The sequence below is a fragment of the Pedobacter yulinensis genome (assembly GCF_003029735.1).
GTDB classification, from domain to species: domain Bacteria; phylum Bacteroidota; class Bacteroidia; order Sphingobacteriales; family Sphingobacteriaceae; genus Pedobacter; species Pedobacter yulinensis.
This window is the reverse complement of the sequence record NZ_KZ686270.1, coordinates 401668-459338: the sequence shown is the minus strand read 5'-3', so window position 1 is coordinate 459338 and position 57671 is coordinate 401668. Positions and strand designations below refer to the sequence as shown.

Genomic DNA, 57671 nt, shown 5'->3' with positions numbered 1-57671 from the left:
TTGTAAAATTTGCTGATGACCCGCTGGATGTTTGCGTTTGCACCCAGGCGCAGGGAATAATTTTTAGCGAGCTCGATCCGTAACACGGGCGTAAGGTCTTCTGTAAAAGTTGTTCTCCGCAGATCGCTGCTCTGGTTGGCGAGGAACAGGTCGTAGTTCCCGGTGCTCCGGTTTCGGTCAAACATTTCGACGACGTTTGCTGAGGTGCTGGCATTTGCGCCGGCACTGATCTCAGCCGTGATTTTCTTCGAAATCGGAATATTGTAGCTGAAACCCAATGAGGCGTTGCTGTATTTGCGGCGCGAGCCATTCCTCCGTTCAAAAAGTTCGGTCTGAATGTCTGCCGTATAAGAGACCAGGTCATTGTAATTGAAACTTTCAGACTGGTTGCCGTTCACATTCAGGAAGTGGTTGATATTGATGGAAGAGCCCTTCTTTTTGAGTCGGCGGAAGAAATTAAAGCTGTGGCTGAATGAACTGTTGTCCTGTTCAGTTTCGTTGTGGTTGCGGCTTTCACTTAGTTTCGGTTGCTGGGTATTGAAACTAAAGTTATTGCCGTTGTTGAAGTTGTTTGAACTCCCGATGTTCACCTTTGGCTGGTACCGCAGCTGCCGCATCGTATCAGGCCGCCATTCGATGAGCCCGCTGATGTCGTGTTTATTGTCCAGGTTTTCTGATTGGTTGCTGCTGCGGTTGCTGAGTACAGTGTTGGCCAGCGTCTGCTCACGAAAATTATTCCCTGAAAAGCTGCGTTCTGTGTGGTTATAAAAATACAGCAGGTTCATTTTTAGTTTTTTGCCGTAGTTGTTGTTGATGTTCATGCCACCGGAAATTACGTTTTCCAGTCCGCCGCGACCGCTTGATCCGAAGGTCCCGTTCCAGACCTGGTCGCCTCCCGACCGGTTGAACCCACCCATGCTGTACAGTTCCTGACTGGAAAAGCCCGTTCTGTTCAGGTTATTGCCCATGCCGATCAAACTCACCTGCAGTGTGTCGCGAAAGGTGCTTAAAATGCCGCCTGCCTCATACCTGTCGCGAGTGCCGCCGCCCAGGTAAACTTTGCCGAGCGTACTTTTTCTGATCCTGCTTTTGAGTTTCAGGTCGATAATTTTGTTTACCTCGGTAGCGCTCAGTTTGTGCTCAGGATCATCGTCCCGGTCATCATAAACCTGTATTTTGGCGATGAGTTCAGCGTCCAGGTTTTTCGTGGCAACTTTGGGGTCATTTCCAAAGAACTCTTTACCGTCTATAAGCAGTTTGCTGATGGTCTTACCATTGACCAGAATGCTGCCATCTACGTTTACCTGCACGCCGGGCAGCTTGCGAAGCAGTTCCTCGACCACCGCATTGGGCCGGGTCTTAAAGGCCTCGGCATCAAACTCGATGGTGTCCTTTTTAACAACGACCGGGCTGCCGCGCCTGATGACTACATCGGCCAGGCTTGTGCCCTGTAACCAGATCATGCCCATATCGCGGTTCTCCGACCTGGCTAGCGTGACATTTTTTTTAAAAGACTGATAACCGGCGAAGGAAATGATCAGGCGCATGCTGCGGTCGGCAGGCAGGCCGCTCAGGTTAAATTCGCCCTTTTTGTTGCTAAGGGTGTAAGAAATCAGGCTGGAATCTTTGGTGTTGACCAGCGCTACGGTAGCCAGCTCGAGGGGTGCTTTAGAAATGGTATCGGAAACGAGGCCTTTAATAGAGGCTTTCTGAGCATAACTGCATAAACTGGCAAGCAGGAGCAGAAACGAGAGGGTTAATTTAGACATGTGTGAAGATAAAGCTTCGTGTGTGATGTTTGAATTGAAGAGCGGGATTTTAGCAAGATTTAGCCCCGGATAACGGTTTTGTTACTGCGAATTTAGTTGACGGGTTCAAGTTGCCGAAATCCCGGTAGCAGGTATCAAGTACTTGATACCGGGCTGCATTCCGCAAAATTATTGATGATTATTTTTCTGGCCGGTTCAGCACCACGCTTGTCGTTGTGCGACTTGCAATTTTTTGAATTTTGTCTGAGGACCTGATCTCGCCAAATTGGTCTACTGTCGGAATGCGGATTGAACTTTTTGTTCCAAGCGAATAATGAATCGCCGGCCTTGGCGGGAATGAAGTTGCCGCATCTGCGGCCGGGATTTCAAGGAAGTTGATCTGGCATGAGTTTCCTGCCCTCAGATTTAAGACAGGCGTTCTTACACTTTCTATGTCCAGGTTTGTTTCGTTGGCCAGGTTGATGACCAGAGAATCCCGGCTGGACAAATTATGAAGCCTGAAATTTCCGTTGAGCGCTTTCAGCGATTTGAGTTGCTGTACTTCTACGAAGATGCTTGCATCCCAGTATCTGGAACGGATAGCACGTTTATTCAGCCTGGTTTTTTCAATGGTGATAAACAGCGAATCATTGCGCAGTGTCCAGCGCAGGTGCTTTCGCAGCCCGCGCAGTATCGACACGGCATTCGTTTTCCCTTCACGGTCGCTTACCAGGCAAGCCGGGTTCCAGTTTTGCCGACGGCTGATGGAGTCGATGGCCTTACCGTTCCGGGTTTCGAGTATCGCCCCGTTTACGATAAGGTGTTTGAAGTCGGGAAGTTCGACCCGGTCAAGTTCGCGTTTCCAATAGTTACTATACTCTGGTATGTGGACGGCAAATTCGCCCATGCGGTAAGCCTGCACATAACGTAAATTAAAAACCAGCAGGGAGATCACCAGCAGAAGGATCATGCCGAGAATAAGTCGGTTACTTTTTTTCATTTTGCTCTTTTTGAAAGGTTTCCTGATACGATTTCCATGCCTGTTCAATGTCATTGAAATCAATATTCATCAATGCGATTTTTCGCAGAAGAAGGGGCAGCTCGTCTGTCATGAACTGCTCTTTTCTTATTTTTCTAAGTTGTTGCATAGCGTTGTCGGCGACAAAATATCCCATACCTCGTTTCGTGAAAATGATGTGAACTTGCTGAAGGTGTTCGTAGGCGCGCATGACCGTGTTCGGGTTCACTTCGAGGGCAACGGCAAGTTCGCGCACAGAAGGTATCTTGTCGTTGTCCCGCCACCGGCCCAGTAATATCTGTTCGCCAACATGTTCGGCGATCTGCAGATAGATGGCTTGTTGATCTTTAAAATCCATCGTGTTCCAATTAAATTGTTGTTTCCCTGATCTTCAGATAGACGCACCTGAAAAGCAACAAGCCCAGCACGTAATACAGCACTACCGGCAGCCATTCATTGTATTCGGGCATTTTCACCCATGCACTGGGGCCCGTATATCCGGGATAGTTCGCGCGCAACTCAAGTGACCACTGGGAAAATAAACTCGAACTTACCCCGGGCTGTATCTGTACGTTGTTTAATTCGAGATCTTTGAACGCCGCACGGGACGATGCCGATGGTCCCGGAACCTGGTTGCCGAGATATGTGTTAATAATCAATCCGTTCAGGAAATTTAAGGTTACAAACGCCGCGATCAGGATAGCAAGTGCTTTGAAAAAAGCGTACTTTCTGACGCTCAGCGTGATGACACTGTTCAGCAGGAGCAGCGGGATAAGTATTGCAATGGAAATAAGAACGTAATCGCGGCGAATCTCGACCAAAGAATTGATGTTTCCGATCAGTTCTGTATCGATGTAAACAATCAGCAGCAGCATCGGATAGGTCACCAGGCAAAAGAAGACCGGGAAGAGCACAAGTGTGAATAACAGGCTGCAGGCAGTCTTTTCTGCCGCTGAGGCCGGCAGACTCAGCGACTTCAGGTTGTCAGGCCTGCTTTTGTATTTCCCGAACACCAGGCTGTTGAAGATCCAGCTGCTGAAAAACAGGCCGGCAATAAAGATTGGTCCCTGGTTTTCGTCTGTGAGTCCGCCGGGCATAATCAAAGACGAAATAATCAAGATCGCACCCATCAGCACCGGTATGCCAAGCATTGCCCAGGCGTAGAATTTTTGATTTTCAATCCACTGTAGTCTGATCAGGAGACCAATGCGTTTAAGCGAGAATTCCATGGTTTGTGGGGTTTTGGTTGAGGACAGCCAACACGGCTTCCTTTTCGGTTAATAATGCATTGAAGAAAGTTTCTGTATCCAGTTTGGAGTCGTGGCCATGGGTGTTTTTTAACAGCACAGCGTATCCTTTCAGTCCGCCTTCGGCATACAGCAGGCCGGCCTCTTGCTGTGGATCCATGGTGTTTCTGAAAAGTATGCGACTGGTAATGTGGTCTGCAGAAGCGTTTAAGATGACATTCCGGTCTTTGAGCACAAGCAGGTAATCGATCAGGTTATCCAGGTCGCGAACCTGGTGCGTGCTGATCACCATCAGCTGGTCTTCCTGCAACGCACCGGCAATTACTTTTCTGAACTGCCGCTTTGAAGGAATGTCCAGCCCGTTGGTCGGCTCATCCATCAGGATGATGCGCACGCGGGTTGCGATGGCAAATGCGATCATCGCCTTTTTTGCTTGTCCGTAACTCATCGCGTCCAGCGGCCGGCGCGGATCGACATCAAACTGTTTCAGCAGCAGGCTGAAGTGTTCCTGGTCGAATGCCGGATAAAACGCCCCATGAACGGCTGCATAGCTGATGGCCGAGAGCGAACTTGCTGCCGACTGCTCGGGCAGGAGGTATACAGACTGCAGAAATTCTATGCTGCGTTGGGCAGGCTCCATACCCAAAACGCGCGCAGTACCGTGATCGGGGAATAACAGGCCTGCTATTTGGTACAACAGGCTGCTCTTGCCCGCACCGTTCAGGCCAAGCAGTCCATAGATATGCCCAGCTTGCAGTACAAGATCCAGGTTTTCTAAAACCGGCCTGCCTTTGCTGTATGCGAACGAAATATTTGAAAGTTGAATCATACTAGTGTATTAGTTAAATAGTACACTACAATTGTACAGGTTGTATTTGGAAAATGCAAGGGGAACACAGAAAAAAATTGAAAAAAAAATCCCGCTTCAGTTCATGAAGCGGGATTTTCCAGTTATGGATGAATTTTATGCCAGTTTGGCTTGCAGATTTTCGTCAATCGCAGCAAGGAATTCTTCGGTATATAAGTAGTCGCGACCGTGCTCTACTTTGTTGCCATGAATACACACTGCCAGGTCTTTGGTCATCTTACCGCTTTCTACGGTTTCAATACATACCTGCTCCAGGGTTTGGCAGAATTTGATCAGTTCATCGTTTCCATCCAGCTTACCGCGGAACTCAAGGCCGCGTGTCCAGGCGAAGATAGATGCGATAGGGTTGGTCGAAGTCGGTTTACCGTTCTGGTGATCGCGGTAGTGACGTGTCACGGTTCCGTGTGCTGCCTCTGCTTCCATTACTTTTCCGTCTGGTGTGATCAGCGTAGAGGTCATCAGTCCGAGTGAACCAAAGCCTTGTGCGACGGTGTCAGATTGTACATCGCCGTCATAGTTTTTACAAGCCCAAACAAAGTTTCCGTTCCATTTGAGTGCAGAAGCAACCATGTCATCGATAAGGCGGTGTTCGTAGACCAGGTTGTTTTCGTCAAACTGCGCTTTGAACTCGTTCTGATAGGTTTCTTCGAAGATATCTTTAAAACGGCCGTCGTATTTTTTAAGAATGGTGTTTTTTGTAGAGAGGTACAATGGCCATTTTTTCATCAGGGCCTGGTTAAAGCAGGCACGGGCAAAACCCCTGATGCTCTCATCCGTATTGTACATGGCCAGGGCAACGCCATCGCCTTTAAAATTGTAAACTTCAAAGCTTTGCGCCTCGCCGCCATCTTCCGGCGTAAAGGTTACGGTCAGTTTGCCTTTTCCTTTTGTAACGAAATCTGTTGCCCGGTACTGGTCGCCAAACGCATGGCGCCCAATGCAGATCGGTGCAGTCCAGTTTGGAACCAGGCGGGGTACATTGCTGGTTACGATCGGCTCGCGGAATACCGTGCCGTCAAGAATGTTACGGATGGTACCGTTTGGCGATTTCCACATTTGTTTCAGTTTAAATTCCTCAACGCGTGCTTCGTCTGGTGTAATGGTGGCGCATTTGATGCCTACGCCGTATTGCTTGATTGCCTCTGCCGCGTCGATCGTTACCTGATCATTGGTTTCATCACGGTATTCGATACCCAGATCGTAATATTTGATGTCGAGCTCAAGATATGGCAGGATCAGTTTGTCTTTAATGAATTTCCAAATGATACGGGTCATTTCGTCCCCGTCCAGTTCTACAACCGGATTGGCAACTTTAATTTTTTGTACTGACATATGTGGAATTTTGTTTAAAATTTTAGTTCTCAAGCGCAAAGATATAAAAATTGAAAATATACGGGCGGCGTACCTGTCATCAATCCGACATAAGCAAACCTTCCGCCTGCTTTGCTGTTTCTTTCTAAAACACAGCTATGGAAAACGATATGAACCAGCAGCCGGCGAATGATAAACTTCATTCGGTCGAAAGCGATGAGACGCGCAACCACCGCGAGTTGAAATACGACAAAGACAAAGAAAGTTTTGAACTTGATGTGCCCAGCGAGGAGGAAGATTATGACCATCCGCTCCCGTATGAAACATCGGCCGAAGACGGCAGTGATTTCAACTCAGACTACGATGAGCAGAACCCTTACCTGGGCGATGAGTATGCGAAACGGGACGAGATTGCCGAAAACGACCTCGAAGAACTTGGCATGCATGTAGACAACGGCGAAAGCGTGGAGTTGTCTTCTGAAGACGAACTGCTGGCCCGTACCCCGGAAGATGACCGCGACGACCTCGATGAAGAGGGTTACCCGGTGAACGACGCAGAAGTTAAGCCCTAAAAAAGCCTTTCTACAGCTAATTTGTCGGCAAGTTGATTTAGGTCATCCGCTACCGCCTGAACCAGCGGAATGCCGGTTTTGCGGCGTTCCGCTTCGGCCTCGAGCTCGGGTTGCCCTGGAATGATTACTTTTTTAGCCGGATCGACCGTTTTGGCCTTGCTGAAACGGTCGATCCAGTTATCCATATGATGTTTGTATTCCCCGACCGGACGGAAGCCATCGACCCGCATGGCACCGAGAAAATGACCAATTCCCTCGCCTACGGGGTCAGCAGGCGGATCAAGAAAAGCAACAAAGGGCGGCACCCATGGCCCATAATTCGCGCCCGAGAGAATGGCCGATAAGATATCGACCGCGGCCCCGAGGCCGTAACCCTTGTGGCTGCCATGCGCTTTGTCACTTCCCAGCGGGAGTAATGCGCCGCCCACTTTCAATTCGTTCGGGTCTGTCGAGTCATTGCCCTGCTTATCCTGGACCCAGCCAGATGGAATCTCTGATCCCGTGCGCTGTGCGATTTCCAGTTTCCCGTTTGCGGCAGCAGCCGTAGCCATGTCAACCACGACCGGAGCATTTTTGCCGGCAGGAAAGGCATAACAGATTGGGTTGGTTCCGAGGAGGCGTTCATTGCTGTAGGTAGGGGCCACCAGCGGACTTGCATTTGTCATGCTCAAGCCGATCATGTCTTCGCGTACAGCCATCAGCGAATGGTAACCGGCAATACCAAAATGGTTCGAGTTTTTGACTGAAACCCAGCCACTGCCATAGGTTTTGGCCTTTTCAATGGCCAGTTTCATGGCAAAAGGAGCGACGACAAGACCAAGTCCACGGTCACCATTGACCGTTGCGGTGGTAGGCGTTTCGTGCACCACACGGATGTCTGGCCGTGTATTGATCCGTTCTTTTTCCCACAGCCGCACATAACCGCTGAGCCGGGCCACGCCGTGCGAATCGACACCGCGCAGGTCGGCCTGCAACAGGACATCGGTAGCCAGGTCTGCATCGGCCGGAGGGCAGCCGATGGCCAGAAACACCCGGCGTGTGAAATTCCGTAAACTCGTTTCGCTGAAAATATAGTTGGTCATATCAGGGGGTCAGAATGGTAAACTGGTGTTCAAGCGGCTGAAAGCGTTCGATCAGGGTAGAGAGGAAATCCTCGCCATAATTCACATACATGGGAGCCAGATTGAAGACCCGTTCCTGCAGCGAGGCGCCGGGAAAAAGGCGGGCCTTTACGTTTCTGATCTGCTGCAGCGAGATATCATGGTTTCGTTTCTCGGCGCGCAGTAATTTCTTTTCCAGGTTGTGCAGCAGGTGAAGCGTTTTGGTCTTGGCCGCGTCAGCAGACTCCGGTAAACTCTTGTCAATTTTATAGGCCTGCAGCTTGATCCTGTCAAACACGGCCTGAATTTCCCGACTTTCGTCTGCCAGGAAGAGCTGATTTCTGCTGTTATTGAGTACCCAGTCCCTGACCAGGTCTGCCTCAGACTGAAAAATATCACTGGTGGATATGCCCAGCCTGAACAGGTTTTGTTTGCTGCGCGGATCGATCAGCAAGGCAGAATTCCGTAAAACCAGCACCGGAAAATCGATCTTATAAAAGTCGAAATTCGCCTTCAGCTGCATCCAGTAAGCGATTTCGGCACCACCGCCAATGTAGGCAATGTTGGGAAGGATGACTTCCTGGTACAGTGGCCGCATAACCACGTTGGGGCTGAAGCGCTCGGGATGGGTTTCAATCTCGGCAAGTAACTCGGATGCTGTGAACTGTATTTCGGTTTTGTTTACGGTGTAAAGGCCGTCTGCAAACAGGATACGTTCCCGCAGGTTGTCATGCAGGTAAAAAAAATTGATCTCCCTGCCGTGCACCTGGGCGGGATAACCAGCATGTTCAAGGGCCGAACTGCTGCCGGCGATGTTCGCTGCGCTGTGGCGATGAACGATATCTTCTGCCATGATGCCCGAAAACAGGGTTTTCAAATCATGTTCATCGGCATTGATAATGACCAGCCCGTACTTTTCAAAAAGGCTGTTCACCAGCTGACGGGTTGCATCGGCCAGGTTGCCGTTGCCCAGATAGGCAGCCTCGACAAGGCTGCCCAGCTTTTTGCCGTTTTCGCTCAGCCCAAGGTAACCCTTGTAGGCCGTTACAGCTGCAGTCACCGTATCCGTGCTGAGCCGCCCTGTTGCGCCGTTACCCTGTTGAATCCAGCTAATCAGTTCCTCTTCGACCTGCACATGGTTGATTTCGGCAAAATCGTGGTCTTCTGTAGCCATCCAGTATACAGGTACGAAATTTTTGTCTGGGTAGGCAATTTTCAGTTCCAGGGCCAGGTTGATCGCCGTAACGATCTTATAGATAAAATAGAGCGGCCCGGTAAAGAGATTAAGCTGGTGGCCGGTCGTTACAGTAAAGGTTTCTTCGCGAAGCAGCAGATCGATGTTGTTCCCGACCGCCTGGTGAATTTTGAGTCCTGCGTATTGTTTTTTCAGTATTTTTACGAGCACATCGCGGTTCCCGCCGAATTGCCGGTTCTGAAAAGTTTTGCCGAGCCCGGCAAGATCAGGACGCTCCCCGTAAAATGCTTTGAGTGCCGGCTCGCCGGCGAGATAGTCGAGTACGAGTGGTGAAAAGGCGTTGGTCTGGCTGTACGGTATGTAGGTTGCCTGCATGGGGTACGAAAGTAAGGTATTTTATAAAAGTACGTTTTTGCGAAATACATATTTTACACTGCCGCGATACAGGCAGGCGTACCTTAAAAAAATTGCCGGGCATGTAGCGCAGGGCGAAGGGTGGGCGTTTTGAGAATTAAAGCAAATGGCCATTTGACTTTTAATGCAATAATTTGAAACAGGCGAACAGTTGCTGTTCCCGACTAAACACAATTGATATGAGATTTTTTGAGCGTTTTACAACTGTTACCAAAGTTTTGATTGCGGGCGCGGCCCTGGCCAGTGTCCTGACAGCCTGCAAACGCGGTTCAGATGATCAGGATATTCAGGCTTCGGGCCTGGCCATGATCCATGCTTCGCCAGACGCCCAGGCACTTGATTTTGTTGTAGACAACACACGGGCCAACCAAAAAGATTTTAAACTTGACAGCGCCATTCAGTATCTTGCCGCGTATCCGGGCAACAGACGCCTGGGGGTAACAGCGAAGGGGTCCTCTACATTTCTGACGCAGAACTATTACAACCTTACACCTGGCAAGTTTTATTCTGCGTTTGTAATCGGTAAGGCGGCAAGCCTGGATCTGCTGGTAATGGAAGATAAACTTGTTGCGCCTGCAAGTGGCAAGGCCAGGGTGCGTTTCCTGAACCTCAGTCCCGACGCAGCTGCCCTCGACCTGACCATCAATGGACGCGAAGGTAAACTGGCTACCGCCAGAGCATTTAAAGAATATACAGAGTTCGCCGACATAGAGCCAGGTGAAGGCCTAACGCTGGTCGTTACGGAAAGCGCAAATCCACAGGTAACCGCATCGCGGACAACCGTTTCGCTTTCTGCAGGAAAGGTGTACACCATCTGGGCCAGGGGCTTAAAAAGTGCAACTGATAATACGCGCCTGGGTATTGGCGTGATGCTGAATTCAAATCAATAACATACCCCGTGGATCAGCTTGTGCAAGGGTATGGAGCAATGGGAAAAGCCGCTGGCTTTTGTTTCAATACCTTGCACAACCTGGTCGTCGGGGCTTTAAAAGCTGATGAGCAAGAACAAAACCAGCGCCCGATTAATCGCCCTGTGATCAAAAGAATCAAAGACCTGAGGACATTGATTGCCGACAGTGGCAGAAACGACAGCGGTTCTAAGGAATTCATCTACAAATCGTTCTACGGGTACCTGAAAGCCATCGTGATCAGGTATACGAACAATGATGATGACATCCAGGAGCTGGTTAATGATTCTTTTGTCAAAATTTTTACACACATCCAGCGGTTCCAGCCGCCCTCCACCGAAGAGGATTGTACCAAAGCCTTCAAATCCTGGATGGCTAAAATTACGTCCAGAACGGCAATCGATCACCTCAGAAGTACCCGAAAACTTTCTGTTATGCAGGAACTTACCGATGCCGATGACCAGGCTGAAGAGGTGAACGTATTATCAACCCTGCACGTAAAAGATATTTTAAGTCTGCTGGATCAGCTCCCGGCCATGCACAAGCTGGTATTTAACATGTACGAGATAGAGGGGTTTTCACATGAGGAGATCGCAATTTCACTTGCGATCCCCGAAAGTAGCTCAAGGGTCTACCTGACCAGGGCGAAGAATAAGTTGAGGAAGTTATATGTACAAAATTTAGCAAGTTCATATGGAGCGTTCAGATAAAGAACTTATTGCGCACATTAAAGATGAGCTTCAGGAATTCGAGGCGGCGTATGACGCGGGCGCATGGGAAAGATTTAACGGGGAGCTGCCGGTACGCCGGCCTATCATGCCCTGGCTACTGCGGGCAGCCGCCGCAGCCGCAGTATTGTTCATTGCCATCTTCTTATTCCTGAAACAGGAAAATACCGCAAAAGACCGCCTGGCTTATCAGCAACAAAAAGGGGCTGAGCAGTCAGACCGCGCAGACAGGCAGCCTGCTCCGGTGAACGAAGACCCTGCCGAGCGTCATGCACAAGCGCAGCAGAAAACCGTAAGCGCCGTACCCGGCAAGATGAAAGATCAGCCGGCAACAGCCAGCCGGGCAGCTGGCGCTGATCGTACAGCTACACCAGCTGTAACTGCATACGCTGCCGCTTCCAAGACAGGCACACCTGCAGACAGAAGCGCCTCGTCCGGGCAGCCGGCGGCGATCGCAGTGATATCCTCGTCGCAACACAATAACAAAAAAGAGGTACAGCCAGACCAACCCGCTGCAGCAGCAGCGCCGGCGGACCATCGGTCATCTGATTCTTTTGAAGCCATGCTGGCGGCAGATGACAAACACCGGGAAAAGCCTAAAACCAGCGGTTCAGCGGCACGCGCCCTGCAACTGGGTATGATGGTTTCGCCCGCCCTGGGCAATAACCAGAAAATCAATATGGGTTACGGCATCGCGGTAACCTATGCATTGAATAAAAAATTGTCTGTAACCTCCGGTTTGAACTACACAGCCATGAGTGCCTTCAAAGACATCGCTTTTGAGCCGGTTACCGTGCAGGACTTCCCTGCTACGACGGGCTTTGAAACCGAATCGGCACAGAAATCGACGCTGGAATCGGTAAATGCTAGTATTCGCGGATTAAGCGTGCCGCTTGAGCTGCGGTATCACCTGACTGAGAAATTTTACGCAGGTGCCGGGGTTTCTGCCATGGCCATCCTTACCCAGAAGCAGCAAAACAATTACCTGGTGCCTACCATTACGCCCGAAACGTATCATGCTGGCGGCGGCAATGTTGAAACCCGGAACACCATCGTAACACAAAAAGAAAGCGTAGATGTGCCTGGCGAACAGATGAACAGTGCAAAATATCTTGGTTTTTATAACCTTTCAGTCGGGTTCCGTCAAAAGATTAGCCCAAAAAATTCAATAGCTCTTGAGCCATTTATCCGCATTCCAATGAAGGAATTTTCCAGGGAAAACCTTGATCTGACCGATGCCGGATTGCGGCTGCGTTTTGACTTTTAAACTGCAGACCTTTAAAGGCCGGGCTGAACAATATGGCCATAGAGGTCGAAATCTTCGGCGCGGTCAACGCGCACAGAGACAAAGCTGCCGTTGGCGGCATAACCTGACGCAGCATCTATCAGCACTTCATTGTCTACCTCGGGCGAATCAAACTCTGTACGGCCAACGAAAAAGTCTCCTTCTTTTTTGTCAACGAGTACCTTGAAGGTCCTGCCTACTTTTTCCTGGTTAATCTCATAGGAAATTCCCTGCTGAATTTCCATGATGCTGTCTACACGTTCCTGTTTAACTTCATCAGGTACGTCGTCAATTAATGAATGGGCGTGTGTTTTTTCTTCGTGCGAATAAGTAAAACAACCAAGGCGGTCAAAGCGTGTGGCCTCGACCCAAGCCTGCATTTCTTCAAAATCAGCTTCCGTTTCTCCTGGGTAACCGCAGATCAGCGTTGTTCTCATGGCTATACCGGGTACCTTGTCGCGGATGCTGTTAACCAGGTCGATAGTCTTCTGTTTGGTGATGCCGCGGCGCATGGATTTTAGCATATTGTCTGTAATGTGCTGAAGGGGCATATCCAGGTACTTACAAATGTTGGCCCGCTCGTTCATGACCTCCAGGATTTCCATCGGGAAACCGGAGGGATAAGCATACTGCAGGCGAATCCATTCTATTCCATTCACATCTGAGAGCCTTCGGAGCAATTCATCCAGGTTGCGTTTGCCATACAGGTCCAGACCATAGTAAGTGAGGTCTTGCGCAATCAGGATGAGCTCACGCGTGCCGTTAGCGGCCAGGATCCGGGCCTCGTTGACCAGTTCTTCCATGGGCCTGGACAAGTGTTTGCCGCGCATGAGCGGGATGGCGCAGAAAGAGCAGGGACGGTTGCAGCCTTCAGCGATTTTGAAATACGCAAAGTGGCTTGGTGTGGTCAGCAAACGCTCGCCAATAAGTTCATGACGATAGTTTGCGCCAAGCGAATGTAGAATGTTCTGCAGGTCGTTGGTGCCAAAATATGCATCTACATTTTTGATTTCTGCCTCCAGTTCCGGTTTATAACGTTCAGAAAGGCAACCGGTTACGATCACTTTCCCAACTTTGCCGGCTTCTTTCATTTCACTGAACTGGAGAATGGTATCGATCGACTCCTGTTTGGCGTTGTCAATAAAACCGCAGGTGTTGATCACGACGATATCGTCTTTACCCACCCGGTCGGGTTCATGCACTACATCCAGGCTATTGCCTTTCAACTGGCCCATCAGCACTTCAGAATCATAGACGTTTTTTGAACAGCCAAGTGTAATCACATTGATTTTCGGTTGTTTCTGTTTTACGGTTCTGCTAACAATCTTCGTATTCATTCCTTCTCCAGGCGCCCGGCGCGCGTTATTACCCTATGGGTTATTTAAAAAGTGAGTCGACAAAAGCTTTTTTGTCGAACAACTGCAGGTCGGTCATTTTTTCGCCGACACCAATGTATTTTACAGGTATTTTGAACTGATCAGAGATGCCGATCACCACCCCGCCTTTAGCGGTTCCATCCAGTTTGGTAATGGCCAGCGCGTTTACATCTGTTGCCTCGGTAAACTGCTTACATTGTTCAAAAGCGTTCTGGCCGGTCGAGCCATCCAGTACAAGCAGGATTTCGTGTGGTGCGCCCGGAACAATGCGGTTCATGACATTTTTGATCTTGCTGAGCTCATTCATCAGGCCTACTTTGTTGTGCAGGCGGCCTGCGGTGTCGATGATAACGACATCTTCATTCGCGGCAACTGCAGACTGGATCGTATCAAAAGCTACCGAAGCGGGGTCAGATCCCATGGCCTGGGCAACAACGCGCACGCCGACGCGTTCGCCCCATAGTTTGATCTGGTCAACTGCCGCGGCACGGAACGTGTCGGCCGCACCGAGAACAACTTTAAGTCCGGCGTTTTTCAGCTGGTGCGCCAGTTTTCCGATGGTTGTGGTTTTCCCCACGCCATTTACGCCGACCACCATGATCACATATGGTTTGTGGTCGCCATATTCGAAATTACGGAAATCGTTGCTGTTGTTTTCTGCCAGCAGCTGCTGGATCTCGTTTCGGAGCAGACCGTTGAGCTCGGTGGTTGAAAGATATTTATCGCGGGCCACCCGTGCCTGGATACGGTCTATGATTTTCAGGGTAGTGGCAACGCCAACGTCAGAAGTAACAAGAACCTCTTCGAGGTTATCGAGCACATCGTCGTCTACGGTCGACTTCCCGGCAACTGCTTTGGTGATTTTTGAGAAGAACCCTTCTTTGGTTTTCTCCAGACCTTTGTCAAGTGCTTCCTGCTGCTCAGGAGCAGGTTCCTTTTTTTTAAAAAAATCAAATAAACCCATACGGCAGAATTTCGGGGCTAAAATAAAAAAAGCCCTCCAGCATCTAACGGGACGGCTTTAATATCTTGCAATATTAAAATTATTGACCTTCTTGTGACGCGGCGATCGCATCTTTAATGTGATCATTATGAACAATAGACTCTTTGAAAGAGTAAGCACCAGTTTTTGGTGATTTGGTCATGGTGATCACTTTAGAATATTCTTTGCCTTTTCCTGTTTTCAGGGTTGCAACTACTTTCTTTGCCATGGTATTATATTTTGTGATGCGACCAGTTTTCCGTCAGGAGCACCGGTCAATCAAAACCTTAACTATTTAATTTCCTTGTGTACAGTTACTTTCTTCAGGACCGGGTTGTATTTTTTCAGCTCCAGTCTCTCAGTAGTATTCTTGCGGTTTTTTGTAGAGATATACCTTGACATGCCGGGCATACCACTTGTTTTATGTTCAGTACATTCTAAAATAACCTGTACTCTGTTACCTTTTTTTGCCATTTTTTTATCTTTTATAGCTGATTAAGCAGCCTGATTCCTACAAATATCCTTTTTTAACGAACCGGTTAATGGCCTCGCTGATACCAACTTTGTTGATGGTTTTGATTGCTGAAGTAGAAACTTTCAGCGTAATCCAACGATCTTCTTCAGGAATGTAAAATTTCTGAAGCTGAAGGTTCGGGTGGAACTTGCGTTTGGTCTTAACGTTCGAGTGTGAAACGTTGTGACCCTTCATTGCAGTCTTTCCGGTTAAATCACAAATTCTTGACATGACTTATATGTAATTAGTTATCGCCGCTTATTTTTTTAAGAGTTTGCAAATATCTGAATAATAAATGAAAACATCAAGGATGGCTCATTAATTTTTTTCAGGACAGCCAGAGGTTTCCGGATGCCCGCAGCCGCGGCCGGTCTGGGCAGACCTGAAGAAAATACTATATTTGGCAAACCTTAATCCAAACCACTTAAACCAAATGCAAATTAACAGTATCGAAGCGTACGAGCTCGCTTATCAGAAGAGTGTTGAGAAACCGGAACAGTTCTGGGGAGAGATTGCGCAAAGTTTCCATTGGCGCAAACCCTGGTTCAAAGTATTGTCCTGGAATTTCCGCGATCCCGAAATTAAATGGTTCGAAGGAGCGAAACTGAATATTACCGAAAATTGCCTGGACCGCCATCTTGCTGCGCATGCTGACAAGGCGGCCATTATCTGGGAGCCCAATGACCCCGAACAGGACAGCATTACACTTACGTATAAAATGCTGCACGAGCGCGTATGCCGGTTTGCGAACGTGCTGAAACGCAATGGCGCCAAGAAGGGCGATCGCATCTGTATCTACATGCCAATGGTTCCTGAACTGGCCATTGCCGTTCTAGCCTGTGCCCGCATCGGTGCGGTGCATTCGGTTGTATTTGGCGGTTTCTCGGCCAAATCAATTGCCGACCGCATCAATGATGCAGCCTGTAAACTGGTTGTAACGGCCGACGGAGCATACCGCGGCAATAAAAAAATAGAATTAAAAGAGGTCATAGACGATGCGCTGATCGGTTGCCCGACCGTTGAAAAAGTAATCGTGCTGACCCATACCCGCACACCGGTATCCATGCTAAAAGGCCGTGATGTCTGGTGGGAAGACGAAGTTAAACATGTGAACGACGTCTGCGAGGCCGAAGAGATGGATGCGGAAGACCTGCTGTTTATCCTGTATACCTCAGGTTCGACCGGTAAGCCAAAAGGAGTGGTACACACCTGCGGCGGATACATGGTTTATGCCGGTTATACGTTCAGTAATGTGTTCAATTATCAGCCCGGGGAAGTATATTTCTGCACCGCCGATATAGGCTGGATTACCGGCCACTCGTATATCATTTACGGTCCCCTTTCGCAGGGCGCCACTTCAGTTATTTTCGAGGGCATTCCTACCTATCCTGATGCCTCGCGCTTCTGGCAGGTTGTAGACAAACACCAGGTCAATATCCTCTATACGGCACCGACAGCCATTCGCTCGCTGATGAGTTATGGAGATGAGCCGCTTAAAAATGCCGGACTTGAAAGCCTGCGGGTACTTGGATCGGTCGGCGAGCCAATCAATGAAGAGGCCTGGCACTGGTTCGATGAGAAGATCGGCAAAGGAAACTGTCCCATTGTTGATACCTGGTGGCAAACAGAAACAGGGGGGATCATGATTTCCCCGATTGCCAACGTAACGAAGACAAAACCCAGTTATGCAACCCTGCCATTACCCGGTATCCAGCCTTGCCTGGTCGATGAAAACGGCCAGGAAATAATAGGCAATGGCGTAAGCGGAAACCTCTGCATCAAATTTCCGTGGCCGGGCATGCTGCGAACCACCTATGGCGACCATGAGCGTTGCCGGCAGACCTATTTTTCTGCTTATCCCGATATGTATTTTACGGGCGACGGCTGCTTAAGGGATGAGGATGGTTACTACCGCATTACCGGTCGTGTTGATGACGTAATCAATGTTTCCGGCCACCGGATTGGAACGGCTGAAGTAGAGAATGCGATAAACATGCATGCAGGTGTTGTGGAAAGTGCAGTGGTCGGCTTTCCGCACGAGGTGAAAGGACAAGGCATCTTTGCATTTGTTATCTATCCCGAACACCATGCCGACGAGGAACTTACCCGAAAAGATATCCTGCAGACGGTTACCCGGATGATCGGGGCGATTGCCAAGCCAGACAAAATCCTGTTCGTATCCGGATTGCCAAAGACCCGTTCAGGAAAAATCATGCGCCGCATTTTGCGCAAGATCGCCGAGGGAGACATGACCAACCTGGGTGATACATCGACCCTGCTGGATCCGGCTGTGGTGACCGAGATCATTGACAGGGCACAAAAAAAATAACGGAAGCAGCTGTCTTAGCAATTAAACCCCGAAAACATCTGATCTGATTTTTTCGGGTTTTTTTTTATTCATTCGAATTGGAAAATGACAGCGACGCCTGCTCGGCCGGCAATTTAAAATGGGACGTATACCAGGCTTTCATGTGGTCCGACTTAAACTTTCCTCCTTCATTAATCTCTTTAATGACGTCTCTTGCAGATTCGGTTCCGTTTCTGCCGGCCCTGGCCTGGAACAAGACATAATCGGCGAGCACCTTGCTGTTTGGCATCGGCGCTTTGTAGGCCAGCACTTTTCCATCCGTGCCGATAATTAAGGCCTGAGGGGTGTCGCCAAGCCCTTTCCAGGGCTGCTCTTCGCCGTTGCTGAGCCGGTAGGCATCGCTCCGGCGGGTTTTGCCGTTGCTGAAATTACGCCAGTAGGTTTCATCTTCTCCATTGTAGACGGAGACAAAACGCACATCGGGGTAAGCTTTGAACCGGGCTTTCATTTGCTCATACGCCGTCGAATCGCCGGCACTGGGGTTGTTCAGCGTACTTTTATAGACGACGGCATACACAGTTTTACCCATAAAAGCATCTTTTAGCCGAACAGGTTTGTTGTCAGTGCCAAGAAGCATAGCACCAGATACACTTTTGTCGGCATAGTCATCATAGCCCTTGACGATGTTTCGTGCCAGCGACTTGACCATAACGATGCAGGACTGCTGCAGCATCATTGCCGGCAGCAAAAGAAGGATCAGGATTGTTTTTTTCATGTGCGTGGTTGTTTTGATGAGGTTGCCTGTATAGACGAACATCAAAAAGCAGGGGTTGCATGCCAATGGAAATTTAGCCGCTTAGCATCTCACGCAAACAAAAACCCCGGCCTGCTGTTGATATTTTGAATCAAAACTTAAATCTGATATTATGGACAAGCTGGAACTGAAAGGTAAATGGAACGAGATAAAAGGAAAAGTTAAGCAGGCCTATGGTGACCTGACAGATGACGACCTTGCTTATCAGGAGGGACAGGATGACGAACTGCTGGGTAAACTTCAGCAAAAAACAGGCAAAGGCCGCGACGAACTTGTAAAGTGGATCAATTCGCTTTAGGTAACACTTTACAAAAAAAAAGCGGCTTTCCGGAATAGGAAAGCCGCTTTTTTTTTGGTTGAGCTGATTAGTAACCAAACACTTGTTCCAGTTTTAACCGGGTTACAGTGCCCAATTTTTCAAGGTCGGAGAGGGCTACTTTTTTATCAGAAGCCACGACGCAATAATTGTAGGGTTTTGATGCGACCTGCTGCTTGTGGAAGGCGGTGATGTCTGTTAGTGTAAGCGGCTTCAGCTGCTGGTAAGCATCCATGCGCGAATCGTGGTCATAACCCAGTTTGCGGTCATTCAGGTACGCGTAGATAATCGCATCTTTTGTAATCCTGCCGGTTTCAAGTGCGTTCAGCGAATTATCTTTCGAAGCCTGCAGCGCTTTTTCAGATGCGGGCAACGCGTTCAGCAGTTCGTTCATGGCAGCAACGGCATCGTTCATCTTATCGGCCTGCGTACCCACATATGCCATCATCGAATATTCTTTGTCCTTGCCGTCAGGGCTTGCGTACAATGCATATGAAGAATAGGCGAGCGCTTTCGACTCGCGAATGGTCTGAAACACGACCGATCCCATACCCCCGCCGAAATAACTGTTGAAGAGGTCAACCTTACCTGCCAGAGTGGGGTCGTAGGTTCCTGCATTGCGCACCCATCTGATCTCAGCCTGCACCATGTCGTAATCTGCGAAATAGACCTTGCTGCTGTCCGGGTGCAGATACGTGAAGGTCTTTGCCGGTGCGGCCGGGGTGAAGGCGGCTGGCAGCGTGTGCAGCTTGCTGATATCGGCAGTGAAAGCACCGAGATCTTTAGGGCCGTAGTACACAACGCTGTGTTTGTAATTGTTTATGTTGTGAAGAATGTAGAGCAATTGTTCTGAAGTCATGGCCCTGACCTCATCATTGCTTAGGCCGTAATTGAAAGGGTTGTCCTGCCCGTATTGCGCATAACTCATCAGGCCCGACAGAATGGCCGACTTATTCAGTTTATTGTTTTCGCGCTGCTTCAGGATGCGGCTTTTGAGTTCGGTCAGTGCTTGTTCGTTTGCCTTGCAGTTGGCAAAAACATGCTCGACAAGGCTGACCGCTTTGTCAAAGTTTTCCTGCAAACCGGTGATGGTAATGGTCGCTACATCGTTACCTACATTGAAACTGTAGTTGCAGGCAATGTTGTAAAACTGCTTGCTGATCTCTTCTGCCGTATATTTGTCAGTTGCCAGAAAACTCAGGTACTGGGCTGCATAGGGCTGCAGTTTGTAATTGTATGCACCCATGTCGAAGCGGTAACTGAGTTTGAAGATGCTGTTTTCCTTGTTTTGGATACTCAGGATGTCAGCGATCCCGGTTTTGCCAAAAGCGATGTCTTTTTTGTAATCTAAAAAAACAGGCTGGATCGGTTTGACTGGCGCTTCCAGGACATTCCTGGCAAACTCAGATACCTCATTGGCGTTGGTATTGACCGGTGTTATTGCCGGTTTTTCCACTTTCAGTACGTTTTTGTCGGTTCCTTTGTGTTTCAGAATGACTACATAATTCTCCCTGAAAAAAGTGTTTGCAAAATCAACGATTTCTTTTTTCGTGAGTTTGCCCATCTCATCAGGAGCAGCGAGCGACTTATTCCAGTTGGCGCCGCGATTCAGGATGAACTCGTTGGTGGTTGCTTCTGCGCGGAAGTTGTTGTTGTCGAACGACTGCAGCAGCGAGAACTTACTGTTGGCTACGGTTGCCTTGATCAGGCTTGCATCAAACTGCCCTTTTTTGAGGAGGTCGATCTGCTCCAGCAACAGGGTTTTAGCCTGCTCCAGCGTTTGTCCCTGTTTCGGCGCCGCGCTGAGGATAAACACACCATAATCTTTCATCTGCTGGTAACCGGCGCTTGCCCGCAAAATCTTCTGCTGCTTGTTCAGGTTGATGTCGATCAGGCCAGCCTTTCCATTAGACAGGATGCTGCCGATCAGGTCGAGCATCATGCTCTGGCGCGAGTTTTCTGCATAACCCCTGAAACCGATCATCAGGTTTTCGGCGTTTGGACCGTAAATGTCGATGCTTCGAACAGCCTGCAGGGGCTGCTCTGGTGCCGGCTGGTACAATTTAACCGGCTTGCTCACCATGTATGCAAAGGTCTTATCTATTTTTTTGATCAGCACATCCGGCTGAAAATCGCCGGCCATGACCACGGCCATGTTGTTTGGAACATAATACTTCTGATAGTATTTTTTAATTTCGACGAGAGATGGGTTTTTCAGGTGCTCAATAGTTCCGATGGTAGTCTGCTGCCCATAATTATGTGTAGGGAACAGGGCGGCGAACAGTGCTTCAGCAGCTTTGCTGCCATCATTGTCGAGCGAGCGGTTCTTCTCTTCGTAAACGGCTTCGAGTTCTGTATGAAAAATCCTAAAAATGGGATTCCGGAATCTTTCGCCCTGTAGGGCCAGGAATTTGTCGACAGCGTTTGACGGGAAATCTTCATTGTATACCGTCTCTTCGTACCAGGTATGGGCATTAGAGCTCTGTCCGCCAATGCCTTTCATCATCTTGTCGTATTCGTTGGCAATCGAAAACTGCGAGGCCTCGCCGGAAGTTTTATCAATCTCCCGATAAATTTCTTTGCGCTTTTCCGGGTCAGTTGTCTTGTTGTACGTTTCGTACAGGGCGTCGATTTTATCGAGCAGCGGTTTTTCTTTCTGCCAGTTCAGCGTACCGAATTTATCCGTTCCCTTGAACAACAAATGTTCCAGGTAATGGGCCAGGCCGGTAGCCGTGCGGGGATCGGTGTTGCTTCCGGCTCTGACTGCCATTCGAAACTCGATGTTGGGCTCTTTGGCATTGGGTGAAAGGATCACGGTCAGGCCATTTTTGAGCGTATAAAACCTCGACCGGGTGGGGTCGTTCGTTACATACTTGTAGGTGTACCCCCCTGAGGTTGTCGTTTTCCACTGGTAAAGTTGCTGCGCACTTGCAGACAGGCCGGTTATGAGAAAACAGGCAACCGTAAATAGTTTGTGTTTCATTGAGAATAAGTTAACGCATCAAATATAATTTTTAGCGGCATCAATGCAACACCCGGCTGCTTTAAAAAAAATGGCGGGGATGGGTAGGGCAGCTGCCTGAAAAAGACCGGGGATTGCGTACTTTTGAGACATGACTAAACATGATAAGCGGCCGAACATCCTCGTCGTTAATGACGACGGCATTACGGCTCCGGGCATCAAACACCTGATCGAGGTGGCGCAGGAACTGGGTAGGGTTGTGGTTGTTGCACCCGACGGACCGCAGTCTGGCATGGGCCATGCCATAACCATTGGCAAACCGCTCCGGTTTGACCCTGTTGATCTGTATGAAGGCGTTGAAATGTATAAATGCTCCGGGACACCGGTTGACTGCGTAAAGCTTGCCGTAAATAAGATATTTAAAGGCAAGAAGCCCGATCTGTGCGTTTCGGGCATCAACCATGGTTTGAACAGTTCAATCAATGTGATTTATTCTGGTACCATGTCTGCTGCGGTTGAGGGCGCAATTGAATCAATCCCATCGGTCGGTTTCTCACTTGACGATTTCACGCAGCAGGCCGACTTCAGCCACTGCAAAACGTTTGTCAGAAAAGTCTGCGAACAGGTACTGGAGCATGGCTTGCCGGAGCGTACTTTGTTAAATGTTAACTTCCCGAAAGGGCCGGGAATAAAAGGTTTAAAGATCTGCCGGCAGGCCAATGCCAAATGGGCAGAAGAGTTTGACGAAAGGAAAGATCCCTACGAAAGGCCCTATTACTGGTTGACCGGTGTGTTTCAAAATTTCGACAAAGGAGAGGATACCGATGTCTGGGCATTGGACCATGGCTACGCCTCGGTTGTGCCGGTTCAGTTTGACCTCACCGCGCATCACGCTATTCCCATTTTGAATTCCTGGAATTTAAGTCTTTAGCCATGAGATATTACTTGGTTGCCGGCGAGGCCTCGGGCGATCTGCACGGCGCAAACCTGATGCGGGCCATTAAACAGCAGGATGCTGCGGCCGAGTTCCGGTTTTTTGGTGGGGATAAAATGCTTGCCGAGGGCGGTGTGCTGGCAAAGCACTACCGCGACATGTCCTTTATGGGATTTGTAGAGGTCCTGGCTAACCTTCGCACCATTTTCAGAAACCTCGCGGCCTGTAAAAATGACCTGGTGGCCTACCGGCCCGATGTACTGGTGCTGATAGACTTTCCGGGATTCAATCTGAAAATAGCAAAGTTTGCAAAAGAGCAGGGCATTCCGGTATGTTTCTACATTTCTCCAAAGGTATGGGCCTGGAACCAAAAACGGGTGCTGAATATTAAAAAGGTTGTTGACCGCATGTTCTGTATTCTACCTTTTGAGGTTGAGTTTTATAAAAGCTGGGGCATGGAGGTTACTTATGTTGGAAACCCGCTGCTGGATGCCGTGGCTGGTTTTTCAGCTGATCTCCGGTTTGCTGAAAAACAAGGGCTGGCTGGTAAAAAGATCATTGCACTGCTTCCGGGCAGCCGCAGGCAGGAAATCGAGCGTTTGCTCCCGGACATGCTGGCGGTAAGCGATCGTTTTCCGGAATACCTGTTTGTGGTGGCGGGGGCACCCGATTTTGATGAATCTTATTACCGGACTGTGGCCGGTTCGCGCCGGTTTGAAATTGTCTACAACAATACTTACAACCTGCTTGCTGTGGCCCATGCAGCTGTCGTCGCCTCTGGCACGGCGACGCTCGAAACGGCTATTTTTAAGGTTCCCCAGGTTGTGGTTTATAAAGGTTCGGCTATTTCAGTTGCCATTGCGCGTTTGCTGGTTAAAATACGTTTCATCTCCCTGGTCAATCTCATCGCCGACCGGAAGATCGTTCCTGAGCTGATTCAGGAAGACTGCAATCCGACACATATTGAAACCGAGCTTCGCGCCCTAATGGCTGGAGCCGGGCGGAACGACCAACTAACTGGTTATGAGGAACTGGCCGAAAAGCTGGGGCTCCCTGGTGCTTCAGGCCGGGCGGCAGCAGGCATCATAGCCACTGCTGCGGCTAAATAACCCTGCGGCCTGCATTTATTGTAATGTAACAAAATCGTTGCAATATAAACAGGTCATTTTTTGCTTGTTTCGCGGATTTTTCCTAAAATCGTTTAATAAATCGTTTTAACGAGATATTAAGACCAAACATTCAGACCATGACACCCCCGCTTGAGCCGCGCACGTGATACTTGTTGTTATCACTAATCTATCTCCTATTGTTCCAGCCATCCGATTTCATAAAACGACTAAGTTGCCAATTAAAACCAAAATAATATCTAGATGAAAGTAAATTTACTTAAGATTTCGGGGTTATGTTCACTTCTTGTGTTCAGTTCTCCGTTGTATGCTGATGCTTCAGGGGCCACCTGGGGTCATTGGCTTACCTGGAAGCCTTCGGGTATTCAGGTTCAGAAAGTGGTTACCGGAACTGTAACGGACGAAGCTGATGCACCACTGCCGGGTGTCAGCATTAGGAACACAGTAACAGGCAAGACCACTGTAACAGACGCGAACGGAAAATATCGCATCGAAGCGGGCAACGATGACACGCTCGTGTTTACTTACATTGGTTATACAACCATTAGTGAAAAACCGGGCGGCAGGAGTGTGATAAGCTTTGGTATGCAGCCCTCTTCCGACAACAAACTCGATGAGGTGGTGGTTGTTGGTTATGGTACGCAAAATATCAAAGAGGTAACATCTGCCATTACAAAGATCGATACATCACAGTTCAGGCAAAGTGGCGCGCGTAGTGCGATGGATCTCCTGATCGGTAAAGTAGCAGGCTTGCAACTTACCCGTACCAGTGGTACCAATCCCAATTCTGGTGTCGCTATTCAGCTTCGGGGTGTTACTTCGGTTTCGGTTGCAAGTAGCCCGCTTATTGTTATTGACGGTATTCCGGGCGGTAACCTTGATCTGCTACAGCAGGATGATATCGAGTCTTTCAGTGTGCTGAAAGATGGATCGGCGGCAGCGATTTATGGAACGCGGGCCAACGCGGGTGTAATTTTGATTACAACCAAGAAAGGAAAGGCCGGACCTTCCCGATTTGATTACAATGCTTACGTACGCCACGAAGTCCTGAATGAGCGTCCCGATTTCATGAATGCGGCAGAATTCCGAGAAAAGATTGCAAGTAAGCAATATAGCGCGATGGATTACGGCGGGGACTTTGATTATTTCTACGACCTGATCAATAAAAATAACATTTCGAATAATCACAATTTCGCTGTTTCTGGCGGTGGAGCAAACTCTAACTACCGTGTCAGTCTGAACTACCGGGATCTCCAGGGTTTCGCAAAACAAAACGACCGCAGGGAATACAGCGCTCGTTTGAGCCTGACTCAAAAAGGCTTTCAGGACCGTGTCACTGCACAGTTTAATGTGGCGACCAACTACAACAATCCAAACCTGATTGCGGGTGGTGGCTGGGAGACTGTTCTGGTAAAAAACCCGACAGAGTCTTATTACAAACCTGATGGCAGTTTCGCGTTTACCCGGAATATAACCAATGAAATTGCCAGACTTGAGCAGGAAAAGTACCTGCGCTCGCAGCAAACGTCATCGGTAGATGGTAAAATTGATGTTGACATTATTTCCGGCTTACGTGCATCAGTTTTTGGTGCGGTACAACGCGATTCCTATGTAAACAACATTTACAGGATGCGCGGCAGCCAGAATTCGATCGAGAACGGTGAATCCCCAGGCGGCGGTTACGCTGAGAAAGGAAGTGTTCTGAACCAGAATTTTAGTGTTGAGCCAACTTTAGACTATAACAAATCTTTTGGCCAGCACAAGATCCAGGCTTTAGCCGGCTATTCTTACCGGTATGAAGTGGGCGAGAACTTTGGTGCATGGAACCGCGGTTACCTGAATGACGTATTTGAAGAAAACAATCTCGGAAGCGTTCCCATTAAGCTGAACACAATTGGCATCAGCAGCGGCAAGAGCGACAATACACTGATCGCTTTTCTGAGTAGGGTTCATTATGGCTTTGCTGATAAATATTTTGTTCAGGCTACTTTCCGCAGGGAGGGATCGTCAAAATTCGGTGCCAACAACAGGTGGGCAAACTTTGTTTCGTTTTCAGGTGCCTGGAATATTACTGAAGAAAACTTCATGAAAAATGTTCAGTGGGTCAATAACCTGAAATTGCGAGGTGGTTATGGTGAAACAGGTAACTCAGGATTTGCTAACACGGCTTCTATGGTGACCCTTGGCGGTGGTGGTGTGTACCGGTTCCCCGGAGACGAATACCAGCAAACTTATGGACCAAGCAGAAACCCGAATCCGAATCTGCGCTGGGAGAAAAAACAGGAAACAAACATCGGGATTGACTTTGCGGTGCTTAAAAATCGCCTGAGCGGTTCGATCGAATTGTACAACCGGGTTACCAAAGACCTCCTGGATACGTATACTTCGCCACAGCCTCCATTTATTCAAAGCTCAATCTACACCAATGTTGGTACCATCTCTGCAAAAGGTATTGAACTTACCCTGAATTATCAGGTGGTAAACACAAGCAAATTCCGTTACTCAATCGACTTTATTGGAAGTACGACTGATAACAGGCTTGATGCGTATTCGAATGATGAATACAAACGTGATATGAAGACCTTTGGCGGCATTGGCGGCTTTGGTGCACTTGGAGACGCAATCCGGACCTACGAAGGCGGCAAACTTGGCGAGTTCTGGGGCAAACGTTTTGCTGGCTTTACTCCTGATGGCAAATGGACTTTCTTCAACAAGGACGGCAATGTTGTTTCCAATGCACAGATCAATACATCTGTGTTCAGAGACCAGACAGACCTGGCCGTAATTGGTAATGCAATTCCAAAATATTATTTGTCGCTCACAAACAACTTCACCTACGCTAATTTTGACCTTCGGGTGTTCCTGCGCAGTAAGCTCGATTACGACATCCTGAATACACTTGCCCTCTCATACGGAAACAAGAACGGAACACAAGGAAACCTGCTCAGAACTGCCTTTACCAAATACAATGAGATCAAGGATACATATATGTATTCAGACTACTACATTGAGTCAGGAAGTTTTGTGAAACTGGACGAGGTAACACTTGGTTATACATTCAAGATACCAAACAAGACCATCCGTAACCTGCGTGTTTATGCAACCGGAAGTAACCTTGCTACATTCACAAAATATACCGGAAATGACCCTGACACAGTTCAAGATACTGGCCTCGGCCCAGGCATCGACAGCAGAAGCCCATATCCATGGACCCGTCAATTCTTATTTGGTGTCAACTTTGGATTTTAACGAATAATACACATGAAAATTTCAAATAAAGTAAGCACAATCCTGCTGGCCGGAGTGGCCCTGCTCGGAAACAGCTGTACCAAACTTGATCAGCGGATTTACAATGAGTTGACCACTGACAACTTTTACAACAATAAAACTGAGGTTCTTTCGGCTGTTTTACGGCCATATACACATGCGAACGCGTGGGTTACGCCTTCTGGCCAAGATGGCTGGTGGCGCCCAGCTGAGCTTTCTGCAGACCAGCTGGCCTGGCCAACGAAAGGCCGCCATGGTGAGGACGGGGGAAAGTGGAAGAGATTGCATTATCATACCTGGCTGAGTGATGACGGACCATTGAACAATGCCTGGTCGCTGATGTACTGGGGAATGGGTCTTTGTAATGATCCGATCGAGAACCTGGAAAAAAGGTCGTTGTCTCAAATGGGTATTACACAAACTGAGAAGGATGCTTTTGTTGCCGAATTAAAATTGCTTCGGGCATTTCACTACCTGAAACTCATGGATCTTTTCGGAAACATTCCTGTCGTTACACAGGTAGGCATTCCTGCGAAACCTGAAACACGTCCGCGTGCTGAAGTATTCGCGTTCATCGAAAAGGAAATTAAAGATAATATCGATAAGGTTCCTGTGCTTTCTACAGATATGACCGGCCGTATGACAAGAGCCGGTGGTTATGCGATGCTGGTAGAACTTTATCTGAATGCGCAGGTATGGACAGGAACAGCGAGATGGGATGATTGTATCGCAGCTGCGGACCAGTTGATTAATGGAGCGGGCGGCGGTCAGAACGGCGCAATGGCTCTGGACCCGAACATCACTGATCCGTTCAAACCGACCAACCATTTATCGAAAGAGGTTATCTTCTCGATCGCCTACGACTTTCCAAGGGCGAATTTCCAGCCATCATGGACCGGCGAATTTTACCATTTCCAGCAAGGTATTATCTATGGCGGCAACCGGAACGGTAATGATGGTGTTGTTGTAGTGCCCGGTGTGTTTACAACCTTCGAGGACCAAGATCTGCGCAAGCGCACCTGGCTGCTTGAAGGACCAATGGTGCGTTTCGATAATGGCCAGCCAGCGCTGGCTGCGGGAGGAAACGAGTACGACGGTCAACAAATCGTTTTTGTAGATAATATTCGTAAAAATAAGACAGGTTCGACTGTTTCAAACATGAGCGAAGGCGAAGAAAACAGTGGAGTACGTTTTAATAAGTACAAGCTTGGTAACCAGAATCCGGGTGTGGTAAATGGGGTAGCAATTCCTGCAGATCCAAACTATAACAACACTGACTGGAACATTTATCGCCTAACCTGGGTTTATTTTGCTAAAGCAGAAGCACTGATGCGCAAAAACGGTGGTACCGCTACGCAAGCTGCGTGCGATCTGATCAATGCTTGTAAAAGCCGTGCGTATACCGCTGCCAATTGGGCAGGCCGGGCATATACCCCAGCTACGTTAACTTTAGATGAACTCCTGGCAGAACGTGGCCGCGAGTTTATCTTCGAAGGCTTCCGCAGAAATGACCTGATCCGTTTTGGTAAGTTCCATACCGCAACCTGGTGGGACCACCAGCCTTCTCAAGCATTCCGGACGCTGTTCCCTATCCCTCAGGTACAACGTACCTTGAATGGCAACCTGGCACAAAACCCTGGTTACAACTAAGGTTTAATATTAATCATCTGGAAGAGATTGCCGGTTCGGCAATCTCTTTTTTTTTGCCGCTGGCGCACATCACTGCTGCACTTCTGATGAAATAGAACGGCTATACTAATTAGTCGTGCGTAAAGTTATTAGGACCGTCCACTCTCATTTGAGGCCGGCTTGCATTTGCCGAGGCAACCCATTGATATTCTTAAAAACCGCATTGAGGCCTGCCGATGTTAACACGCGCTTCTTTTTGATATTTGCTCTTCTTTTCATGACAGCATACCATTGCCTAAAAGCGGTAGATTATTTATACTTGTACTAAAACGATTAAGTATGTTAAAAAAGGGATGGTTCCTTGCGGTGCTGCTGCCGCTGTATGTACAGGCCAGACAACACGATCTGGTTAATTACGTCAATACCCTTCAGGGAACTAATTCGAAGCATGAACTGACACGGGGCAATACGTATCCGACAACATCCTTGCCCTTTGGCATGCATACCTGGACACCGCAAACCGGGAGGAACGGAGATGGCTGGAAGTACCAATATTTCCTCGATCGGATCAGGGGATTTCAACAGGCGCATCAGTGCAGCTCATGGACCCGGGATTATGCCGTTTTTTCAATGATGCCTGTGCTTGACAGTCTGGTAGTCGACCAGGACAAGCGTGCGGCAAAATTCAGTCACCGGAATGAAACTGCCCGGCCCAATCATTACCGTGTTATGTTTGATAACGGCATAACAACAGCCATTGCGCCCAGTACCCGCGGGGCACATTTGCGATTTTCTTTTCCGAAAAACCACAAGGGATATCTGGTACTGGACGGGTACATAGGTTTGAGCGAAGTAAAAATTGATCCGGCAAACCGCAAAATAACCGGCTTTGTAAATAATGGAGCCGGCTTTAAACGGGGCTGGAAAAGTTTTTTTGTGATTTATTTTGACCGCCCGTTCAAATCGTTCGGTACCTGGGAGAATCAAAAAAATACAATAGATCATGGTCAGACAACCGCTACAGGCAAGGGAAAGGGTGCATACCTTCAATTTGCGCCAGGCACGACCGTGCAGGTAAAGACTGCCTCCTCATACATCAGCCTGGAGCAGGCAGAGCTCAACTTGAAACGCGAATTGGGCGCCGATAAAATGATAGAAACGACAATTGCCCGAGCGGGGAAGGTATGGAATAAACAACTGGGGCAAATTCTTGTTGAAGGTGGCAGTAAGGCCGACAAGGAAACATTTTACTCCTGCTTTTTCCGTGCCAGCCTGTTTTCCCGCAAGTTTTACGAAATTGATTCCAAAGGTCAGCCTGTTTATTTCAGTCCTTACGACGGGCAGGTACATCCCGGGTATATGTTCACAGACACCGGCTTTTGGGATACTTTCCGTGCGCAGTTCCCTTTGAATGCCCTGCTTCACCCAACCATGCACGGCAGGTACATGCAGGCCATGCTCGATGCCTGGAAACAGTGTGGCTGGCTGCCTTCCTGGTCGTTTCCCAGCGAAGCGGGGAGCATGATCGGCAACCATGCCATTTCGCTGTTTGCAGATGCCTGGGCCAAAGGAGTCCGAACGTTCGATCCGGCGGAAGCCTTAAGAGCCTATGAACATGAATCAGGCAACAAAGGACCCTGGGGACCGGCGAACGGCCGCGATGGCTACAAGGAATATGAAGCGCTGGGTTATGTGCCCTACCCGCAGGTGCGGGAAGCGACAGCAAAAACGCTTGAATATGCGTATGACGACTTTTGCGGCTACCAGCTGGCGCGTATGACTGGTAATAAGCATTACGAGGATCTGTTTGGCCGCCGGATGTTCCGGTATAAAAACGTTTACGACCCGGCAACCCGGTTTATGCGGGGTCGGGATAAAGATGGCAAATGGACAAGCAATTTTGATCCGGCAGAGTGGGGCGGCCCCTATACCGAAGGCAATGCCTGGCACTGGCAGTGGTCGGTCTTTCACGATGTAAGCGGTCTTATTGATCTGATGGGCGGAGAGAAAAATTTCACCGCTAAGCTGGATTCTGTTTTTACCGAACCGAACCGGGTGAACGTCGGTACATATGGCGGCATGATCCACGAAATGACAGAAATGGTTATGGCGAACATGGGGCAGTATGCGCACGGGAACCAGCCTATCCAGCACATGGTTTACTTGTACAATTATGCAGGGCAGCCATGGAAAACACAATATCATGCCCGAGAGGTCATGCGGAAACTATATGATGCCAGTGAAAATGGATATCCCGGCGACGAAGACCAGGGACAAACCAGTTCCTGGTACGTGCTCAGTGCACTGGGTTTTTACAGCGTTTGCCCGGGTACAGATGAATATGTGCTGGGTAGCCCGGCATTCCGTAAAATCACGATCAGCCTGGAAAATGGTAAAAAATTTATCATTAAGGCGCCAGCCAATAATGCAGAACACGTTTACATCACCAGGGCGAGCCTGAACGGAAAACCTTTTAACAGGAATTATTTACGGCACCAGGAATTACTGGCAGGTGGGGTGCTGGAGCTCGACATGCAATCCACACCCAATAAGCAGCGCGCAGCCGGCATGGCCGGCCGGCCTTTTTCAGTTTCGGCAAAATAAAGGCTGTTTTCAAAATTCTTCCGTCTTAACTGTTACATCTTTTTTAAAAAAAGTAGGTGTACAGTGAAATTTTTGCCTGAACTAAAACGTTTAAGTAATGTTGCTAGCCTGAAAATTGTGTGACAACCAACAAAATGAGCAGTTACAATTAACCAACCGCGTATGAGCCAATAAATTACATCCTGCCATCTCCACTAAAGAACATATATACCAATCGCCAATGAAAAACTATCTACCCAAAATTGCAGGGCTTGCCGCTCTGTGCAGTGTCTGTTTGTCTGCAGACGCTGCTGGCAAGACCATGATGGCCCGGGGCCATCTCGCATCAAAAGCCGGTCATTTCCGGCAGGTGCAAGACACCACCAGACAAACTCCTGCACAGGACTCCACTAAAAAGCCGGCACAGCCGGCTGCAGCCGCGTCAGCACAGCAAACGGTCAGCGGTGTCGTTGTGGATGAAAAAGGAGTTCCGATGCCTGGCGTTAGCGTCAGACTTCAAAGCAATCCGCAGAAAGGAACAGTTACAGATGCAAGCGGAAAATTTTCGATCGCCGTTCCGAATGCAAACAGTATCCTCGCTTTCAGTTTTATCGGTTATGAGCCGTTGGCACGGCCTGCCGGTTCGGGACAGGCTCCGCTTAGTATCAAACTAACACCTTCGGGCAACAACAACTTGAACGACGTAGTCGTGGTGGGTTACGGTACGCTCAGGCAGAAGGAGGTCACCTCATCTGTTGCGCACCTTGATACCGCTCAGTTCAGACAGAGCGGCGCCAGAAATCCGCTTGACCTCATCCAGGGAAAGGTGGCAGGTTTACAGATTACACGTACCAGTGGATCTAATCCCAATTCAGGCACCAGCGTACAATTGCGCGGAGTTGTATCTGTTAAAGGGAGCGCAAGCCCGCTGTTTGTTATTGACGGCATTCCTGGAGGAAATCCTGACCTGTTGCAGCAGGACGATATTCTGTCGGTTGACGTGTTGAAAGATGGTTCGGGAGCTGCAATCTATGGGACGAGCGCCAATGCAGGCGTTATCCTGATCACAACTAAAAAAGGAAAGCCCGGAAAACCAACCGTAAATTACTCAGCATATGCACGTAAAGAATTTATTTACAACCGGCCGGATTTTCTTTCGGCAGACGAGTTTAGACAGAAAATAGCCGAGGGTCAGATCAGGCAGCAGGATTTTGGCAACTCAACCGACTTTTTCGATGAGCTCGTGAATCACAGCAACCTGTCTCAGAACCACAACCTGGCACTTAGCGGTGGTACAGACAAAACAAATTACCGCGCAAGTGTGAACTATCGGGACCTGCAGGGCATCGCACTCGAAAACAACCGCAAAGAATACACACTGCGCCTGAATGTTAATCAAAAAGCGTTCGACGATAAGGTAAATGTGCAGCTCAACCTGGTTACGAATACTAACCATGCAAATCTGCTTGGCGGTGGCGGCTGGGAAGAAGATGCTACTAAAAATCCGACTTTGTCAAACTTTAATCCTGACGGAAGTTACCGCTTCGATACGCAAAGTACGAACCAGTATGCCCGCCTTTTCCAGGAAACCAATGGCCGGAAACAGCAGACCAGTTCTGCCGATGCCAAGGTCGACATTGATATTTTCAAGGGCCTAAAAGGCTCTGTTTTTGGATCGATCCAGCGTGACAGCTATATTGACGCGAGTTACCGAACCCTGGCCAGTGAGGATTCACAGGAAAATTCAGATTATCCGGGCGGAGGCTATGCTTCGAAGGGAACGGCTCTTTTCCAGGATTATGCTTTCGAACCGACACTGCAGTACAATGGAAACGTAGGTGAGTCGCACACTTTTTCTGCGGTTGCCGGTTACAGTTACCGGTACCATGTTGAGGAAGGTCAGTCTATGGACAACCGCGGGTTTTTGAACGACCAGTTTGAAGAAAATAACTTAAGCGACGGAACAGCCCTGATCGATGGCAAAGCAAACATGAGCAGTTTTAAGAATGACAATACGCTCATCGCTTTCTTCGGTCGGGTAAATTATACGTTTATGGGTAAATACCTTGCCCAGGCAATCTTGCGCCGGGAGGGTTCCTCAAGGTTTGGCGCGAACAACAAATGGGGGAATTTCCCAGCCGTATCTGTAGGCTGGAACATCAGCCAGGAAGACTTTATGAAGAATGTGAAGTGGGTCAATTTCCTGAAGCTTCGTGCAGGTTATGGTGTTACAGGGAATTCCGGCTTTGCAAACAATGCATCTCGGTTAACACTGGGACGCGGCGGAAAATATCTGTACCCGGATGGCAGTTACCGCGAAACGTACGGGCCAGACCGCAATCCGAATCCTGATCTGCGTTTCGAAAAAAAGAAGGAAACCAATATTGGTCTTGATTTCACGTTGCTGAACAGCAAATTAAGCGGTTCTATTGATGTGTTCAACCGGACCACCAGCGACCTGCTTGATACGTATACCACACCGCAACCACCGTATATCAGATCTGAGATTTATACCAATGTCGGACAGATTTCTTCTAAAGGTATTGAACTTGCCCTCAGCTACGCAGCGATTAAGCGTAAAGATTTTTCCTGGAGTCTGGATATGACGGCCAGTACATTACGCAATACACTTGATTCATATTCCAATTCGCTCTATACCAGAGAATATATCGAGTTTGGCGGCATCGGAGGAGCAGGTGCGCTCGGGAACGCAATCACCACATTCGAAGGCGGCAGGCTCGGCGAGTTTTATGGAAAACGCTTTGCCGGTTTCACTCCGGAAGGAAAATGGCTTTTCTGGAACCGAAACGGGGAGGCTGTGACCAACGATCGGATTAACCCTTCACGTGACCGCAGCCTTAGTGATCTTGCGCCAATCGGAAACGCAATTCCTAAGTATTATGCATCTCTAACGAACAACTTCACTTATAAGAACTTCGACCTGCGGATATTTCTGCGCGGCCGGTTTGACTATGATATCCTGAATACAACAGCGATTACATATGGCAACCGTACCTGGAGCGGAAACCTGCTCAGGAATACCTTTACAAAGTACGCAGGCATCAGTGATACCTACATGTATTCAGATTACTACCTGGAAAGCGGAAGCCATGTGAAAATTGACGAGGTAACTTTCGGTTACCGTTTCAAAATCAAACAAAACAAGTACATCAACAGCGTTCGGGTGTACGCCACGGGGCAGAATCTGGCCACTATCACCGGATATACCGGTAATGATCCGGATTTTATCCAGGACACCGGCCTGGGCCCGGGTATTGATAGCCGTGGTCCTTACCCGACTACGCGCTCCTTCCTGTTTGGTTTAAATGTCGGATTTTAATCTCTACTGAAATGAAAAAATTAGCTGTATATCTCGCTGCAACAGCCGTGCTGAGCCTGGCAGGATCTTGTACCAAACTTGATGAAAATGCCTACGATCAGTTGCTGAGCGAAAAATTCTATAATAACAAAAATGAAGTGCTTTCTGCCGTGCTCCGGCCATATACCCATGCGAATGCCTGGGTGACACCAGCCGACCAGAGAAACTGGTGGGAGATGAGTGAGTTATCTGCAGATCAACTTGCCTGGCCAACAAAAGGTCGTCACGGAGAAGATGGCGGAAAGTGGAAACGGTTACATTACCATACCTGGACAGTTGATGATGACTTTATCAATAATGCCTGGAGCTTAATGTATTGGGGTATGGGGCTTTGTAACGACCCCATCGATAATATCGGAAAACGTGATATCGGACAAATGGGAATTACCCAGGCCGAAAAAGAGTCTTATATCGCCGAATTGAAATTGCTTCGTGCTTTTCACTACCTGAAGCTTATGGATCTGTTTGGAAACATCCCTGTTGTGACCAGCGTGCCTGCCAGCAGCAACGAAGAGTTACCGACGACCGTTCCGCGTAAGGACGTCTTTGCATTTATTGAGAAAGAAATCAAAGAAAACATAGAAAAAGCTCCAAAACTATCGCGTGCCATGCTGGGCCGGATGACGCAAGCCAGCGGTTATGCCATGCTGGTTGAGCTATACCTGAATGCCGAGGCATGGACTGGCACAGCCCGCTGGGATGACTGCATAGCTGCTGCAGATAAACTGATCTCCGGAGCGGCTGGCGGGCAAAATGGGGCAATGCAACTGGACCCCAATATTACCGACACCTACAAACCAGATAACGACTTATCGAAAGAGGTGATATTCTCCATTGCGTACGATTACTCGAAGGCTAAGTTTGAGCCTTCATGGCCAAGTGAGTTTTACCATTTCAAGCAACGGGAAATCTATGGCGGTGGCCGGAATGGAAATGACGCGGTAGTCGTAGTGCCGGGCAATTATGTTAAATATGATGATACAGATCTGCGTAAATCGACCTGGCTGTCAATAGGCCCCCAAGTTAAGTTCGCAGACGGAACCCCTGTGACGGGATCAGAAGAGTATAATGGTCAGCAACTCGTGTTTGTTGACAACATCAGGCGTAATAAAGCCGGATCGACGGTTTCAAACATGAGCGAGGGAGAGGAGAATAGCGGCGTACGTTTTAATAAATATAGATTAGGCAACTCTCTGCCGGGCGTAGTAAATGGTGTGAAGATGGATCCGAATCCCAACTACAACAATACCGACTGGAATGTCTATCGGCTCACCTGGATTTACTTTGCCAAGGCAGAAGCGATTATGCGTAAAAATGGCGGAACAGCAACCGCCGAGGCTGTACAGCTCATAAATGACTGTAAAAGAAGGGCATTTTCTGAAGCCAATTGGGGTAACAGGGCCTATACAACGGCAACATTGACACTTGACGAGCTGCTGGAAGAGCGTGGCCGGGAATTTATTTTTGAAGGGTTCAGGCGTACCGACCTGATTCGCTTTGGTAAATTTAATACGGCGTCATGGTGGGATCATCAGCCAACTTCCCCGATACGCAAGTTGTTTCCAATTCCACAACAGCAGCGGTCATTAAATCCGAAGCTCGTTCAGAATGAAGGCTATTAAAATCTGAAAAAGGTGTCTGCGGACACCTTTTTTGTTATTCCAGCCAGGCGGCGCTGGTATTCAGTGGTTAAATACCTGTGTTTAAACAGGCGGTGTGTCAAGCAAAGGCGGCGGGTTGCGGTAACCTGGCATATTCAGGAGGCAATTCCTGTAAAAAAAGCGGGATAAATCGTTTTTATATACCGCAGTTTTTCTATTTTTAACGTATGATACGAAGAACCTTTATTAAGCAAACCGGCGTGTTAGGTGCCGGACTGATGGCCAGTAAATTGTCTTTTGCGGCGGCGCCGCAGTTTCCGGTTGTCAGGGTTAGTCCTGAGAAGCGGCATTTCAGAAGCAAGTCTGTAGATGCTGCCATCAAAACATTCCAGTCGAAGGTCAAGAATCCTGAACTTACCTGGCTGTTTGAAAATTGCTTTCCAAACACACTTGATACGACCGTTTACCATAAACAGCTGGACGGTCGTCCAGACACCTATGTGATAACCGGCGACATCGACGCCATGTGGCTGCGCGACAGTTCTGCACAGGTTTGGCCGTACCTGCAGTTCATGAATAAAGATAAAGAACTCAAGGCACTGATTGCCGGGGTTATTATTCACCAGACCAAATGCGTGTTGAAAGATCCGTATGCCAACGCTTTTTACGGCGATCCCAATAAACAGGGCGAATGGAAAACCGACCTCACAGATATGAAACCCGGTATTCACGAACGCAAATGGGAAATCGATTCACTTTGTTACCCAATTCGCCTTGCTTACCATTACTGGAAGGAAACCGGCGATACAATGCCATTTGACGCTGCCTGGAAGAGCGGTATTGAAGCCACATTAAAAACATTCATCGAGCAACAGCGTAAAACGAACCTGGGCCCTTACAAATTCCAGCGCAAAACAGCCTGGGCAACAGACGGTATCCCGATGAATGGATACGGGTACCCTGTAAAACCGGTCGGGCTGATCTGCTCTATGTTCCGCCCGAGCGATGATGCAACGATTTATCCTTACCTCATTCCCTCTAACTTTTTTGCTGTTACCAGTTTGAAACAGGCTGCCGAAATGGTTGCCAGCATTTCAAAAGACCAGGACCTGGCATCAAGGCTTCAGGCCCTGGCTGCAGAAGTTGAAAATGCACTGAAAGAACATGCAGTGGTATCTCATCCGAAATTTGGCAAGGTGTATGCCTTCGAAGTAAACGGTTTTGGCAGTTACAACCTGATGGATGACGCCAATGTGCCAAGCTTACTGTCGCTGCCCTATCTTGGCGGCGTTCCTGCGAACGATCCCGTTTACCAGAACACCAGGAAATATGTGCTGTCTGAAGAGAATCCGTTTTTCTTCAAAGGTTCTGCGGCAGAGGGCATCGGAGGTCCGCACATTGGCCTTGACATGATCTGGCCTATGAGCATCACGATGCGGGCATTAACTTCAGACAATCCTGAAGAGATCAGAACGTGTATTAAAACATTGCAGAAGACCCATGGCGATACCGGCTTCATGCACGAGTCTTTTCACAAAGATGATCCGAAAAAGTTCACGCGGTCCTGGTTTGCCTGGTCAAACACGCTTTTTGGCGAACTGCTGTGGAAAACCTATCAGCAGAATCCGGGCCTGCTGGCTTAACAACAAAATCATGTTCCTAACAAATACAGTTAAAAAAACCGGTCTGCTGGCTCTGCTGGCTGCCGGTCTGTGGGGTCAGCTAAGTGCGCAGCAGCTCTCACCGATCGATTACGTCGATCCGACGATTGGCGGTGTGGGGCTGATCCTGGAGCCAACCAGGCCGGCCGTGCACCAGCCAAATAGCATGGTGCGAGTTTTTCCGGCGAGGAAAGACCAGCTGGATGACCAGATTGGCTATTTTCCGCTTGCTATCTCGTCGCACCGGCAGCCCTGGCTGTTTCGTTTTATGCCGGTTTCAGGTAAACTTGATGCAGGCGCAGCCGGAAAATTCAGCAGTGCAAACGAGCGCATTACCCCAGCACATTACCAGGTCAACCTGATTGAATCCGGAATCCACCTGGCCTTTACCCCCGGGCAGCGAAGCGGATTTTTTAAAGTAACCTTTACCGGGGCCGACAATTTCCTGCGCCTTGGTATTGAAAATAAAGGAACGATCAGGACGGAAGGCCGGCGCGCCGTATCCGGTACTGAGGAATTTTCGGGCATGAAGGCCTACTTTTATGCTGAATCGAATACAGATCTGAGTCCCGTAACCGGGCAGGCCGGCGATCGCCATACCTATCTGAAGGTTGCCGGCACGGCTAAAACGATTTTGTGGAAGTATGGTCTTTCTTTCATCAGCACCGAGCAGGCAAAGGCCAACTTGGCGAGGGAAATTCCGGCTTGGGAATTCGATGCGCTCAGGAAGCAGGCTACAGATAGCTGGAACCGCAAACTCGGGCAAATGCAGGTGCAAGGCGGTACCGAGGCACAGAAGCGAGTGTTCTATACCTCTTTGTACCGCAGTTACGAAAGGATGGTCGACATCAACGAGTATGGAAAGTACTACAGTGCCTATGACCACCAGGTACATCAGTCAGATAAGCCTTTTTTTGTCGACAACTGGTTATGGGACACCTACATTGCGCTCGAGCCGCTGCAAACCATTCTTAATCCCAAAATGCAGGGCGAAAAAATCGATTCGTATGTAGAAATGTACAAGCAAGGCGGTTGGATGCCTTCGTTTGCATTGGTTTTCGGAGACAACCCCTGTATGACCGGCAATCATGCGGCAAGCTGGATCCTCGATTCGAGAATCAAGGGGGTAACTAATTTCGACCTGGATAAGGCTTATGAGGGACTCCGGAAAAATGCGCTTTCGGGTACCCTTCTTCCCTGGCGCAATGGCCCCGCTACCGTCCTGGATTCGTTTTATGCGAAGAAAGGATATATGCCCGCATTAGCTCCGGGAGAGAAAGAAACAGTAAAGGAAGTGCATGGCTTTGAACGCCGGCAGGCTGTTTCGGTCACACTGGAAAACAGTTATGACGATTGGTGTATCGCGCAGCTTGCTGACCTGCGCAAAGACAAAAAGGACTATAATTTATTTCTTTCGCGCGCCGCATATTACCGGAATGTATTCAGAAAAGACAAGGGTTTTGTCTGGCCAAAAGATAAAGACGGAAACTGGATTGAGCCGTTCGATCCCAAATTCTCGGGTGGTCAGGGTGGACGTGATTATTTTACCGAAAATAACGCCTACACTTACAACTGGGATGTCAAACATGATTTTACCGGCCTGTTCGAACTGATGGGCGGGCCGCGGAAAGCCGAGGAAAAACTCGACAACCTTTTCCGCGAAAGCCTTGGCCGCAGCAAATACCAGCTTTGGTATACTTTTCCTGATGCAACCGGCCTGGTAGGCCAGTTCGTAATGGGTAATGAGCCGAGTTTTCATATTCCTTACCTGTATAACCACCTTGGCAGTCCATGGAAAACGCAGCAACGCATTCGCATGCTGATGGATACCTGGTATACCGATAACTTTTTTGGCATACCCGGCGATGAAGACGGAGGCGGAATGACGGCGTTCGTGGTCTTTTCAATGGCCGGCTTTTTTCCGGTTACCCCCGGCATCCCTGTTTACAGCATTGGCAGCCCAAGCTTCAGCCAGGTCAGTATTAAACTTGACAACGGCAAAACGTTCCGGGTTACCGCCAAAAACAACAACAAATTAAACGTTTATATCCAGGGCGCTAAACTGAACGGCAAGTCGCTTGACCGGTCATGGTTTACGCACCAGGAATTACTGGCCGGCGGTCATCTGGAGCTCGTCATGGGCCCATTGCCCAATACAAATTGGGGTACCGAAAACCTGCCGCGGGCCGCAATAAATGACAAGCCTTTTAATAACCAAACAAAATGAACAAATTAATTACAGGTGCGTGCATTGCACTGACAAGTCTTTCGCTAAACCTCAATGCCCAGGAGGTGATCAGCAAAAAGGGGTATACGCTTACGTTTAGCAGCAATGATCCCGCTTTCTCTTCCGAAACCAAAGCCAAACTGATCTCAACGTTTTTTGAAGTCTATCCGAAACTGGCTAAAACCTACAATACCAAAACGCTTAAGAAAGTGGAATTTATTGTGGATACTGCGTACAAAGGCGTTGCTGCAACACACAATGGAAAGGTTGTTTATAGCCCGGTATGGCTTAAACAGCATCCGGGTGATATTGATGTCGTGACCCACGAAGTTATGCACATTGTGCAGGATTACGGGCGCAGTGTGGGCCCAGGCTGGCTTACAGAGGGCATTGCAGATTATGTGCGCTGGAAATTCGGTGTAGATAACGCAGCCGCGAACTGGAAGCTGCCCGAACTCAAGCCCGAACATTCTTACAAGAACAGTTACCGAATTACGGCGAGATTCCTGGCATGGATAGAAAGCCAGGTTAAAGAAGGAACGGTTCAGCGCCTGGATGCCGCATTGCGCGACCACAGCTATACGGCTGCACTGTGGAAGGAACAAACCGGTTCTGACCTTGACGAACTCTGGGCGAAATATGTAAAAAATCCGCAAATTTAAGTTTGGGCATTGCGCCAAGAGGAAAATTTAAACACACTAACACCAAAAATATGATTAAGAAAAGTTTACTAACAGCCTTCGGACTGGCCTGCGCACAGCTGCTCTCTGCCCAGATGGTCACGAAAGTGACTGATCCGGTAGAGTGGGTCAATCCCCTGATGGGAACGATGTCCAAGCCGGATCTCTCAAACGGAAATACGTATCCGGCGGTAGCCGTACCCTGGGGAATGAACTTCTGGACCCCGCAAACAGGAAAGATGGGTGATGGATGGGCTTACCGCTATGACGCCGACAAAATTCGGGGTTTCAAGCAAACACACCAGCCTTCGCCATGGATGAATGATTATGGTCAGTTTGCAATTATGCCGGTAACCGGAAAACTGCGGTTTGAGCAGGATGAACGTGCCAGTTGGTTTTCACACAAAGCAGAGGTTTCCAAGCCGTATTACTACAGCGTTTACCTGGCAGATCATGATGTAACCACCGAACTTGTACCAACCGAACGCGCTGCGCAATTCAGGTTCACATTCCCGAAAAGCGACAGTTCTTATGTGGTGATCGACGCTCTTGACCGGGGTTCTTACGTGAAAATATTTCCTGAACAGCGGAAAATTATTGGTTATACCACCAAATATGCCCGCGGGCCGTTGCCAAAAAATTTCAAGAATTACTTCGTCATTTATTTCGACAAGCCATTTCTGTTGGGCAAGACCTGGGAAAAGAACAAGTTAAAAGACGGACTCGAACTGGAAAGCGATCATTCGGGTGCCGTGGTTGGTTTTAAAACTGCCGACGGCGAGAAGGTGAACATGAAAGTTGCCTCTTCCTTTATCAGTTTTGAGCAGGCTGAGCTGAACCTGAAACGCGAGGTGGGCAGCGATAGTTTCGAAACAACCAAAGCCAAGGCTAAAGCAATATGGAATAAAACGCTTAGCAGGATCTCTGTGGAAGGCGGAACAATAGACCAGATGCGTACATTTTATTCCTGCCTGTACCGTACCCTGTTCTTCCCGAACAAACTTTACGAAATTGATGCGAACAACAAGATCATGCACTGGAGCCCTTACAACGGGCAGATCCTGCCGGGCTACATGTTTGCTGGAACAGGTTTCTGGGATACGTTCAGGGCACTGTATCCGTTCCTGAACCTGGTGTACCCTTCGATTAACAAGGAAATGCAGGAAGGCCTGATCAACGATTACAAAGAAGGCGGTTGGTTACCTGAGTGGAGCAGTCCGGGGTATGCCAACATCATGATCGGCAATAACTCGGCATCGGTCGTGGCTGATGCGTATATCAAAGGTTTGCGCGGTTATGACATCGAGACGCTTTGGAAAGCACTGAAACACGGCGCCAACAATGAAGGTCCAATCGCTGCGGTGGGACGCAATGGTGTCAAATATTACAACGAACTTGGTTACGTACCATTTGATGTGAAAGTGAACGAAAATGCTGCGAAGACGCTCGAATATGCATATGACGATTTCACGATCTACCAATTGGGCAAGGCGCTCGGCAAACCAGAGAGTGAGATCGGTATTTATAAACAACGTGCCATGAACTACAAAAACCTCTTCGACCCGTCGAGCGGGTTGATGCGTGCTAAAAATAAAGACGGATCATGGCAAACACCGTTTAGTCCGTTCAAATGGGGCGGCGCATTTACAGAAGGAAACAGCTGGCATTATACCTGGTCGGTTTTCCAGGATGTAGCCGGCCTGGCTAAACTGATGGGCGGAAATCAAAAATTTGTTCAAAAACTTGATTCTGTATTCAGCATGCCGCCGGTTTTCGACGAAAGTGCTTATGGTGGCGTAATTCACGAAATCCGCGAAATGCAGATTGCCAACATGGGCCAGTATGCACATGGAAATCAGCCTATCCAGCATATGATTTACCTGTACAATTATGGCGGTGCACCGTGGAAAGCACAATATTGGGTGCGCGAAACAATGGACAGAATGTACAAAGCTACGCCTGACGGTTATTGCGGCGACGAAGACAATGGTCAGACCTCGGCCTGGTATGTTTTCTCGGCGATGGGTTTTTACCCGGTAACCCCGGCAACAGACCAATATGTGCTGGGTGCGCCATTGTTCAAAAAGGTTACACTCACGCTCGAGAACGGTAAAAAAGTGGTTATCAATGCTCCTGCGAACAGCGATACCAATAAATATGTCAATGGCTTGAAATACAATGCCAAGCCTCACGGTAAAAACTGGTTGAGCCATTCTTCACTGCTGAAAGGCGCAACGCTTGATTTTGATATGAAAGCAACGCCAAACAAACAGCGCGGAACAGCGAAAGCAGATTTCCCTTATTCGATGTCTGACGAGAAATAACAATATTTCCTTATTTTGAAGCCTCCGGCTGATTGGGTGTTGCTCGATTGCCGGAGGTTTTTTGTTTTTAAGCTGATGGATATGTCCAAGAGAATCATATAAGCCTTAAATGGATACGTGTAGTTCAGTTATGGACTGAGGTTCAGGCGAGTGATTTTGATGACAATTTCATAGCGGAATGACTGCCGCTCGATCTGGTAGAAAACAAAGTCTTGCATGCCATTAATAATCACCAAGCGTACTGGCAGGAAAAAACGGGATTTAGTGGGCGTGATTTTTTTTTGAAAGGCGTCTCTATATTTGACCATGAAGACTATTCAGAAAAGAGAACGCTCGGCGAAATAGGGAGCGCTGAAATTACTTTTCCATTCGAGGTATTAATTGCAAGAAAAGCAAAACTTGTCCTGCCGCAGTCGTATGCAGGCAAAGCCGGAGTAACTTTTTCACGTGCCAGGCTGGGTGTGCTGTATTGGGCACTGAAATCTGTGTCTGTTGATTTAAAAGCTTGATTAGCAGGCCAAACGTGTTAACTGCGGTGACTATTGTTACAGCTTCGTAGATAGAAGCAAAATGCCGGAGCTTGGCTCTATCACCTGATACCAGGGCTGCATTCAAAAGATAGAAGGAGTCAGCAGACAAGCTGTTATTTTACAGCTGATGATCATGGAGGAAAAGCAACAACACAAAATACGCCAGCGTATCCTGTGTTGCGTGCGTGTAACTGATGTGTGCGTTCTTTTAACTAAACGGCGTGAGCCATTTTACCTGACCACCTCACTCACCAGAATGACGGGGATGACATTGGTGTAATTTGCGAAGTCAGCACGAATCTCGTCCCGCTTCGGTGTAATCGCCGACTGGTATTCGCTGAGACTTTTTATGTAAAATGTGCCGACGGCCATAAACGGTAGTGGCTGATTGGGAATGCCGCTCGCGACACCCTTTTCAATGGTGTATTTTACGAGATTGGATCCCAGAATCCCGGCAACCATAGGCATGTGCTTCGTTTCATAATAATCTACATTGAAGGTTTTGCCCTCGCTGAACGGATACATTACAGAAACCTTGATCAGGCCTTTATCGGTTGCAGGCTCACTTTTTTTCTGTTGGCTGAATGCGGAAAGGCTGGCAGTTAAGAGGATGACGGATAAAAAAAATCTGAATTCCATGATTAATTTATTTAACTGTTAAATGATTTGTTGACTACTTAACCAAATATTGGCATATTGCACTTATTAGCAAAACGTTATTTTTCGATCAGAACAATCGATAAAACCGATTTATAAAACATGGAATTGCGACAGCTGCGTTATTTTTTAAAAGCAAAGGAGCTGCTGAACTTCACAGAAGCCGCCAAAGCGCTGCACATTAGTCAAAGTACTCTTTCACAGCAGATCAAGCAGTTGGAAGAAGAACTAAACGTACCGTTGTTTAACCGGGTTGGAAAGCGAATTACATTGACAGAGGCAGGCAATCTTTTCAGCGATTACGCATTGCAAAGCATCAGCAGAGCCAATGAAGGATTAATGCTGCTGCAAGATCTGAAGAACCTGAACACAGGTAAAATAACGATCGGTGTCATCTACTCGATGCGGATCATGTTCGCCAGACAATTGATCCGGTTTGCCGCTCAGTATCCAAATATTAAAATTCAAGTCGTTTTCGGCACTACAAAAGATCTTCTTGAACAATTAAACATGCACCGGTTCGATTTTATTCTGACATTTAACGAGGAATGCAGTGAAAGTCATCTAAAATACCAGACCGTTCTGCAATCAAACATGGTGCTCGTTACGGCCAGGAAGTCTGCGCTTGCACAAAAGGCGGGGATATCACTTGCTGAAGTTGCAGGTCTTCCGCTGGCCTTACCCTTTAACGGATACAGCACCATACAGTTCATAGAGGAATCTTTCAGCGAGAAAAACCTGAACCCGAATATTTGCATGGAAATAAATGATATCCCCACACTGTTTGAAATGGTAAAAACGGGGAACTGGCACACGATATTAAGCGACACCAGTGTGAACGACCCGGAAGTGACAGCAGTTCCCATTGAAGGGAAAAATATGCGGCGCACCATTATGATCATCTCCCTGCGCCACGCCTATGAAAAAAAGGCAGTGAAAAAGTTCTGCGAGATGCTGACAAGCGCTTAAGTTAGTGCAGTATCATTACCCTGGCAAGATCTGTAATAGCTGAAAAGGCGGGAGATGGTGACCGCCTGTCTTCTTTTAAGATTACCGGGGTAGCCGCTCACAGGCATCTTGTCAATGAGCTGGCTGCATGATGAGAAGGAAAACAGCCTGTAAATAAAAAGCCACCTACAAGTCTGTAAGTGGCTGATATCTGGTGGAGGATAACGGAGTCGAACCGATGACCTCTTGCATGCCATGCAAGCGCTCTAGCCAGCTGAGCTAATCCCCCGTACGGGCCTGAAGGGGTTTCCTTTCAGGCTGGCAAAACTACTAAAAGATTCTGCAAATCAAAATAGTCCTCAAAAAATATTCGAAAAATTCCTGCAGCGCGTTAAGGGCGCTATTTATATGCTTGGCGTAAAGAGTTGGCTGGAGTTCTGTGTCGTTTCAAGTGCTTTGATCGTACTTCCGATTTGTTTGTAAACCTGTTCGAAAAGGAAGGGCCCGAGGCTGATGCGTTTCACGCCCAGTTTAGCCAGGGTTTCGAAGTCGGGCAGGGTGGGCAGGGCCATGACATTGACTGGCAACTGTGTAGAGCCGGTTAGGGTTTCGATGTCCGATGGCCGGCTGATGCCCGGAACAAAAAGTCCGTCAGCGCCCGATTCGGCATACAGAGCGGCCCGGGCCAGTGTTTCTGACAGTGCAGAGGGGTGGCCGGTTAAAAACGCATCAGTACGCACATTCAGAAACATACCGGGGTTATACTCGCTGTTTAGATCTGCAATGGCAGCCAGAGTCTCAGCAAAGTCGGCCGGCCGGCAGAGCTGACGCGCCTGACCGGGGAGCGAATCTTCAATATTTATGCCCGCTACGCCGTTGTCCTGCAAGCGGGCAATGTTGTCGAGGATCTCACCCGTATTCCGGCTGTAACCGGCTTCAATGTCAATGGTAACAGGAATGGAAACTGCGCTCGTTACACTTTTTGCAAGCCGTACCAACTGCTCAAATGGGATTTGTTCACCATCATCGTACCCGAGTGCAGTTGCAACAGCCTGGCTCGATGTACCGATGGCTTTACACCCTGCCTGTTCAAGCAGCCTGGCGCTGTGTACATCCCAAAAATTGCCCAATACAAATGGTCGCGACTGATCATGCAGGTCTGAGAAGATCTTCTTGTGGTTCATGTTATCAAATTGAAGAGAAAATGCTGTGCAAATTTAATTCGGCGGGGCACTGCCGCATTGTACAAACCGGAACAGGGTTACCCCTGCTGGATTACTGATTGCACGCGGAAAGTCAGCGATTTTAGCCGGACATAGTTCGACTCCTGCAAAGTTGGTAACTTTCGTAAAGTTACCAACTTTAAGTTAAAAAATCAATTAAAAATTAATTTTATTGAATCAAAAGCTGATTCATCAGGGTGATGTTCTGCAGGTATGCCGTGGGCGTGATTCCTGTAAAAGCCTTGAAGTCCCTGATAAAATGCGACTGGTCGAAATAACCGCAGCGATAGGCCACTTCTGTTAGCGAATGGCCAGGCACGCCAAGCAAGGACAAGCTCTTTTGAAAACGGTTAATCTTGTCGAAAGACTTGGGAGATAAACCCGTGTGCTGCTGCAGCAGGCGCTGCAGGTATCGCGTGGTAATGCCATGGCGGGTGGCAATGCGCGTCATATTGCTCTCCGTCACGTCCTGCCTGATGCTCGACAGGATATGCGCAACCTTATCTGCCCGGTGCGCGATCTGTTGCTGCCGCCGCAACCGCTCCATCAGGTAAGCCTCAACCAGTTCAATGCGCCCGCTGATTTCAGGTGTTTCAAGCAACTGGCTGTGCAGTATCGCAACACGCTTTCCGAGAACCGCGCCCAGGTCGGTAACCTGGTTGTTGAAAGCTGCCAGGTCCTCTTTAAAAAAATAAGATGCAGAGTGCGTAAAGAAACGTATGCCAAGCATGACGTGCCTGCCGCTTGAACGGATCGAAAGCGGTGATGTGATCTGTCCCCAGAGTTCTGTGGGCGGCGTTTTCTCAAAGCGCCCGTCCACCATCCTTTCCCAAGACCCGGTGCCCAGGTTAAATATAGCCTCCATATCGCCGCTCGGGAATACCGTGTCGTTGAACGCCTGATCTGAAGCAGAAACAAACAGGAAGTAATGTTTTACATAGGGCTTTAACGGGTCAGACGGATGGATAAGGCTGAATTCCATGGTTTAATTTACAAATTCTTTGGCTCTGCCTGGCAGACCATGTAAAAATACCCGGCTGAAACCTTTCTCAATAGTACAAATGCGACAACAACCAAAAGCTCACCTGCCTTCGTTAGTAACATATATTGATTGTTAATCAGTAAAAAGTACCAAAAATGACCGGTAAAACACCAGAAAACCGCGGGTTTAATCGGTAACTTTGTACAATGAAGGTGCAGATACCAAATTATGACATCAGCTACTTTGACGAATACCATCAGGAAGGCCTGCTGGTCAGCAGATTTGGCAGTTACGCCAGGAAGCATCAGCACCTGCACAAGGCACATCGTCATTCCTTTTACCACCTGGTGTTTTTCCTGCAGGCAGCAGGCAGCCATACGATTGATTTTGTAAACTATCCACTTCAGGATGGTGTTATGTATTTCATGGCACCCGGACAGGTCCACAGCTGGTCTTTTGATGGCGAGCCTGAGGGTTATATTGTCAATTTTCCTGCAGATTATTACAGCCGGTTTTTACAGAACACCGCTTATCTTGAGCAGTTTGGTGTTTTTGACGCAGATTCGGGAAAGCAGGTTATACAGGTAGATCAGCCCATGCAGCAAAAGCTCAGTTCTCTTTTCGAAGAAATGCTGGCCGAGTCTAAAGAACCGGGTGCTTTTCATGCAGATCTGGTCAGGATCCTCTTGATGGAGGTTTGTATCTGGGCATCACGTCTTTCAGGAATTGTTTCTGAGAGCAACCCTTCGTACGGGCAACGTTTGCTAAAGAATTTTCGCGCACTGATTGACCGGCATTTCCGCGAGCAGAAGTTTCCGCATCAATATGCATCACAACTTTATATTACGCCCAACCACCTCAATGCACTGTGCAATGAGCTGACGGGTAAATCTGCCGGTACCCTGATTCGCGAACGGTGTCTGCTCGAAGCAAAGAGAATGCTTGTTAACGCAGACACAAGCATTTCGGCAATTGCCGAAGCACTGGCTTTCACTGATCAGTCGTATTTTGGCCGGTTCTTTAAACGCCATGAAGGCATTTCGCCTGAGAAATTCAGAAAAAAATTACAACAACAAACACATGGATAACACACAGAAACCAAAGCTTTATATTTCTCAATGGTATGGCTTCCGCAATGCAAAGTGCCCGCGCTGCCGCAGGGGCAATATTTTCGAAGGCTCTGCCTATAGTTTCAAAGCCCAGAAAATGAACGAACTTTGTCCGCATTGCGGGTTGAAATTTGAACGGGAACCCGGATACTTTTATGTATCAATGTTCGTCAGTTATGCCATGAGTGTTGCCCAGATCATTACGCTGTCTGTAGCGTCTTATGTGTTGGGGCTGAAACTGGATTATGAAAACCTGTGGTATTTTATAGGAATTATACTGGCTGGCGTGCTTTTGCTTGCGCCTTTTAACTTCAGGTATTCGCGGGTGGTGCTGCTGTACTGGCTATCTCCGGGGCTGCATTACAATCCTGAAAAGAGTGCCGACCACATCAGTCCTGACAATCGTGTTACGCCGCCTCGCGTATAGAAACGCGCATATTTTACGGTTAACAAAGCTGTTTAAAACTTACTTTGGTATGAAAGTTGATTTCGGAATATCTTTCGATTTAAATACTATCTTTGAATATGGTTAAAAGAATACATGTACTGGAAGACGACATCGATATCAGGTATATCATTGAATATCTTCTGAAAGACGAAGGATATGAACTGCAGCTTTCTTCAAACGTTGAAGAGTTAAAGCAAAAATTGAACGATTCGCTTCCCGACCTGTTTATCATTGATGTGATGCTTCCCGACGGCAATGGAATTGACATTTGCCGGGACCTGAAAGAAGACATCTTTACCAAACATATTCCTGTTATCGTCATGTCGGCCAATCCGAAGAGCAAGGAACTGAGCGTAGAGGCCTATGCCGACGATTACATCAGCAAACCTTTCGATCTTGACTATGTCGTATCCCGCATTGAGAAACAGCTTACCAGGAATAAGGTCAAAGAATAATCAGAACAAAATATACAAGAGCCGTACTTTTAATGAAAGTGCGGTTTTTTTTTGCTTTTATAACCAATCAGATCAGCCTTCGGCGGGTTGCCCCTCAACTGTATTATACCCGCTTACGATCATAAACCCCGGGGTTAACCAGGTAGGGGAGGCGTTCATTTCGGGCTGCTGCGATCAGATTTTCCACGCAGATGGCCGCCATGCGTTTTCGTGTTTCTAACGTTGCCGAACCGATGTGGGGCAGCACAGCCACGTTTTCAAGGTGCAAAAGCGGGTTTTCAGGATTCATGGGTTCAGGGTTCGTCACATCCAGCCCGGCTCCCCAAATCTGGCCGGCCTCCAGTGCGGCCCTAAGTGCCGCTTCATCATGCATGGCCCCCCTGGCGGTGTTTATAAAGATGGCATCCGGTTTCATTTTGCCGAACGCGTCCGCATCAAAACGCCCGGTCGTTTCGGAGCTGAGTGCCGCATGTAGCGACAGCACCTCGCTTTGCTGCAGCAATTCTTCAAAAGAGACCCATGTGGCACCCAGTTCTTCTTCGGCATCGAGATCACGGTGGCGGTTGTGATAAATGATCCGCATGCCAAAGGCGGCCTTGCACCGCCTCGCAAGCGCCTTGCCGATCTTGCCCATGCCGAAAATGCCCAAGGTATTGCCGTCCAGTTCGCGACCCAGATAAGCCATTGGTTCAAAAAAATTCCACTGACCCCCGGTTACGCGCCGGTGGTGAAAAAACGCCTTCCGGGACACGGCCAGCATCAGCAGAAAGGCCGTGTCGGCGGTTGCTTTACTCAGGACATCGGGCGTGTTGCCCACCGGAATACCGAACGCTGTGGCAGCGGCAATATCTACATGATCAAAACCAACCGAATGAAGCACTACCGCCCGAAGGTGCGGACAAGCTTTAAAAAAGTCACTGTCCAGTTGCTGTGCACCAATACCCAGCAACGCGTCCTGTCTGGAACAATGCTCAATGAGCTCCTGCCTGCTCAGGCCCCGACGCTCAGTCCAGACTGTCGGCACAATGCCAGCTTCTTTCAGGGCATCAAGCGCATCGGGAAAAATCCTGCGCGTAAGAAACACCTTCATCTTATGCCTATTTTAAGGGGCTACGGTTTCAATGCCATTACCCGAATCATCTTTTTTACTGGTTTCTTCATTGCCTGAATCTGCCGGTTGTTCGTCGGCATCTTCGCCTGGTTTGTCTTGAACAGGCTCTTCGGTTGAAGGAACAGCGTCTTCCTGATCCGCTGCATCTGATGCAGTCTCCTGGCCGGTTACCTGCGACCCTTCTTCCCTGCTTACTTCGGCGGCCTGCCCCTCTGACTTTTCAGGTTGCTCGGCTTCCGTGCCTGAAGAAGAGGGCGTTTCGCCGGGGGTACCCGCCTGCCTCGCTACGCCTTTGGTATGATCGTCGGGAACAACAGTTTCGATTTCTAATTGTACGTCATCTGTCGGGGCCGGGTCGCGAAAGGCCTCTTCAGATTGCCGGGCGTCATTTTGCTGGCCATTTGCTTTCGTTTGCTGAAGCTGACTGTCCTGTTCTTTATTTTGATCCTGATTTTCCATATACGTTACTTTGTAAGATACAAGCAACGGTGGCGCTTTTTTGTTTTAATGAACCGAAAAAACGCTAGCTGAACAGCCGTTCCAGAACGGCATCTTTCCTTAACGGCGATACTTCCACTTCGGCGCCGTCGGCAAATTCGAGCGTGCCGCCATCGCCTTTCCTGTATTTTATAACAAAGCGCAGGTTAACAATGACCGAACGGTTTACCCGTAAAAAATCGGGATCCTGCAGCACAGCTTCAAATTCTTTTAATGTCTTTGACACGATGATCTTTTTGCGCTCTTCCAGTATGAATGTACTGTAATTACTCATGGCTTCGACCCGCACAATGCTGGCTCTCGAGACCAGGTAAACGCCCTCTGCGGTAGGCAGTGCCAGGCGCCGGGCCGGCGCCGGCTGTGTAGATGGGTCCTGGCGGGTGCTTTTTTCGGCAACACGCCTTTTTAAACGCGAAATAGCCGTCTGCAGTTCGTCTTCGTCAACAGGCTTCATCAGGTAGTCGACCGCGCTAAGGCGCAATGCCTCCAGCGTATAGGAATCGTATGCGGTCGTAAAGATGACTTCAAAATCAAAGCTGCCCAATTTTTCAAGAAACTGAAAACCGTTTAAACCCGGCATCTCCACATCGAGGAAAAGTACGTCAGGCTTAAGTGCAGAAATTGCCGCTGCGGCTTCAAGCGGGTCATTGAAAATGGCCGCAACGACAATTTCGTCTTCAAACCGGCCAAGTTTTCGGCTCAGCAGTTTGCTGCCTCGGCTTTCATCATCAAGGATCACAGCTTTTAACATAGGGGGCGTGTAAAACATAAATATCGTTTATTGCTACCTGATTACCAATTGGTAGCGGCAGCTGTTTCTTAGAAAGTGTATTTCAGGCCAAGCCCCCCGTTCTCTGCTGCGAAACCTGTACGATCCGAATAGTCCTGGAGTAAAAATACGGGCTGCCAGTCTGCACTGACTGCAAGTGGAAGGCTTCTAAATTTGTATTCAAGACCAGCCACGCCTGAAACGCCATAGTACATTTGCGAATCGTTACCCGCAGCCGGATTGTTGTAGATTCCTTTATACGTAAAGTTGCCAGCCTGCGCGCCGCCCCCCAGGTACCAGCTAAGGCCCGCCGGCTGCCCGAATTTCCTGTGATATTCATACAACAGCGTTAAATTAATGTCATTGCCTACGCCGGCATACCCGTGGTAGCGAACGATGGCTTCGGCGCCGTGCTTCTGCGAAAAAAAATGTTTTCCAGTCAGCGCGATGCCCCAGAGAAATTTAACACCAAGGGCCGTTTTATAGGAGGCTTCCGGTTCGCTCTGCACGGGCCGGTGGTTGTTGCGAACCTGTGCCGAAGCCGGCTGCGGCTTTGTTACCGCAGTTGAGGACCTTTTAGCTGCTGGCGCTTTCCTCGTCGTGGTCGCTGTGGCTGGTGCTTTCTTTGTCGTAGCAGCAGATTTTTTTACAGTTTTTTTTGTTTGTGCGAGCGCTGTGGCTGCAAGCCCCAGAACAAGGGCGAAGTAAAGGATTATTGTTTTCATGATTGATTTATTTCGGTTCATAGAGTACAATTTTGTTTCGGCTGTGCTGGGCTGAGAGGAGCGACAACCCACGCGGCGTCGAGACAAAGGCCAATCCGTAGAGTGCTCCGCTGGTTGTGAGGCTTTTTGTGCACGGGGCGTCTGAAAGATTCGTTTTCACTTTTCTGCTGTCGTACAAGGTGATCGAAGCTGCATCGGGGCTTGCAATGGCAAGCGTCGTCCCGGAAATAGCTACATCGACCGGCTTCCCGAGCGCAATTGCTTCGCCCGCCCCAAAACGGCCAGCGGCTGTAAGGCCATATTTGTAAATCTGGTTCCGGTTATAGCCAGTAATGTAAATGGTGTCTGCTGCAATGGCCAGGCCTTTGGGGTTGCCAAACACCCCCGCAACAATCTGGAAGTTATCGTTGAGCACGGGGGCGTCAAACCGGAGCAGACGGTCGTTTCCATCGTCAGCAAGGTACAATCGGTTGCGGCTGTCAAAGGCAATTCCCCGGGGGTTGTTAAAGCCGCCCTGGATACGCTTCAGGTACTGATAGGAGATGCCTCCTGCCTGGACCGTCTTGCGGTAAATTACAATGCTTGCAGTAGCCTCAGTCTCGGTCACGTAAAGGTTTTCGTTCCGGTCGAAAGCGAGAGCCTCGGCGGCGACGTTCTGCCAGACCTGCAGGGGTGGTTTCCCGGCTAACAGGTCGCTGTAGCTGGCGAAAAGTTTGGTTAACCCGGCCGAACCATAAGGCTGCTTATATTCGGTTACGGCTACAAGGCCACTGGCAGAGACGGCCAGTGCACAGGGCCGGTCAATATCCACGCTGGCCGAAACCTGGTACTCGGGAACCGCACACGAATCATCAGTTTCTGTGTTCCGGTCTTTCTTGCAGGACGAAAAGCCTGCTGCCAATAAACTGAGCAGCAGCAGGCGATGAATAAGGGTCTTCATAATCATGGCGATTGCGTTATCTGGCTTTGAAATTTCCGGTAAAATCTCCCTTTGCATTGCCCTTCGCGGTATTTACATCGAAAGAGACCGCATAGCCGCCTCCGCTGCGTTCGATGGTGACCTTGCCGCCGGTCATCGCGTCGCCTAATGGCGAGGCTTCAGACGAGCCAAGACTACCTGCAACAAAGTTCGTGGGCGTGCTGGAATTGCCGTTCAGTGAGTAGGTGCCGGTCGGGATTTTGTTGGAATTGCTGAAGATAAAGTGAACGGCACCATGAACACCCGCGGGTTCCAGGAATAGGTGTGCCTGGCCATCTGCCAGCAGATAGGTGCCGCCGGCCAGGGCAACGGTTTTGTTCTGATAGGTGTATTTAAACTCCGAATCCTGGTTGCCGGTGTTGTTCTTTTTGCAGGCCTGACCTGATCCGATCAGGGCGATAAGTGCCGCAGTGCGCAGGAAGTTTTTTAAGATTTTCATGATCGTTTTCGATTTATTGTTTGGTAAATGTTCCTGTAGCTATGGTTTTCAGGCCATTGACATCATGTGTGTACCGGGCAGCCTCCAGCTTGCCCGCAATCAGTACGAAAAAGGTGATGGTTCCATTTGAACCCGAAACACCCGTTCCCGCAACATGTTGTATGGGCGTATAGTCTTTGTTCGGAACGGGCTCGTTCAACGTTGATTCCCCGTACTTATTTTCTGTAAACTTGAGCTTGCTGAGAACCATAAGCGGGCTGCCGGCTGTGCGAAAAGATCCGCTATAAACGGCTCCCGCCAGGGCATTCTGGGCAGGAACCTTTTCAAGCGTATAACTTGCCAGCTCCGTCTCGCCTTGAGTAGTCAGGTCTGTGATCGCTTCGCCTTCAATTTTGAAGTTGAAAACATCGCCACCGCCACCCAGATCAAGTTTTAATGAGCCGTTTTGAAATGTATAATTGGCATTTTCACTGCCGTCGCCCCATTGAATGACTGCCTGGGCATTTGGCTTGAAGGTAATGACGTAGGGTACATTGGTTCCGGGCTGAAACACCACTTTCCCGGCAATGTAGTAGTCGGTCCAGTTTATGGATTGTTCAGGTTCTGAACCACTCCCGCCTTTTTTACAGGCATTAAATGCGATAAGCAGCGCCACAAGCGAGAGGGCTGCCGTTAGTGTTTTTAACTTTTCCATGTTTTTTTAGGTTGAGTAAGTGTTTATGAAGGCAAGGTAGCAGGAGACTTTTATGTGTTTCGCAGGACCGAGCGAACGCCCGTTTGCAATGAGTAAAGCGGGTTGCCGCGCGAGCGAAGTAGTTGGTTTGCTGGGGGTTTCTGTTGCACCTTGCAGGAAAGAAGGGGCGGTTGCGACGAGGACTGCCAGACCTGCCCGCACAGCAACCGCACCAGCTCAGGGTAACCAGGCTTTTGTCTGCGCCACAAGCAGGTCAGTCCAATTGCCGCCGCAATGGGTGCTGCAGGTAGTGTCGGTCAGGCCGGCGCTTTTCCCCTTAACCGGTGAGTTGACGGGAATCTGGTCGTACAATGCCTGACCGGCATATGCTCCGTCAGCTCCGCCACTGCAGGTTATGCTGTATATCGGGATTTTAAAGTTTTGCGCATTCCAGGCACCGGCCGAGCCGCAGGCAGCCAGCAAGCCCTGGCAATAGTTCAGGCTGTTGCCGGCCGAAATTTCGGTAAGCAGCATATAGGAGGTATAAGAGAATCCACCCGCAACTGAACGGCTTTTTGGTATTCCGTATTTTTGGGCAAGTGCAGAAATACACCGGTCAAAGTCCTGCCCCATCTGCGTGGCCCGGTCGTTCCAGCCCATGCCCCTGCCACTTCGATAGGCAACGATGGCTGCTGCATATCCCGCTGCCGCTGCTTTCTGGCATACGGCATTTTCTGCGGCTCCATCCAGTGCCCCCGGACCGGGATTGTTCTCATCATTGCCGCTGCCAATAACAAGTATTCCTTTCAGGTGCTGCGTTTCAATTGGCGTGATAAGCCGGTAGGTGATGCCGTTTGCAGTTTCGGTTAATTGCGTCAAGCCTTCTGGTGCAGGTGTTCCGTCTTGAACAGATTTCTTTTTGCATGCCGATGCAATAATTGCAACGAGAAGCAGTTTCAGGATCATGTCTTTCATATTTGAGTTTTAAGTGCGGGTATTCGCGCCATAAAGAAGCGTATCTTAAATGCACCGGGCGTCTTCAATGCGTGGCGCGGAGCATTCCGGGTGTGGAAGGACCCTTTTAATAAGTAATGCGCCCGCGAGGCGTAATGAACCTGCAGCAGTGACCCCGCCTCACCGAAAGGGTATGTTCACGCAGTCAAACCGGGGTGTTCAGACAAAAAATCTGTTAGGCCGTCTGATTTTAACTACTTTTAAGCAGGCAGCAACTGGCTTTTGTACAGCGCGTTGCCTTTCCCAAAGTTGCCACCTATGAAAAAAACACAGCTACTGAGAATGGTATTGATCGGGTTGGCGCTCGCGGTGTATACGGCGCCGCTTGCGGCGAGGCAGCCGCGTTCAAAGATCGATTCCCTGCGCGGCGCCCTGGCAGGGGCAAAGCAGGATACAGGTCTTGTAAAAACAATGTATCATCTGGCAGATACCTACCGTTTTTTTGATACCGATTCGTCCTGGTATTTCACCCGCCAGGGAAGCCGGCTGGCCGAACGGCTGAGGTGGGCCAAGGGTATTGCCGCTTTTCACACCAATAAAGGGAATCTCATGAGTTATGATGGGCGTGACCTGGAGTCGATCAGTCATTATGATTCTGCCTATACGATTTATAAACAGCTCGGCCATACGCGCAATGTAGCGGCAAGCCTGAATAATATCGGTGCGGCCTACCAGCACGTCTCAGACAATGTACGGGCCCTCCGTTATACCCTCCTTGCCATTGCTGAAGCTGAGAAGACGACAGACCGGAGTTTAATATCGCTTTGTTATAACAATGTGGTCTCCTTGTTTTTTGCGCAGCAAAATTATGATCGCGCCATATTCTATTGCCGCAAAGCCCTTGCAATTGCCAGGAAGAGCGAAGACCTGTTGCAGACTGCCGACGTTCTGGATATGATGGGAAACGTTCTTGTTGCACAGGGACATCCTGCCGCGGGCGAAGCGCATTACCGGGCTGCTTTAGGCTTGGCGAGGAGGACAGGCGACAGCTTTGCAGAAGCCACGGTACTGAGCCATTACGCACTGCTGTTTGAGCGTGATAAACAACGCAAGATTGCCCTCCTGTTGCATGCACAAACGCTTTTTGAGTCCAGTAATCCGAAACGCCTGGAAGCGATTACCAATCTTGGGAATATTGGCGGCACGTATGCTGCAATGGCGCTGCATGACAGTATAGGCGGCCGGCCGGTACAGCTTAATGCTGCGACCAAGGCGGCGCTATTGTCTAAAGCCGCATATTTTTTGACAAAGACGATGGCCATGAGCCGTCTGGTCAAAGACCCGGATAACCTTGCCTACTTTGCCGACAATCTTGCTCAGGTTCAGGAAGCAACCGGCAGGTACAGGGAGGCCCTCATCAACATGAAACTTGCCGTCAGACTGAACGACTCCATTTACTCGCAGGAAAATAAAAATAAACTTGCCCGGCTGGAGTCGTTACGCGAGCTCCGGTTACGGGACAAACAGATCGAACTGAACAAGTTCAAAATCAGGCAAATGTGGCTGTATGGTGCAATTATTGGGGTCTTGCTGGTATCTGGCTTTCTCATCATCGTTTACCGGTTCAGGATCAGGCAATTGCGGCTTACACACCGGCTCAGGCAAAAAGAAGCTGAAGCAAAAGAGCGGGAACTGCTGCACCGGAGCAGACTTTCTGAAAGCGAACTGAAGGCCATTCGCGCACAAATGAACCCGCACTTTATTTTTAATGTACTGAATTCGATTGAGTCTTATGTGCTCGATAACGATGCGCGCACCGCGAGCCGTCTGATCCAGAAATTTGCCGCGTTAAGCAGGCTCATCCTTGAAAATTCCACGCAGAGCCTGGTACCTGCTGAACGGGAATGGAAAGTGCTGAAGCTGTATGCAGAACTGGAATCGATCCGTTTCGACCACCGGTTTGGTTATTCTTTTCGGGTTGATCCCGAAATTGATCTGGCAGGGCTGATGCTGCCGCCAATGCTCGTGCAGCCGTTGATAGAGAATTCGATTCATCATGGTTTACAGGCTGGAAACGGAACGCAGATTGACAT

Annotated in this window: 49 protein-coding genes and 1 tRNA gene (2 of these 50 only partly in view); 23 read left to right on the top strand and 27 right to left on the bottom strand. The window is 48.8% G+C overall.

Annotation, left to right across the window (positions count from 1 at the left end):
* The 6 genes from C7T94_RS16525 to C7T94_RS16500 form a co-directional block, all read right to left on the bottom strand.
* A protein-coding gene (locus C7T94_RS16525; RefSeq protein ID WP_107216644.1) for a TonB-dependent receptor crosses the window boundary here: on the bottom strand, positions 1 to 1769 show its 5' portion. 934 nt of this gene lie to the left of the window's left edge; 1769 of the gene's 2703 nt are visible here — the first part of the coding sequence; the start codon lies at positions 1767 to 1769; its stop codon lies off the left edge, out of view.
* A gap of 178 nt (positions 1770 to 1947) precedes the next feature.
* On the bottom strand, positions 1948 to 2748 hold the full coding sequence (locus C7T94_RS16520) for a hypothetical protein (RefSeq protein ID WP_107216642.1): 801 nt from the start codon (positions 2746 to 2748) through the stop codon (positions 1948 to 1950).
* A complete protein-coding gene (locus C7T94_RS16515; protein ID WP_107216640.1) occupies positions 2735 to 3124 on the bottom strand; it encodes a GntR family transcriptional regulator in 390 nt (129 codons plus the stop codon). The genes C7T94_RS16520 and C7T94_RS16515 overlap by 14 nt, the downstream gene beginning before the upstream one ends.
* 10 nt (positions 3125 to 3134) lie before the next feature.
* Positions 3135 to 3995: a hypothetical protein gene (locus C7T94_RS16510; RefSeq protein WP_107216638.1), complete on the bottom strand. Its 861-nt coding sequence runs from the start codon at positions 3993 to 3995 to the stop codon at positions 3135 to 3137.
* The gene (locus C7T94_RS16505) at positions 3979 to 4842 is read right to left on the bottom strand and encodes an ATP-binding cassette domain-containing protein (protein WP_107216637.1); all 864 of its coding nucleotides are present in this window, start codon (positions 4840 to 4842) and stop codon (positions 3979 to 3981) included. The genes C7T94_RS16510 and C7T94_RS16505 overlap by 17 nt, the downstream gene beginning before the upstream one ends.
* Positions 4843 to 4977: 135 nt before the next feature.
* Entirely contained in the window at positions 4978 to 6213 is a 1236-nt protein-coding gene (locus C7T94_RS16500; RefSeq protein WP_107216636.1) for an NADP-dependent isocitrate dehydrogenase, read from the bottom strand.
* 137 nt (positions 6214 to 6350) lie between these two features.
* Between C7T94_RS16500 and C7T94_RS16495 the strand changes: the two genes are divergently transcribed.
* Positions 6351 to 6764: a hypothetical protein gene (locus C7T94_RS16495; RefSeq protein ID WP_204353312.1), complete on the top strand. Its 414-nt coding sequence runs from the start codon at positions 6351 to 6353 to the stop codon at positions 6762 to 6764.
* Here C7T94_RS16495 and C7T94_RS16490 read toward each other — a convergent pair.
* Together C7T94_RS16490 and bshC are read right to left on the bottom strand one after the other, a co-directional pair.
* Positions 6761 to 7846, bottom strand: a complete 1086-nt coding sequence (locus C7T94_RS16490) for an Ldh family oxidoreductase (RefSeq protein ID WP_107216635.1) — start codon at positions 7844 to 7846, stop codon at positions 6761 to 6763. The two genes, C7T94_RS16495 and C7T94_RS16490, sit on opposite strands and share 4 nt — an antisense overlap.
* A gap of 1 nt (position 7847) precedes the next feature.
* Entirely contained in the window at positions 7848 to 9434 is a 1587-nt protein-coding gene (bshC, locus tag C7T94_RS16485; protein ID WP_107216633.1) for a bacillithiol biosynthesis cysteine-adding enzyme BshC, read from the bottom strand.
* A gap of 218 nt (positions 9435 to 9652) precedes the next feature.
* Here bshC and C7T94_RS16480 point away from each other — a divergent pair, with 218 nt between their 5' ends.
* From C7T94_RS16480 to C7T94_RS16470, 3 genes are all read left to right on the top strand, one after another.
* Positions 9653 to 10363 (top strand): DUF4397 domain-containing protein, encoded by a 711-nt coding sequence (locus tag C7T94_RS16480; RefSeq protein WP_107216631.1) that lies wholly within the window; start codon positions 9653 to 9655, stop codon positions 10361 to 10363.
* A gap of 143 nt (positions 10364 to 10506) precedes the next feature.
* Positions 10507 to 11091, top strand: a complete 585-nt coding sequence (locus C7T94_RS16475) for an RNA polymerase sigma factor (RefSeq protein ID WP_239495051.1) — start codon at positions 10507 to 10509, stop codon at positions 11089 to 11091.
* Positions 11075 to 12376, top strand: a complete 1302-nt coding sequence (locus tag C7T94_RS16470) for a hypothetical protein (protein ID WP_107216625.1) — start codon at positions 11075 to 11077, stop codon at positions 12374 to 12376. The genes C7T94_RS16475 and C7T94_RS16470 overlap by 17 nt, the downstream gene beginning before the upstream one ends.
* Positions 12377 to 12387: 11 nt before the next feature.
* On the opposite strand, the gene rimO is transcribed toward C7T94_RS16470, so the two are convergent.
* The 5 genes from rimO to rpmB all read right to left on the bottom strand — a co-directional run bounded on the left by rimO (position 12388) and on the right by rpmB (position 15497).
* Positions 12388 to 13731, bottom strand: coding sequence for a 30S ribosomal protein S12 methylthiotransferase RimO (rimO, locus tag C7T94_RS16465; protein WP_107216623.1), 1344 nt, complete (start codon positions 13729 to 13731; stop codon positions 12388 to 12390).
* Between the two features lie 40 nt (positions 13732 to 13771).
* Positions 13772 to 14734 carry a signal recognition particle-docking protein FtsY gene (gene ftsY / locus C7T94_RS16460; RefSeq protein ID WP_107216621.1) on the bottom strand — a complete coding sequence of 321 codons (963 nt, stop codon included), beginning with the start codon at positions 14732 to 14734 and terminating at the stop codon, positions 13772 to 13774.
* 79 nt (positions 14735 to 14813) lie between these two features.
* Positions 14814 to 14981 carry a DUF4295 domain-containing protein gene (locus C7T94_RS16455; RefSeq protein WP_107216620.1) on the bottom strand — a complete coding sequence of 56 codons (168 nt, stop codon included), beginning with the start codon at positions 14979 to 14981 and terminating at the stop codon, positions 14814 to 14816.
* Positions 14982 to 15043: 62 nt separating this feature from the next.
* Complete coding sequence (gene rpmG / locus C7T94_RS16450; RefSeq protein ID WP_107216618.1) at positions 15044 to 15226, bottom strand: 50S ribosomal protein L33; 183 nt, start codon at positions 15224 to 15226, stop codon at positions 15044 to 15046.
* 37 nt (positions 15227 to 15263) lie between these two features.
* Positions 15264 to 15497, bottom strand: a complete 234-nt coding sequence (rpmB, locus tag C7T94_RS16445; protein WP_107216617.1) for a 50S ribosomal protein L28 — start codon at positions 15495 to 15497, stop codon at positions 15264 to 15266.
* Between the two features lie 202 nt (positions 15498 to 15699).
* On the opposite strand from rpmB, the gene acs reads away from it, so the two are divergent.
* Positions 15700 to 17595: an acetate--CoA ligase gene (gene acs / locus C7T94_RS16440; protein ID WP_107216615.1), complete on the top strand. Its 1896-nt coding sequence runs from the start codon at positions 15700 to 15702 to the stop codon at positions 17593 to 17595.
* Positions 17596 to 17659: 64 nt separating this feature from the next.
* Here acs and C7T94_RS16435 read toward each other — a convergent pair whose 3' ends face one another.
* Positions 17660 to 18349, bottom strand: a complete 690-nt coding sequence (locus C7T94_RS16435) for a hypothetical protein (protein ID WP_162618740.1) — start codon at positions 18347 to 18349, stop codon at positions 17660 to 17662.
* A gap of 151 nt (positions 18350 to 18500) precedes the next feature.
* Here C7T94_RS16435 and C7T94_RS16430 point away from each other — a divergent pair, with 151 nt between their 5' ends.
* A complete protein-coding gene (locus tag C7T94_RS16430) occupies positions 18501 to 18686 on the top strand; it encodes a CsbD family protein (RefSeq protein WP_107216611.1) in 186 nt (61 codons plus the stop codon).
* 67 nt (positions 18687 to 18753) lie between these two features.
* On the opposite strand, the gene C7T94_RS16425 is transcribed toward C7T94_RS16430, so the two are convergent.
* A complete protein-coding gene (locus tag C7T94_RS16425) occupies positions 18754 to 21687 on the bottom strand; it encodes a M16 family metallopeptidase (protein ID WP_107216609.1) in 2934 nt (977 codons plus the stop codon).
* A gap of 130 nt (positions 21688 to 21817) precedes the next feature.
* On the opposite strand from C7T94_RS16425, the gene surE reads away from it, so the two are divergent.
* The 12 genes from surE to C7T94_RS16365 all read left to right on the top strand — a co-directional run bounded on the left by surE (position 21818) and on the right by C7T94_RS16365 (position 43587).
* Entirely contained in the window at positions 21818 to 22597 is a 780-nt protein-coding gene (gene surE / locus C7T94_RS16420) for a 5'/3'-nucleotidase SurE (RefSeq protein WP_107216607.1), read from the top strand.
* A gap of 2 nt (positions 22598 to 22599) precedes the next feature.
* On the top strand, positions 22600 to 23709 hold the full coding sequence (gene lpxB / locus C7T94_RS16415; RefSeq protein ID WP_107216606.1) for a lipid-A-disaccharide synthase: 1110 nt from the start codon (positions 22600 to 22602) through the stop codon (positions 23707 to 23709).
* Between the two features lie 261 nt (positions 23710 to 23970).
* Complete coding sequence (locus tag C7T94_RS16410) at positions 23971 to 26976, top strand: SusC/RagA family TonB-linked outer membrane protein (protein ID WP_107216604.1); 3006 nt, start codon at positions 23971 to 23973, stop codon at positions 26974 to 26976.
* A gap of 12 nt (positions 26977 to 26988) precedes the next feature.
* A complete protein-coding gene (locus C7T94_RS16405; RefSeq protein ID WP_107216602.1) occupies positions 26989 to 28644 on the top strand; it encodes a RagB/SusD family nutrient uptake outer membrane protein in 1656 nt (551 codons plus the stop codon).
* 318 nt (positions 28645 to 28962) lie between these two features.
* Positions 28963 to 31227 carry a GH92 family glycosyl hydrolase gene (locus tag C7T94_RS16400; RefSeq protein ID WP_107216600.1) on the top strand — a complete coding sequence of 755 codons (2265 nt, stop codon included), beginning with the start codon at positions 28963 to 28965 and terminating at the stop codon, positions 31225 to 31227.
* A 220-nt stretch (positions 31228 to 31447) separates the two neighbouring features.
* Entirely contained in the window at positions 31448 to 34546 is a 3099-nt protein-coding gene (locus C7T94_RS16395) for a SusC/RagA family TonB-linked outer membrane protein (protein ID WP_239495050.1), read from the top strand.
* Positions 34547 to 34557: 11 nt separating this feature from the next.
* Positions 34558 to 36207 carry a RagB/SusD family nutrient uptake outer membrane protein gene (locus C7T94_RS16390; RefSeq protein ID WP_107216597.1) on the top strand — a complete coding sequence of 550 codons (1650 nt, stop codon included), beginning with the start codon at positions 34558 to 34560 and terminating at the stop codon, positions 36205 to 36207.
* A gap of 206 nt (positions 36208 to 36413) precedes the next feature.
* Positions 36414 to 37829, top strand: coding sequence for a glycoside hydrolase family 125 protein (locus C7T94_RS16385; RefSeq protein WP_107216595.1), 1416 nt, complete (start codon positions 36414 to 36416; stop codon positions 37827 to 37829).
* Between the two features lie 10 nt (positions 37830 to 37839).
* Positions 37840 to 40074, top strand: coding sequence for a GH92 family glycosyl hydrolase (locus C7T94_RS16380; protein ID WP_107216809.1), 2235 nt, complete (start codon positions 37840 to 37842; stop codon positions 40072 to 40074).
* Positions 40071 to 40736 carry a basic secretory protein-like protein gene (locus C7T94_RS16375; protein ID WP_107216593.1) on the top strand — a complete coding sequence of 222 codons (666 nt, stop codon included), beginning with the start codon at positions 40071 to 40073 and terminating at the stop codon, positions 40734 to 40736. Before C7T94_RS16380 ends, C7T94_RS16375 begins: the two co-directional genes overlap by 4 nt.
* Positions 40737 to 40786: 50 nt before the next feature.
* Positions 40787 to 43078 carry a GH92 family glycosyl hydrolase gene (locus C7T94_RS16370; RefSeq protein ID WP_107216807.1) on the top strand — a complete coding sequence of 764 codons (2292 nt, stop codon included), beginning with the start codon at positions 40787 to 40789 and terminating at the stop codon, positions 43076 to 43078.
* A gap of 212 nt (positions 43079 to 43290) precedes the next feature.
* The gene (locus C7T94_RS16365; RefSeq protein ID WP_162618739.1) at positions 43291 to 43587 is read left to right on the top strand and encodes a hypothetical protein; all 297 of its coding nucleotides are present in this window, start codon (positions 43291 to 43293) and stop codon (positions 43585 to 43587) included.
* Positions 43588 to 43839: 252 nt separating this feature from the next.
* Here C7T94_RS16365 and C7T94_RS16360 read toward each other — a convergent pair whose 3' ends face one another.
* The gene (locus C7T94_RS16360; RefSeq protein ID WP_107216589.1) at positions 43840 to 44247 is read right to left on the bottom strand and encodes an EthD family reductase; all 408 of its coding nucleotides are present in this window, start codon (positions 44245 to 44247) and stop codon (positions 43840 to 43842) included.
* 120 nt (positions 44248 to 44367) lie between these two features.
* Between C7T94_RS16360 and C7T94_RS16355 the strand changes: the two genes are divergently transcribed.
* A complete protein-coding gene (locus C7T94_RS16355; RefSeq protein ID WP_107216587.1) occupies positions 44368 to 45234 on the top strand; it encodes a LysR family transcriptional regulator in 867 nt (288 codons plus the stop codon).
* A 191-nt stretch (positions 45235 to 45425) separates the two neighbouring features.
* Here C7T94_RS16355 and C7T94_RS16350 read toward each other — a convergent pair.
* The 3 genes from C7T94_RS16350 to C7T94_RS16340 form a co-directional block, all read right to left on the bottom strand.
* A tRNA-Ala gene (locus C7T94_RS16350) sits at positions 45426 to 45502 on the bottom strand.
* 115 nt (positions 45503 to 45617) lie between these two features.
* Complete coding sequence (locus C7T94_RS16345; protein WP_107216585.1) at positions 45618 to 46397, bottom strand: isocitrate lyase/PEP mutase family protein; 780 nt, start codon at positions 46395 to 46397, stop codon at positions 45618 to 45620.
* Between the two features lie 208 nt (positions 46398 to 46605).
* Positions 46606 to 47418, bottom strand: coding sequence for a helix-turn-helix domain-containing protein (locus C7T94_RS16340; RefSeq protein ID WP_107216582.1), 813 nt, complete (start codon positions 47416 to 47418; stop codon positions 46606 to 46608).
* A 206-nt stretch (positions 47419 to 47624) separates the two neighbouring features.
* Between C7T94_RS16340 and C7T94_RS16335 the strand changes: the two genes are divergently transcribed.
* From C7T94_RS16335 to C7T94_RS16325, 3 genes are all read left to right on the top strand, one after another.
* Positions 47625 to 48506 carry an AraC family transcriptional regulator gene (locus C7T94_RS16335; protein WP_107216580.1) on the top strand — a complete coding sequence of 294 codons (882 nt, stop codon included), beginning with the start codon at positions 47625 to 47627 and terminating at the stop codon, positions 48504 to 48506.
* Complete coding sequence (locus tag C7T94_RS16330) at positions 48499 to 48954, top strand: DUF983 domain-containing protein (protein ID WP_107216805.1); 456 nt, start codon at positions 48499 to 48501, stop codon at positions 48952 to 48954. Before C7T94_RS16335 ends, C7T94_RS16330 begins: the two co-directional genes overlap by 8 nt.
* Positions 48955 to 49052: 98 nt before the next feature.
* Positions 49053 to 49430, top strand: coding sequence for a response regulator transcription factor (locus C7T94_RS16325; protein ID WP_107216578.1), 378 nt, complete (start codon positions 49053 to 49055; stop codon positions 49428 to 49430).
* Between the two features lie 103 nt (positions 49431 to 49533).
* Here the strand turns inward: C7T94_RS16325 and C7T94_RS16320 are convergent, their stop codons facing one another.
* The 8 genes from C7T94_RS16320 to C7T94_RS16285 all read right to left on the bottom strand — a co-directional run bounded on the left by C7T94_RS16320 (position 49534) and on the right by C7T94_RS16285 (position 55599).
* Positions 49534 to 50520 carry a 2-hydroxyacid dehydrogenase gene (locus C7T94_RS16320; RefSeq protein ID WP_107216576.1) on the bottom strand — a complete coding sequence of 329 codons (987 nt, stop codon included), beginning with the start codon at positions 50518 to 50520 and terminating at the stop codon, positions 49534 to 49536.
* Positions 50521 to 50532: 12 nt separating this feature from the next.
* Entirely contained in the window at positions 50533 to 51000 is a 468-nt protein-coding gene (locus C7T94_RS16315; protein ID WP_162618738.1) for a prolipoprotein diacylglyceryl transferase, read from the bottom strand.
* A gap of 64 nt (positions 51001 to 51064) precedes the next feature.
* Positions 51065 to 51790, bottom strand: coding sequence for a LytR/AlgR family response regulator transcription factor (locus tag C7T94_RS16310; RefSeq protein ID WP_107216572.1), 726 nt, complete (start codon positions 51788 to 51790; stop codon positions 51065 to 51067).
* 68 nt (positions 51791 to 51858) lie between these two features.
* The gene (locus C7T94_RS16305) at positions 51859 to 52533 is read right to left on the bottom strand and encodes a hypothetical protein (protein ID WP_162618737.1); all 675 of its coding nucleotides are present in this window, start codon (positions 52531 to 52533) and stop codon (positions 51859 to 51861) included.
* Between the two features lie 7 nt (positions 52534 to 52540).
* Positions 52541 to 53473, bottom strand: a complete 933-nt coding sequence (locus C7T94_RS16300; RefSeq protein ID WP_162618736.1) for an NHL repeat-containing protein — start codon at positions 53471 to 53473, stop codon at positions 52541 to 52543.
* Between the two features lie 16 nt (positions 53474 to 53489).
* Positions 53490 to 53951: a hypothetical protein gene (locus C7T94_RS16295; protein ID WP_107216567.1), complete on the bottom strand. Its 462-nt coding sequence runs from the start codon at positions 53949 to 53951 to the stop codon at positions 53490 to 53492.
* Between the two features lie 13 nt (positions 53952 to 53964).
* Positions 53965 to 54645: a hypothetical protein gene (locus tag C7T94_RS16290; RefSeq protein ID WP_107216565.1), complete on the bottom strand. Its 681-nt coding sequence runs from the start codon at positions 54643 to 54645 to the stop codon at positions 53965 to 53967.
* Between the two features lie 216 nt (positions 54646 to 54861).
* The gene (locus C7T94_RS16285) at positions 54862 to 55599 is read right to left on the bottom strand and encodes a hypothetical protein (protein ID WP_107216563.1); all 738 of its coding nucleotides are present in this window, start codon (positions 55597 to 55599) and stop codon (positions 54862 to 54864) included.
* Positions 55600 to 55896: 297 nt separating this feature from the next.
* Here C7T94_RS16285 and C7T94_RS16280 point away from each other — a divergent pair, with 297 nt between their 5' ends.
* Positions 55897 to 57671: the 5' portion of a tetratricopeptide repeat-containing sensor histidine kinase gene (locus C7T94_RS16280; protein WP_107216561.1), read on the top strand. The gene runs 265 nt beyond the window's last position; 1775 of the gene's 2040 nt are visible here — the first part of the coding sequence; the start codon lies at positions 55897 to 55899; the stop codon falls past the right edge of the window.

Coding starts and splice junctions, on each gene's coding strand:
- C7T94_RS16520 (WP_107216642.1), bottom strand. CDS start 2,748: ATGAAAAAAAGTAACCGACTTATTCTCGGCATGATCCTTCTGCTGGTG.
- C7T94_RS16515 (WP_107216640.1), bottom strand. CDS start 3,124: ATGGATTTTAAAGATCAACAAGCCATCTATCTGCAGATCGCCGAACAT.
- C7T94_RS16510 (WP_107216638.1), bottom strand. CDS start 3,995: ATGGAATTCTCGCTTAAACGCATTGGTCTCCTGATCAGACTACAGTGG.
- C7T94_RS16505 (WP_107216637.1), bottom strand. CDS start 4,842: ATGATTCAACTTTCAAATATTTCGTTCGCATACAGCAAAGGCAGGCCG.
- C7T94_RS16500 (WP_107216636.1), bottom strand. CDS start 6,213: ATGTCAGTACAAAAAATTAAAGTTGCCAATCCGGTTGTAGAACTGGAC.
- C7T94_RS16495 (WP_204353312.1), top strand. CDS start 6,351: ATGGAAAACGATATGAACCAGCAGCCGGCGAATGATAAACTTCATTCG.
- C7T94_RS16490 (WP_107216635.1), bottom strand. CDS start 7,846: ATGACCAACTATATTTTCAGCGAAACGAGTTTACGGAATTTCACACGC.
- bshC (WP_107216633.1), bottom strand. CDS start 9,434: ATGCAGGCAACCTACATACCGTACAGCCAGACCAACGCCTTTTCACCA.
- C7T94_RS16480 (WP_107216631.1), top strand. CDS start 9,653: ATGAGATTTTTTGAGCGTTTTACAACTGTTACCAAAGTTTTGATTGCG.
- C7T94_RS16470 (WP_107216625.1), top strand. CDS start 11,075: ATGGAGCGTTCAGATAAAGAACTTATTGCGCACATTAAAGATGAGCTT.
- rimO (WP_107216623.1), bottom strand. CDS start 13,731: ATGAATACGAAGATTGTTAGCAGAACCGTAAAACAGAAACAACCGAAA.
- ftsY (WP_107216621.1), bottom strand. CDS start 14,734: ATGGGTTTATTTGATTTTTTTAAAAAAAAGGAACCTGCTCCTGAGCAG.
- C7T94_RS16455 (WP_107216620.1), bottom strand. CDS start 14,981: ATGGCAAAGAAAGTAGTTGCAACCCTGAAAACAGGAAAAGGCAAAGAA.
- rpmG (WP_107216618.1), bottom strand. CDS start 15,226: ATGGCAAAAAAAGGTAACAGAGTACAGGTTATTTTAGAATGTACTGAA.
- rpmB (WP_107216617.1), bottom strand. CDS start 15,497: ATGTCAAGAATTTGTGATTTAACCGGAAAGACTGCAATGAAGGGTCAC.
- acs (WP_107216615.1), top strand. CDS start 15,700: ATGCAAATTAACAGTATCGAAGCGTACGAGCTCGCTTATCAGAAGAGT.
- C7T94_RS16435 (WP_162618740.1), bottom strand. CDS start 18,349: ATGAAAAAAACAATCCTGATCCTTCTTTTGCTGCCGGCAATGATGCTG.
- C7T94_RS16430 (WP_107216611.1), top strand. CDS start 18,501: ATGGACAAGCTGGAACTGAAAGGTAAATGGAACGAGATAAAAGGAAAA.
- C7T94_RS16425 (WP_107216609.1), bottom strand. CDS start 21,687: ATGAAACACAAACTATTTACGGTTGCCTGTTTTCTCATAACCGGCCTG.
- surE (WP_107216607.1), top strand. CDS start 21,818: ATGACTAAACATGATAAGCGGCCGAACATCCTCGTCGTTAATGACGAC.
- lpxB (WP_107216606.1), top strand. CDS start 22,600: ATGAGATATTACTTGGTTGCCGGCGAGGCCTCGGGCGATCTGCACGGC.
- C7T94_RS16410 (WP_107216604.1), top strand. CDS start 23,971: ATGAAAGTAAATTTACTTAAGATTTCGGGGTTATGTTCACTTCTTGTG.
- C7T94_RS16405 (WP_107216602.1), top strand. CDS start 26,989: ATGAAAATTTCAAATAAAGTAAGCACAATCCTGCTGGCCGGAGTGGCC.
- C7T94_RS16400 (WP_107216600.1), top strand. CDS start 28,963: ATGTTAAAAAAGGGATGGTTCCTTGCGGTGCTGCTGCCGCTGTATGTA.
- C7T94_RS16395 (WP_239495050.1), top strand. CDS start 31,448: ATGAAAAACTATCTACCCAAAATTGCAGGGCTTGCCGCTCTGTGCAGT.
- C7T94_RS16390 (WP_107216597.1), top strand. CDS start 34,558: ATGAAAAAATTAGCTGTATATCTCGCTGCAACAGCCGTGCTGAGCCTG.
- C7T94_RS16385 (WP_107216595.1), top strand. CDS start 36,414: ATGATACGAAGAACCTTTATTAAGCAAACCGGCGTGTTAGGTGCCGGA.
- C7T94_RS16380 (WP_107216809.1), top strand. CDS start 37,840: ATGTTCCTAACAAATACAGTTAAAAAAACCGGTCTGCTGGCTCTGCTG.
- C7T94_RS16375 (WP_107216593.1), top strand. CDS start 40,071: ATGAACAAATTAATTACAGGTGCGTGCATTGCACTGACAAGTCTTTCG.
- C7T94_RS16370 (WP_107216807.1), top strand. CDS start 40,787: ATGATTAAGAAAAGTTTACTAACAGCCTTCGGACTGGCCTGCGCACAG.
- C7T94_RS16360 (WP_107216589.1), bottom strand. CDS start 44,247: ATGGAATTCAGATTTTTTTTATCCGTCATCCTCTTAACTGCCAGCCTT.
- C7T94_RS16355 (WP_107216587.1), top strand. CDS start 44,368: ATGGAATTGCGACAGCTGCGTTATTTTTTAAAAGCAAAGGAGCTGCTG.
- C7T94_RS16345 (WP_107216585.1), bottom strand. CDS start 46,397: ATGAACCACAAGAAGATCTTCTCAGACCTGCATGATCAGTCGCGACCA.
- C7T94_RS16340 (WP_107216582.1), bottom strand. CDS start 47,418: ATGGAATTCAGCCTTATCCATCCGTCTGACCCGTTAAAGCCCTATGTA.
- C7T94_RS16335 (WP_107216580.1), top strand. CDS start 47,625: ATGAAGGTGCAGATACCAAATTATGACATCAGCTACTTTGACGAATAC.
- C7T94_RS16330 (WP_107216805.1), top strand. CDS start 48,499: ATGGATAACACACAGAAACCAAAGCTTTATATTTCTCAATGGTATGGC.
- C7T94_RS16325 (WP_107216578.1), top strand. CDS start 49,053: ATGGTTAAAAGAATACATGTACTGGAAGACGACATCGATATCAGGTAT.
- C7T94_RS16320 (WP_107216576.1), bottom strand. CDS start 50,520: ATGAAGGTGTTTCTTACGCGCAGGATTTTTCCCGATGCGCTTGATGCC.
- C7T94_RS16315 (WP_162618738.1), bottom strand. CDS start 51,000: ATGGAAAATCAGGATCAAAATAAAGAACAGGACAGTCAGCTTCAGCAA.
- C7T94_RS16310 (WP_107216572.1), bottom strand. CDS start 51,790: ATGTTAAAAGCTGTGATCCTTGATGATGAAAGCCGAGGCAGCAAACTG.
- C7T94_RS16305 (WP_162618737.1), bottom strand. CDS start 52,533: ATGAAAACAATAATCCTTTACTTCGCCCTTGTTCTGGGGCTTGCAGCC.
- C7T94_RS16300 (WP_162618736.1), bottom strand. CDS start 53,473: ATGAAGACCCTTATTCATCGCCTGCTGCTGCTCAGTTTATTGGCAGCA.
- C7T94_RS16295 (WP_107216567.1), bottom strand. CDS start 53,951: ATGAAAATCTTAAAAAACTTCCTGCGCACTGCGGCACTTATCGCCCTG.
- C7T94_RS16290 (WP_107216565.1), bottom strand. CDS start 54,645: ATGGAAAAGTTAAAAACACTAACGGCAGCCCTCTCGCTTGTGGCGCTG.
- C7T94_RS16285 (WP_107216563.1), bottom strand. CDS start 55,599: ATGAAAGACATGATCCTGAAACTGCTTCTCGTTGCAATTATTGCATCG.